Below are 57,208 nucleotides of genomic sequence, written 5' to 3' on the forward strand. Positions count from 1 at the left end.
GAAGCAAGCCTATCTTTCGCTTCAGTGCGATCAGTTCATCATCTGTCCCTGTTGTTTTCTCCAGTTTAGTAAACCGAGCAGCCAAACTATCTCCTGCATACTCTTCTGAAATCTCCGCTTGCGCCTCCGCTTCTGCTTCTGCTTGTTCTACTTTCGTGGCCATTCGCTCGAAGGTTTCAAAGGCACCAGGCTCCTTGAGCCCACTGATCGTCTCTTGAATGCTACGTTGCGCATCGGCTCTCTTTTTCCTTGCGATAAGAACGTTCTTTTTCCGTTTGGCCTCTTCGATTTTATCATTGAGCACGTGAAGTGCTTTCTTGAGCTGTTCTACCGCTATTTTCTGCTTGGTATGTTGCTCCTGATAGGTGTTTGCCAGCTCTTCATGTTCTCGCTTGCGGGCTAATGCTTCTTTTGCTAGCCCTTCGTCCCCTGCTTTGAGCGCTAGCATTGCTCGGCGTTCCCACTCAGAAACCTGTGCCTTCTCTTGCTCTAACTGTTTCCAAAGCCGTCGCTCATCTGCAATCGAAGTCGCTACCTTCTTCTTGGCTTCTATCAATTGTGTGCTCATTTCGAGCACAATTTGATTGAGCATTTTCTCGGGATCTTCTGACCGACTGAGTAGATCATTGAGATTTGATTTGATGAGTTGAACAAGACGACTAAAAATTCCCATACATTTTACTCCAATGATTCATCAATCCTCGATGGACCTGCCATCCATTTTTTTATCTGATCTCTTGGTACGAATGCTTCATTCGTGCATTAGTGTTTTCTTTTAGAATCGCAGTAAGATGTTTAGTCAATGCTGGCATGCTCAATTTCCATTAGCAAAAGCATGGTGTGGGGTTTGAGGCGATGTTGTGAGTGACCAAACCAGGCTGTTGAATGGGCAGGGAATGGCTGGCCTTTATGAAATACATTATCAAATAGAGGAAGGGGCTACCAGTGAAGTCTATAAGGTAATACAAATACAGAAACTCCTGTCGTTCTCAAAATCCTGCGACAGCTTACCTCGAGTCGAGTGGATTCAATCGCCTGCTTCAAAAGAGAAGCTGGAGTTATTGCACAATTCACTCTCCTTACGTCTCTCGTTGATTGAGCGCTGGCATGGAAAATAGATGGGATATTTTAGATGGCGCTTGGATGGTTCTATGGAAAAGGGTTAGATAAATGGCTTACGCGCGGTCCTTGGCTTCCTGTTCATGAGGTGGTTCGCCTCGTGGAAGGCAAGCTTTAAAGGGTTAGTTAAAGGGTGCGCACCGTACAGGAGTCATTCATCGCGATATTAAACCGAACAATCTTTTTCTTGAAACAGAAGAGTTCAAAAGCGAAGAGTACAACGGGACGAAGGAAGGCTCGTTCAAACGGGTGCATATTTTAGACTTTGGGATTTCCAGGATGATTGAACTTTCGCAAGCTATTCACCAGATGCCTCTCACCTATTTGGGAACGACTCTTTGGAGTTTTTTCTATATGGCTACGGAGCAACAAGAAGAGTTTACTGAGGTCGATCACAGCGCTGATCTGTATGCATTGAGGGTTGTGATTTTTCAAGTGCTGACGCGAAGACTCCCTTTCGAAGGCGAAACAGCTAGCATCTTGGCAGCTCTTAATTTAGCTGTGCTGCCCCTTCTCTTTGCATGGCATCGGAGTGCGACTGGCCTTCTGTTCTCCGGGACTTTATTGCTCAGATGACCGAGCGTGGAAAGAATGACCTCGATTTCACTCTGCTTGGGATGCATTTAAAACGTGACGTGGCATGCAACATGGCCTACAATTACAGAGATCGCTGTCCTTAAAGATGGGCTCTTTCAACAAAATGGAGTTTAGTTTGTTGATGAGCCGACACAAATTACATCTTAGCGATGGTTATTTATGAATTCTATGGATGGCATAGCAACGTCCTCGGTGAGTTCTACCTACATGATCAAAGAGACACAGGTGGAAATTAAGGTGCCTTATCTGTTATCAAAGGGAGAGTGCCGGCCTTATCTCCTCTTGAGATCCGGGATGAGCCTCTAATCATCGGGCGAAATGAAGCTTGTCATCTGGTTCTACAAGATAAAAAGGTAAGTGCAGCTCATTGTGAGGTGGTGGCCACAAAACAGGGGGTTTGTCTTCGCGATCTCACATCGAACAATGGTTTCTTTGTTGGTTCAATTTGAGTAGGAGAAATCTATCTCACAGAAGAGGCTATGACCGGTGTGGAGAAACGCTCCTCCAGTTTGTGCCGTCTCAGATTACGCATGTTGCCCTTCCTGAGAGCGTGGGACTTGGAGCCTTTGTGGGGGCCAGTGCGAAGATCATGCGATTTTGATCGCCTTGAAAGTCTCCCCTACCCACTTGACAGCGTTGATTCTGGGAGAAACGAGGATATGGAAGGGAGTCGTCGCTCATGCTATTTATCAGGCGAGTGCACGTAGCGCGAATTCATTCATTGTGATCGACTGTGGCACTATCCCATCTTCTCTTGCGGAAGCCATTCTCTTCAGACAAGAACGGGGTGCTTTTACCAGGTGCTGTCGAAGGTCGTTGATCCCCCTTCTCTAGATGCGGATGGGGGGACCATCTTTCTTGATGAAATTGGTGAATTACCTCTTAAAGTATAGCTTAAACTCTTGCGAGCTCTCGCGGAGCGCAGGATTAAAAGCGTTAGATCCAACACATGTAAGCCGTTCAATGCACGTGTGATTGCGGCTACCAGAAGGAATTTAGTCCAGGAAATCAATCGGGGGTCATTTCGCAGCGATTTTTATTCTCGAATTGCGCGGGTCAAAGTTGAACTTCCTCCGCTTTGCCAGCGCCTTGAAGACATCCCTATTTTGGTTCGGTCTATGTTGAAGGACTTAGGAGAACTTAAAGCGTATCAATGGGTTCGATTCGAGGTGATTCATTAGAACAGTTGATGTGCTATGATTGACTTGGTAATGTGGGGGAATTACAGAATGCGGTATCTGTTGCTTTTTCCTTCCTTCTCGCAGGGAGGGGCTGTTGACTTATCTCAAGGGCTCTTGCCTTTTGGTGGAAATCTGTCAGAAAGGACTCCTCATGCTGGTGTTCTGGTTCAAGGGGTTAAGCGTGAAGTGTTGACACGCTTTGAACCAGAGCATTTTGCATCTCTTTATGCAGCCTGTGGGGATGATATTGGTGAGAGGGTCGTGAGGCATCGGTGAAGCACATACGCATTCATACATACTTGAAGTATTATAGAATAGAGAAGGAAAAAGCAAAAGAGACAAGCGAAGAGGAAAAGTAATGGTGATGCCAGTCAATTTAGTAAACTATTCTTCTGCATGGGGAGAATATCACTATTACATCTTATTCATAGGCCTCCTACTTTTTTTAATGGTTCCTCCTCTTATTGCTCGACACCGCATGCGGTGTCTTTTGCTCTCAGGGGATGTGAGGCATATCTTGGCAACTTGGCAGAGCTCGATTCAGCGCGCTTTGTATCCCGAAACAACGATCCCGCTAATGGCGGCTACTGCTTATGCAGCTTATGGATGGCTTGAAGCGGGTCGAGATGCTTTGCGGCGAGCTATGCACGGTCCTGCCTGGGAGGCAGCCTTGGAACAACGCCTGTTTATTGAAACGCTGCTCGATACATTTGAAGGCCAACGGCAGGCAGCTGTAGAAAAAGCCGAGCAGTTAGAAAAGCTCCCGCTTCCTAAGGTAGGTATTTTTGCAAGGCGCAGAATTACTCGGTTGCGCCAGGGATTGGCTGCGCTTGCTCGCGCATTTGCCCATCGGAGTGAGGATATGGATGAGTTGTTGCTTGTCCGCGCGTCCCGTGCGTCTCCGCTTGTCCATTGGGCGATGCGCTATGCAGCTGCTATTGTAGCGATCGATAAAGGGAAAAAACAAAAAGCGTCTCGCTTGATACAGAATGCTCCCGCTTGGCCTGTACAAAGTGCATTTTATCTCTATCATCATGAATTAAATGCTTGTATTTGATGTGTTGATATTGCTCATACAGCATCAAATGAATTTTTCCTTAATTGTTGGCCATTTCGGTTCACCGTAAGCAGGGCTTACCTTCTTTAAATTTTCTTGTATCGGTTGCCTATAATCAATCATGTCGCATGCCAGAACCTCAGGTGCTGTACCTAGCTCTTTTCTGAATCTGGCGAGATATACTCTGATTGAAGAGATTGGGCATGGGGGGATGACGACTGTTTATTGAGCTCTAGATAAACGGTTGGGACGTCCAGTTGCGGTCAAAGTGGTTTACCCTCATTTGCGAAAATCAAAAGAGGTGACCAAACGTTTTTTTTAGGAGCGAGAGCTGTTACGAAACTATGTCCCCCAAATATTGTTGGGGCTTACGATATCTCTGATGAGGATGAGATGAGCAAGAATGTTACTTAGTTGTGGAGCTGGTCCAGGGGGTAACCCTAAAGCAACTGCTCCAACAAAAGCCTTTGCCGCCTGAAGTGGCTGCATGCATTATGGTTGAAGTGCTGGATGCTCTCGTTCATGCGTATCAGCTGGGAGTTGTTCATCGGGATATAAAACCCGAAAAGGTGATGGTGGTTTGTCAAAGCCCCTCTGAATTGCCGAAGGGGAGGGAAGAAGCATCCCCTTTATCTCCTTCAGGAGAGGAGGTGGCTCGTCAGGCTGATGGACCTTGGGATTACTAAGATGCATAGATGCGCGGGGATTACCTTTACAAGGGAGGTTCTTGGAAGCCCTGCTTGCATGGCTCCTGAACAAATTAAGGAGAATGCGCGTTCCGATATTTTTTCATTGGAAGTCGTATTCTATGAGAATGTCGTAGGGCATTTGCCTTTTGAAGGGAATAATTCTGCTCAATTGTTGCGGCGTATTCTTAATGGTGTTTATTCACTAGCCGATCAAGAGCAAGAGCGCCCTATTGTGGGGAGGAGATGGGGTGCCATTGTCGGTAAAGCGTTTGCTCATCAAACGGGGCAGCAATTTGAGAATGCGATTGCCATGCGCAAAGCGATTGTCTAAGAATTGGCTTGCCTTGAGATTGCAGTGTCCTTTAATGAATTACAAAATTGGTGCGAATCTTCTGAACGAACGAAAAAGAGTACCCTGAGCGAATGTTGCAACTCCTTTACTGGGTGGGAGGGAATGCTCGCGAACAAGGCGATCGATTAGGCGCTGCTGCCGATTATAATCGGGCTCTCGCTTATGCTCCCGATGACCCTTTGCCTCTTCGCACAGTTGCTCAGATGCATTGCGCTATCCGGTCTCTCCGTAGAATACAGAAGATTGTTATTTCTATCCTGGTGGCGTTGATTGTGCTTGGTGGGGAGATGATGAGCTAGCGAGCGATGCATTCCTCGCCTACTCATCATTCAGAACCGCTTGCGGAGACGGATTCGAACGAACAGGCTGTGCCTCTTCCTCTCATTTCAGATTCCCCTCCCGCTTCTCTTCCAAAAGAACAGTTTATAAGAGCGGAAAAGAGCAGCTCACAAATGAATTCGTTGCCTCATCTTTCTAAATCTTCCTTTCCGGCCTCTCTTGTTCCTGAGCGTGAAATTGTGCTCACTGCGGTACGTCCCCCGTATAGGGTGAATATCAGCATAGATAAAGGGGAATCTATTCAAGCAGGAGTCGGTCTTCGTTTTCCTGTGAGTTCAGATCCTCACATTCTTTATTTTACCTGTGTGAATGACCTCTGCCAATCTCAAAAACATATTGTTCCTCCTGGTAAGATGCCGGAGAATGTACAGATAAGTCTTGAAATTAAGCCTCTGTAGTGGTAACATAAGCATAAGCTGCAATAGGCCTATCGCATTCTTGAAGAGCTTGCGATCACGCTCAAGCATGGTCTTCCGTCTTTGATTGAGATGAAGAGGGCTACGTAATCCTGTTCATGTAGTTGAGCTCCTCTCCAGTCGTGTTCAATCGATTGTCTTAATGGCAGGAAAGGAACCCCGTGTTACTCTTGAGCACTGATTCTTTGATGGCATGAATGGATGAGATTTAAGAGAAAATATAGTTGCTCTATGTGTTGGGCTTGTAGTTCTCTCGGCTGCCCCTTGGGTTGTTGCGAGTAAACAGGGTGAGCTTGAAAAGGCTCGCAGCGCTTACTTGGCCAAGCGATATGGCGAAGCGGAAGCAAGACTCAGCCAAATGCTGGATACGGAGCGCGGAACGTTGCATGAAACAACGTTTGTGTCGCATGCGCGTATGGTGTGGGGGGTGATGATGATCGCAACCGACAGACAAGAGGAAGTGTGGGGTGGCCTTTGCAAGGCTCTTTCTTGAAGATCTCCCCATTTTGAAGTCGACCCTCTTAATTCCCCAAGCGAAGTAATTAACGCGTTCATCGATACCTGTGCGCGCATGCGGGAGCGATTGTACCAAGCAGCTCAAGTGATAGACTAGCATGAGATGGAACAGCGGGCTCGCCAAGAAGCAAAGCAGCAACAAGAATTACAGCGCCTTCATCTCCTTGAGCAAATGACGAGCGAAGAAATCGTGATTGAGTGGCATTCCCGCTGGATTGCGCTGCTCCTTTTTGGGGTAGGTCAGTTCCAGAGTGGGGCTGGCCATTTTGTGCTTCGCAGTTGACCTTTCTCACCGCAGCAGGAGTATCCGTCCCTTTTTATCATCATTACACGTCAAAGGTACACGAGTGCTTCTGCTGCAGCAGATCATGCAAGAGCAGAACAGTATAGGACAAGTGCAAACACAGCTTATCTTATCAATCTGAATCTGTTCGCATATAGTGCTTTTTTTATAGCTGCTTCGGTCGGCGTAGTACAGGCTCAGTTTGTCTGTGTTTCTGAGAGGGTTGAAGTGAAGCGGCACCCTCTCCCTTTAGAGTTGGCCAATTGGATGCCTTTCCTAGAAAAGTGGTAAACAGCAAATTCTAAAGAGGATACGGCTGGGTGGGTAATAGGCCTGGGCTCATTTTTTTAAAGCGTTTGTTGGTTACTGTGAAAACAGTCTCCCACATCCGAAACGATTTGCCTTTTGTATATTAAAGGGTAGCTCATGGTTTTGGATCGAACTTGAACTCATCCTATAGAAATCATTCGAAACTCAATTCAAACAAATTGGATTTCGTTTTATGGTAAAGAAAAGGAAGAACACGATGAAGCTATGTTTTGACACATAAAGCGCGACTCAAAAATAATTGTTTAAACGTTTTCCCCCCAATTTCTACGGATGTAAAGGTACATAGAAATCCAATGCCTGAACTCCTAACCTTTCCTTCTCTTTCTAGAGTCGATCGCTCTACGCTAGAGCCTATCATTCAGCCTATTGTGCATGCACATGGAGCGGAACTGGTAGATATTGAGTTTAGAAGAGAGCCACAAGGGTGGACGTTGCGTGTTATCGTAGAAAAATTGGGAAGTGAAGCTCAGAATCTTTCAACGAAAGAGGCTGGAGTTGACTTGGAACTTTGCGCCAATATCGCCAAAGAGGTGAGTCCCGCTTTGGATGTGTTGGATCAAATCCCTCATCGATATCACTTAGAAATTAGCTCACCTGGTGTTGAGCGCCACTTGCGCACTCCAAAGGATTTCGTGCGGTTTGTTGGTCAAAAGGCAACACTTAAGCTCCAAGCGCCTCTTGAGGGGAAGAAAATATGGGTAGGGTGGCTGAGAGGGGTAAGAGATGATCATCTTCTGCTCGAAGAAGAGGAGCAACAGTGCTATGAGATTCCTTTTTGCAATATCGTATCCGGACATCTTTTGTTTGAGTTTGGATCTTTCTCTTGCTCCCCTCGAAAAGCAAGTCGAAGAAAAAAGTCTAAAAGGTAAATGATAATGGCTATCTATCAACAAAGTACGGGGAAACGGGATCTTAGCTTAGTCCAAGCCATTGAAATGGTTGCCAAAGATAAAGGGATTGAAAAGTCTCGTTTGATTAAAACGGTAGAAGAGGCAATTCTCAAAGCGGCCCAGAATGTGTTTGGAGCAGCCCGAGAGCTGGAGGCACACTTTAACGAGGTGACCGGTCAATTCGATCTATTCCAATATATGACTGTAGTTGAACAAGTGGAAGATCAGGATCGTGAAATTAGCTTTGAGCAGGCGCATCGATGTGGTCTGGAAGCGGAGCGTGGTGAAGAGCTCGGGTTTCAGATTTTTTGGCATCCTGCTGATGCTCGGAAAGCGGCTGAACAGGATGAAGAATTTGGCGATATTTTGCGGGTTAAACAATCGCGTCTCACCTTTGGGAGAATTGCCGCTCAAGCAGCGAAGCAAGTGCTTCTTCAAAGGGTGCGGGATGAAGAAAGAGATCTGATCTATAATGAATTTAAGGATCGCAAAGGGGAGTTGATCAAGGGGGTCATTTCTCGCATTGAGAGGTGCAATCATGTAGTTGTCGATCTGGGGAGGACGGAAGGAATTCTCCCTTTCCGTGAGCAAGTTGCTCGAGAGATCTATCGCCCGGGGGAGCGAATGATTGCGTGTGTTAAGGAAATTGACCGAGATGCGCGAGGGCCTCAGATTATTCTGAGTCGGACTGACCAGAAGCTTGTAGAGAAGCTGTTTGAAGCCGAGGTGCCTGAAATTTATGAAGGGATTGTCAAGATTATCTCGTGTGCGCGAGAGCCAGGTTCTCGCTCAAAGATCGCTGTGATGAGTCGGGATGTAGATGTTGATCCAGTTGGTGCGTGTGTGGGCATGAAGGGGGCTCGTGTGCAGGCGGTTGTACAGGAATTGCGTGGGGAAAAGATCGATATTGTCCCTTATGATAAAGACCCAGCGCGATTTGTGTGTGCTGCCATTCAACCTGCAGAGGTCAATAAAGTGATCATTGATGGAGCGGATGGCCGAATGGAATTGATCGTTCCAGATGAAAAGCTTTCTCTTGCAATTGGTCGCAAGGGGCAAAATGTCCGCCTTGCTTCGCAATTGACTTCATGGAAATTAGACATCATCAGTGATTCGAAATTCAAGCAGATGGAGGAGGAATCAGTCGTTGCGCTGCAGCAGATTGAAGGAGTTACGGAGTCTATTGCCCGCAATATGTATCATTTAGGGTTCCGTACTGTGGAAGAAGTCTCGGAAGCGAGCGAACAAGAGTTGTCTGCTATGTTTATGTTGGAGTCGGGCGAAGGAGAGCTTGTCAAGCGTATCAAGGCAAGTGCAGGAATCGTTTTAGAGCGTCTCCGTCAGGAGCGTATTCAACAAGTAGCTGCACATGGTCAGCTAACAAATTGGCAGCGTTTTCTTTTTGTTCGAGGTAGCGGCGAACACGCTATCCAAGCGCTTGAAGAGGCGGGCTATCGGACAGCGGAGGATATTCTGCGCGAGGAAGAATATAAATTGGCCATTAAAACGGGGATGGGACTCAAGAAGGCGAGAGCGATTCGGCAGGCAGCGGAGAGTTTTTTGAAGAGTGTGGTTTGAATGCGTAAAAAGATCATTCCGAAGAAGAAAATGGAATGTGAAATTTGGGATATATCAAAGCAGTGCAGCTGATCTAAGACAGCAAAAGCAGAAGGTTCTATTGTTGGCAAAAAATAGCAGGGGTCAAGTGAAGAGAAGATGCGTGGGCTGTCTTAAAGACAGTTCGCGCGACGATCTGTTACGTGTTGTGCAGAGTATGGGGGAAACAAATTTTTCTCCAATCTCAGTTGATTTTAAAGGGGGAACTTGTGGAAGGGGAGCCTATCTTCATCTACATGCTCGATGTCTTAGCATGGCTTGTCGAGGCGGATTTTCTCGGGCCTTTCGATCTCCCATTACAGTCGAGCGGGAACAATTTATGTTGATGCTAGAAGAAGCAAGAGATCGTCGTATGGAAAGTCTTTTGCGTGCTGGCTATCGAGCGAAAAGGGTTGTTGTAGGGTCAGATGCTTCGGAAAGAGCAATACAAAAGGGAGCCCCTCTAACAATTTTGGCTTGGGATGCAGGTAAAAGTGTGATGAAGGGAGCGGTTGAGAATGAGATTCGGCAAGGGCGTGTTCTTTCCTGGAAAGATAAGGCTAGTTTAGGAGCTCTGTTCGATCGCGAGCAGATCTCTGTGATGACTGTTACGAAAGACTCATTTGCTTATCCACTCCACCGTACCTTTATGGCTGTAGAAGTAGTACGAGAGGATAGAGCTAGTCGTTTCAAAGAGAAAGATGTGAAATCGTTCGGAGGTTCAATAAGTGTCGATGAATAAAGTGCGTATCTACGAAGTAGCAAAGCAACTGAATCTCGAGCCTAAGGCGGTTGTTGCGCTCTTTCAAACGATTGGATTTACGGAAGTCCGGAATCATATGAGTTCTGTAGAAGCAGAGGCTGTTGAGCGTGTAAAGCGTCACTTGGAGAAACAACGCACTCATCATGTGGTGGAAGAGCGGATTCGTCCGACAGTGGTTAAGCGCAAAGCAGTTTCAAAAGAAGAAAAGAAAGAAACGCTGTCATCTCCTCCCCCTTCTCTGGCGGTTTTTGCTCAAGCGAAGCAAGGGAGCTCTAAGCTCTCTCGCCCAGTCTCCGAAGTGCAGCCAGTCGCTACCTCTCAAGTTACTGTCGCGGGGTTTACTGAATCCAAATCATCCCTGTTGGGGGAGAGACTCACTTCTCTTCCCCAGGAAATTCGAGATCATGGAGAAAAAGAGGAGTCAAGCGATTTTATTCCTTCAGCTGGATTGTCGTATGAACGAGAGAAAGAGGGGCAGAAACAAGATGCCGCTGAAGAGATAATTCCCGTAGAGGGGGTGGTGCAAGCCAGCTCTGCACAGATGGATGTCATTGTGCGGGAACAAGGGGCTTCTTGTGCCCTACCAACAACTTCTCAGCCTGTTCAGCAAAATCAAGGACAAGAGACAGATGGTGTAGATCAATCATCTGTGCTTTCTCCTTCTCCGGTGGAACCGTCATCTAAAGAGGAGGATAAAGCTGTGAAAAAGAGCGCTTCGGTTGTTCTTCCTCAGTCTCCGTCTTGTTCCCCAACTGTGCAGAGAACAGGGGTTGAGTATTGGAGCGGTCGTCCGGGGGTGTCGGTCAATATCCCTGTAGGAGTTCGTTCGGAGTCGGGTGACAATTTTTCTTCGGGGCTCCCGCGCCGTGTTCAATACGATCCAAAAGCGACGGGATCAGAAGGAAGTGGTGCATCTAGAAGGGGGATGGTCCCACAACAGCAGGTGCGCAGTGGTTTGACTGTACGAGGTAGAGGAACCTCCATGATGCGGAAGTTCTCCTCTTCTGTATCGATGCGTAAAGTGGGGGAAGTTGCCTCTTCTACGAAGGCAATGAGTGAGCATAAAAAGGTGATTCGCATTGAGGAAAACATTACCTTGCAGGGGATGGCTGCCAAGATGTCAGTCAAGGCGACAGAGCTCTTGGTCAAACTGCTTTCGATGGGGATGACAGGGGTCCATATCAATACGACTCTCGATGCGGATACAGCGAAATTGCTCGCTTCTGAGTTCGGTTGGGAAGTGGAGAATATGGCTCGAAGTGAAGAACAAAATATCGCTGAAGCTCGGGGTGAGATCGATCTGGAGTTCAGAAAGGATGGGCAAAAGGAGAAGCAGGGCGAATTGCGCGCACCCGTTGTTGCTGTGATGGGGCATGTCGATCACGGAAAAACTACGCTTCTTGACCGGATTCGCAAGGCAAATGTGGCTGGTGGGGAAGCGGGAGGGATCACCCAACATATCGGTGCTTATCGCGTGAACACTTCCCATGGGGTGATTGTCTTTTTGGATACTCCTGGCCATGAAGCGTTTACGCAAATGCGTGCAAGAGGGGCTAGCATTACAGATATCGTGGTCCTCGTCGTGGCTGCGGATGATGGGGTCATGCCTCAGACAGAAGAGGCTGTCAATCATGCCAAGGCGGCGGGGGTTCCAGTGATTGTAGCGGTCAATAAAATGGATAAGTCGAATGCGGATCTAGAGCGCGTAAAACGTGAACTTGTCGAACTGGGACTTCAACCGGAAGAGTGGGGTGGAGATACAATTTTTGTCCCCGTTTCAGCGCAGACAGGTGAAGGGATAGATCATCTGTTGGAAATGTTAAGCATTCAGGCGGAAGTGCTAGAGTTGAAAGCGAATGCTAAAAAGGTAGCAAGCGGTACAGTCATTGAGGCTCTTTTGGATCGTGGTCGCGGTCCAGTAGCGCGCGTGCTCATTCAAGATGGAACTCTTCGTCGAGGTGATTTTGTTTTGGCAGGGCCTGGTTTTGGTAAAGTGCGGGCCATGACCAATGAGCACGGCAAGCAGGTGAATGAAGCAGGTCCTTCTACCCCTGTCGAAATCTTGGGATTGTCAGAAGTGCCTGGTGCGGGAGATCCTCTCCATGCGGTGAAGGATCCCAAGAAAGCGCAAGAAATTGCTGAAGCGCGCAAAGGGAAGATTAGTCGCAGTCTTGCCCCCGCGACAGCCAAAGTGTCTTTAGAAGAGCTATCTAAATGGATGGCTGACTCGCTTCAACACGAGCTTCGGGTAATTGTGAAGGGGGATGTTCAGGGATCGATCGAGGCGGTTGCAGATGCGTTGTCCAAGCTGACTACAGAGAAAGCGCGTCTTTCTATCGTACATGCAGGGGTAGGCGCTATCACAGAAGGGGATGTCAACCTAGCTATTGCATCCAGGGCGATTATTCTTGGATTTAATGTCCGTGCAGCTGGTAAAGCCGTGTCTCTCGCAGAAGAAGGGAAGGTAGAGATCCGTTTCTATACGGTTATCTACAATATCCTGAGTGATATTCGACTTGCTATGGAAGGCCTGCTGCCTCCTACCTATGTTGAAAGAGCGGTTGGAAAAGGAGAAATACGCCAAGTATTCAAAATAAAGGAGGGGACTATCGCGGGCTGTTATATCACGCAGGGTTGTTTTAAAAGAGGCCAAAAAGCGCGTCTCTTGCGTGATGACTGCGTGATGTGGAATGGCAAGATCGGTATGCTCAAGCGTTTTAAAGAAGATGTCAAAGAGGTACAAGAAGGATTTGAATGCGGTGTCTTCTTAGAAGGGTTCTCAGATATTAAAGAGAGGGATGTGATCGACTGTTACGAAATCGATGAGGTGAAACAAAAACTTTGGTAATTGTTTGAGGTGAAGGACATGTCCATCGAGTATGCGTATGTGCAATGACGAGAGATATTGATTAGGGGTGTCTCCTTGAAAAGTCTGGATGATTCCTATGGTAGTCGGTGTTTTGAAAATAGTATTTCATATCCCTCATGCGCGTACGCTTAAAGAGAAGAGAAGAGTTATACAGCGATTTCGGGATAGAACTCTCAATCAATTTGATGTGTCGATCGCGGAAGTGGATAAACAAGATCATATTCAATGTGCTGTCTTTGGGATTTGTGTAGTCTCTTCTGTGGCTTCTGTGTGTGACTCGATTCTTGAACAAGTGACAACAGCAGCAACTCTTCAAGAGGAAGCAATTTTGATAGAACGAAAAACTGAACGGCTTTTTTTTGGCGGGGATTTTTTTGAGTGAATAAGCGAGTGTCACAGGTTTCTGAGAGAATCCAAGAGGCGCTTTCTCTCTTTATTGGAAGAAATCTTGATGATAAGCGCTTGCTTCATGTGGTGATAGTGGACGTTCAGTTGTCTGCTGACTTGCGCAATGCAAAAGTCTATTTTCGTTTGTTGGTAGGTGGGAACCAGTCGGCGCATCGCTGTGCTACACTCAAAGCACTAATCCACGCATCTTCCCTCCTGCGGTACGAGATTGCGAAACAATTGAAATTGCGCTACGCACCGGACTTTCGTTTTTATTATGATGAAAGTGGGGATAGACAAAGCCGCCTTGAAACGCTCTTTAATGAGATCGCAAACGAAACAAAGGAGAGCGAACAAGAGAAAGCCAATCATGCTGACGAATCTTGCGATAAGGATTTCTAAGTGGCTAGAGACGAACGCGGAAGAACCTTGGCGAACGTCTATTCCTTATTTCGGTTTCGCAGCTTGGTGATGTACCAGTTTCCTTTCCAACCCACCATTTGACCAACGTCGATTTTTTGAACACTTCCTCTATGGATGAACAGAAGTTTGGCTTGCTGCACTTCCCATGCAGGCTGACTCCATCCTTCTTTGAGTGTTTTCATGAGTTGAATGCGGTATCCTAATTGCAAAGACATGAACGTGAGATTCTTTTTCTTCTTTAAGCGATTGTGTAGGAAATAAATGTCTTTGCAGAAGGGTACCTGAACTTGTTTCCTCCACAGTTTTGGATCTGCTGGTTGATGGGTTGCGATGAAAGCATCTCGGGGAAATAAGAAGTCTGTTGCACGGTAGCAGTCGTCGTAAAGAATCGCTTCGAAGAGGTGTTTCCCTCGTGTTTTAAGGTCACCATCTTCTTGCTCTTGAGGGAGAGCGAGCGGATCATCTTCCTTTCCAATCCTTCCAGCATCTTGTTCAGCTGGCTTAGAGGAGGAAGGGGACCCTGCATCCTCAGAGGAGGCAGAGAATTGCGAGACGTAATGATCTTTTCTCTCTTGGCTTTTAGTACCTTCCGAGTCATTGCGAGCGCGGGTACATTGATTGAGACCAAGGAGGAGAAAAAAGGCAATATCGATTCGCTTCAGATATTTTCTCTCGTCGGTTGAATAACGATCAAGCAAGGTTAGGTAGGGGGATAAGGGCAAGGTGGATAACTTGTTGGATGGCTCGGATTTCAGCGAGACATGCTTCACTTGGACTGCTTAAAATACGCAACTTGGCACATGTTGCCTCCCCTCCTTCAAAACCTTTGTTGATCACTTCTTCAACGTGGATACCATGTTTTTTAAGGACTGTGAGAGTGTTTCCTAAGACCCCTGCCCTATCTTTCATGCGTATGATTAGTTGAAAGCGTGCAGAAGAGGTATGAAGCATATTAACTACATGAGGAACATACCCTTCGAGCACAAAAGAACGAATAATATGAACGACCTCGCTGGCAATGGCAGATTGTGCTTGATCGGTAGCAGATGCAATGTGAGGGGTGCCATAGAGGAAGCCTTGATCGGAAACAGGGGCAACAAACCATGAAGCATACGGATTGTTGCCTTCTTGGGGTTCGTTGGGGTACACATCGATTGCGGCGCGCAGATGATGTGATTGAATTGCTTTTCTCATCGCATGATAATCGACAATCCCAGCGCGTGCCACGTTGATGAAGATCGCTCGCTCAGGGAGTAAATCGAAGATTTTCTGACTGATGAGCCCTTTTGTTTTTTCTGTTAAGGGGAGATGGATGGTTAGAATGTCAGATTGTTTGGCAAGTTCTTCAATGCTCCCGACCGCTTGTACTCCTAGCTCGTGAGCGCGTGCGTGGGTGAGTCTGCGACTAAATGCAATAACGCGAAGCCCAAATGCCTTTGCTCGGTATGCTACCTCTTTCCCGGTAGCGCCCAATCCAGCGATCCCGATGGATTTCCCATAAAGCCCTTCTGCTTTCTTGAAGGGACTCCTTTCCCAGGAACCATTTCGCAGTGAATTAACTGCATCAGGGATGCGTCTGTCTAGACTGAGCAGAAGTCCGAAAACGAGCTCGGCTACTGCTGTAGCGTTTTTCCCGGGAACATGAGCTACATAGATCCCGCGCTTACTCGCTGCCTGCACATCAATTGTGTTGTACTCCGTACCTGCTCGCACAATTAAATGGAGCGATTTTGCTGCTGCGATCATTTTGGCAGTTACAGGAGTCGATCGGACGACCAAAATACTGACCTCAGCAATTTTTTCTTCTAGCTCTTCTTCCGTCAAATTAGGCTCATAATGAGTTGTGAGAGGGAGCGTGTAGAGTTCTTCAAGAGCGCTGGAATGGAATTGATCTGCGATTAGAAGGTTCATTCGGAAAAAACGTGCTTACTTAATAGAGAAGGAGATGGTACCAAAAAGTCGTACGGGAGGACTCAACAATCGTGATTTCAAATCCATTAGTACCCTTCTCTCAGAGAGAGGCAATTGAAAAATATTATGATCAGTTTTCTGCAGCTTATGATCAAAAGAGGCGCCCTTTTATGCCAGAAGGATACCATGCCTTTTTGGACGATCGGGAAATCGATCTGATCAGGCGCTATGGAGAGGGAAAAGAGATCCTTGAATGTGGTTGTGGGACGGGTCTTCTCTTGGAAAAGATCAGATTATTCGCAAAGCAAGCGCGTGGGCTTGATATCTCTTCGGGTATGTTGAGGAAAGCGGAAGAGAGAGGACTTTCAGTCTCTAAAGGGAGTATTACTGCAATCCCTTTCAAGGATGAGTCTTTTGACCTGACATGCTCTTTTAAAACGCTGCCTCATGTTCCTGAGATTGGTCGAGCTTTGGCGGAGATGGCTCGCGTGACGCGATCAGGCGGGGTTGTTCTAGCGGAGTTTTATAATTTGATGAGCCTGCGAACCCTTCTTAAGAAAGTGGGCCCAGCACGTTCAGTGGCACATATGACTCGGGAAAACGGAGTATATACGCGTTTTGATGGACCATGGCGAATTTTTCGCTTTCTTCCTCCTACATTGCATCTTGAAGCGTTTCACGGAATCCGCATCTTGGCTCCTGTGGCGGGTGCTTTTCGGATCCCTGGAGTCAAAACGCTACTCGAGTGGGGCGAGCGGACTCTCGCAGATACCAAAGCATCCCTTCTGGGGGGATTTTTGGTAGCTATTTTAAGAAAAAAGAGCGATTCGCTTTACAATCGATAAGTGGCAGAAAAGGAGACGATAACTGCATTCAGCGAATGCTGACCAGGATATCCAAGGGGTAAGGGATATCCTTTTTTAATGTATGCGGTGCTGTAAGTGTACCCAAGAAGTCCAGAAAAACGGCAGAAACGGCTTGGATTTTAAACCCTGCGCCTCCTGCGAAGGAGTGAATGAGAATAGGGGGTACATCGAAAATTTTGGTTGTTGTAGGTGAAGTCTCAGAAGTCGAAAGGGCATAGCCTGTTCTTCTTACAAGAAGGGGGTTGAATCTACTCCCTAATGACACTTTCCAATTTAATTCGGCTGTGTATGAAAATTGGCTATCTCTGTATTTACTTGAAACTTGAACGTGTGACAGAGAATACAATGAAAGCATCCCTTCAAGAGAAGGGAGCAGACTTATCTTGGAAAAGGGAAATGACGGTAGCTGCCTTGAAAGTGTGAGGTATAGCAAATGAGGTCTTGGTTTCGAAATCAAAGGATGAGTTCTGGGTTGTGATGTTGCTGGCCCCTTTCATCGGGGTGGTTATCTGAGAGTGGTAGGTCAAGGCGAACTTTGTGTTCTTGAGATGGGTGTAGAAGAAACCTACATGGGCTCCCAAAAAATGAAATCCGGAGACCTCCTCATCAAGAATGGCATTGCTTTTAGGTAGAGGTTGATGGACAAATTGGGCGGTAAAAAAGATGCGATACCCTCCCTCAGTGCGGCTTTGGAGGAGGGCGATAGCGAGAATGTGGGGGGTGCTTCCATTAAAAGTAACGCCCGCTTAGCAATTCTAATCCTGTCCATTGGGGGAAGGGAGATTGTGATAATATGCTCCTGATCCCGTGATGGTGTAGAGCACTTACCTGTCACGGTATTTTCTGAGAGTCTGTATCCTTCCCCTCTCAATCCAAAAGGGATTAAGACAGGTTGGCTGCGAATTTGAGTACCTAGTCTTGCAGCTGGTGTTAGGAGAATAGCGGATCCCCTCTCAATCACATTCGTTTTTTGCAACCTTTTCTATGAAGATTCAGGTAAAATAAAATTCATTTCTCCATGAAATTGGACTCACGATTCGTTCGGATTACCGTATTTGTTGTTCTGTTTGGCACAGCTACTCAACTCGCTCTCTACTTCAAAGGCGTGAGCTTGTGGCGTGGGTTTGCTCCTGCGATTGCTGCCAATACGCTCAGCTCCTTTCCTGCTCAAAAGAAGCCTTCCTCTTATGACTTAACTCAGCTGCGAGTTGTCAATGAAGTTCTGAAAATCGTGCGCGATCGTTATATCGATCCAAAGCGCGTAAGACCGCGAGAGATGTTGCTTTCTGCTCTCAACTATATTCAGCGGGAAATAGCTCAAGTGATGATCCAACATGAGGGGGATGAGCCGCGTGTCAAAGTGATTCTTGAAGCCGCAGAGCAAGAGTTTCGGGTCGATGATGTGCAGGGTATCTGGGATGTAAGCGCTCGCTTAAAGCAGATCTTCTCTTTTCTTCAAAAGGGGCTTCAAGGGACGGAGATCGATCTGCAGGAAGTCGAATATGTGGCATGCAACGGTATGTTGCACACGCTTGACCCTCATACGGTGCTCCTTTCTCCCATGGCCTACAAAGAGATGACTCTTTCTACGAGTGGCCAATTTGGTGGATTAGGGATTGGAGTCGGCATTCGGGACCAGCAGCTGACAGTGATCAGTCCCATGCCGGGGACACCTGCTTTCCGTGCAGGGATTAAAAAGTACGATCGTATTCTTCAGATCAATCAAGAATCGACTCTCAATATGGGGTTGACTGAGGCTGTCAACTACTTGAGGGGAGCTCCAGGGACGAAAGTGATGGTTTGGATCCATCGTGATGGACCTCAGGGGTGGGCGGGTGCGAAGCCTTTTGAGTTGGTTCGCGAAGTGATTCACGTCATCAGTGAGGAGCATAAGCTTCTCGAAGGGAATATCGGGCTCATTCGCATTAAACAGTTTCAAGCGAGTACGGCGTCCGATCTTGATGCGGCCCTGACTCAAATGAGGAAGCAAGGGGCATTGAAAGGATTGATCTTAGACCTTCGTTACAATCCAGGAGGGTTACTCGACCAAGCGATTAAGGTCGCAGATAAGTTCATTCGAGAAGGGCCTCTTGTTGCTACTGTTGGGAATCCGAGTGAAGGGCGCGAAGAGAAATATGCGCATCCTGAAGGGGATGAGCCTAATTACCCCATGGTTGTTCTTGTCAACGGAGCTTCTGCTAGCGCTAGTGAGATTGTGGCGGGTGCTCTTAAAAATCACCACCGCGCTTTGGTTGTTGGCGAAACCACTTTTGGTAAGGGGACTGTCCAGATGGTCTTCACAGATTTGCCTGAGAAGGCAGCTCTTAAAATGACCATCGCCCAATACCTGACGGAACCCGGGGATATTTCTATTCAGGGGGTTGGGATCACGCCTGATGTTGAGTTGGTCCCCATGGTTGTCGATCCGCTTGAGATGGATCTGACGGGCAATATTTCTGGGATTAAAGAGCGCGATCTGTCTCGCAGTCTTTCTAGTATGCGTATCTCAGAGGGTCAAAAGCCATCTGAAGTCGTCCGTTATTATTTCTCTTCAAAAGAGCAGCAAGAGTTGCGAGATCGAGCAGGAGATTTTGAAGAGGGTGGTGTTATTGATTTCCCAATCCGATTTGCACGCGATCTGATTGCCCACGTACCACCTACATCGGGAAAACGATTGGAGCAGCTCAATGCGGTTAAGCCTTTTGTGCAAGAAGCTCGATTGAAGGAAATCGAGAAGGTTAAAGTAGAGCTAGCTAAATATGGGATCAATTGGTCTGATGTCCCCTCTGGTAAGGGGGCTGGTTCTCCTTCGGATGCCTATGTGGTTCAGGAATCTGCCCCCTCTGCTGAGGTTGTGGTAGAGACAGATCGCAAGGAGAATGAAGTAGTCGCTGGAGAGCCTATCATGCTCCGTGTCACGGTAGCCAACAAGGGTTCTTCTCCCTTTTATCGGTTGTTGGCTGTTACAAAAAGCGACAACCCATTTCTCGATAAGAAAGAACTGATTTTTGGGAAAATAGAGCCAGATAAAAAACAGACTGCTATGGTCTTTTTGGGAGTGTGTTCAGCAGAAGGGATTAAGCCATCATTCAGTAAAGGAACCCCTCCTAAAGGGTCCTCTAAAGCTTGCAAAATTCCTTCTAGTACCCTGAGCCGATCGGATGGGATCACCATTCATTTTTCTGAGGCGCGCGGATGGGCACCGCCCGATGTTGATACAAGAGTGACTATCCATGCGCTTGAAAGGCCTAGTTTTGCATACAATTATCAGATTGTTGATAATCGAAAAGGGAATGGGGATGGGCTCGTTCAGAAAGGGGAGGCATTTACTCTTTATCTTACGGTCCGAAATGTTGGGAAGGGGCGCTCTTATGAAACTCAAGCTAATCTGAGGAATTTATCTGGAGATGGTCTTCTGTTGCGAGAAGGGCGATTTGATATCTCTTCCATGCAACCTGGTGAAGTTCGGCAGGTCGCTTTTACTTTTGATATTCAGCCGCAGCTCCAAGAAAATGAAGCCCGGTTAGAACTATCTATTGCCGATCGCGATTTGCATGAAGTTGTGACGGAAAAGATCAGGATGATTATCCGAGAAGGGATCCTCATTCGATCGGAGCAGTCTTTGGTTCAAGCGAAGCAGATGGAGGCTGTTCTCCTACAGTCTCCTTTGCGGGATGCGCGGGTAATTGGAAAGCTGCTTCCTGATGTGCAGGTCCCCGCTGTTGGAGTTACCGCTGGGGGGGATTATTACAAAGTGGTGTTTGCAAAAGGACGATTTGGGTTTGTGTGTGCTTCTGAAGTGGAGAAAAGAGCACAAGGAGGGGTATCCCCGCCTTCGTTTGTAGCATTTGAAGAGTCGATTACCCGCGCTCCACCTGCTCTTGAGGTCAGCATTCCAACTTTTGCAACCCGGGAGTCTACTATTTCCATTAAAGGGGTTGCAGAAGACAAAGCCCAACTGTTAGACGCCTATATTTTTGTTGGGTTCCGTAAGGTGTTTTATCGTTCCAATAAAGCAGGGGCTGACCCAAAGAGAATGGAGTTTGAAGCGACTCTCCCCCTTCAGCCAGGGCCGAATGTCGTTACAGTGGTGGCTCGGGAGACCCCTGATACCATTGCGAAGCGCGTTTTTGTGATCCGGCGGGATGGAACCCAAGGGGAAATTCTGCATTCTCCTAAAGGGGATGAGGAGTGGAGTGAAAATAGTCTGGTAGGGGAGTGAATTCTTGCGCTGCGCATTGGAGAAAGCATGATTGTGGGTATTGGTCTTGATGTGTGTTCCATTCCTCGCATTCGAAATGCGCTGGAGAAATATGGAGAGCGGTTTTACGATCGAATTTGCACCCAGGCAGAGCGTCGAGATCTGATAGGAAGAGAGCAGGCCACGGCGCTTGCAGGTCGCTTCGCAGCGAAGGAAGCTTTTGCAAAGGCCTTGGATGGTGCACTGGGAGTTGGCTGGCATGATGTGCAAGTCCTTCGCGCTACCAATGGGAAACCGATTCTTCACCTTGAAGGTGCTGCGCTTTCGTTGGTTCGCATTCGATGTGCTGTTCGGTGGTATGTGACGTTGACGCATGATGCTGGGATTGCTGCTGCTGTAGTGCTTCTGGAGGGAGAACCATGAAAGCGGTCCTTTCCTGTGAGCAAATGCGCGCTTTTGATCGCCACGCAATCACCTCTTGGGGGATTCCCGGTAACCTCCTGATGGAAAATGCAGGTCGTGGTGCGGCTGAATTCATTCAGACGGAACTGTTGCCTGGTTGCACTGGTGTGCAGGTAGTTATGGTGATCGGCTCTGGAAATAACGGTGGGGATGGATTGGTCGTCGCTCGCCATCTTCTTTGTTCTGGTGTACACGTGCGCGTTTTTGCCATCGGAGAACGAGCGCGGCGGAGTAAAGAGCTGCTTGAGCAATGCGCGATATGGCTTTCGTTGGGGGGAAAGATTCATGAGATCGATGAGGAGGACGGGATCCTAGAGCTGGAGAAAGCCTTGGAGAATGCTGATGTTGTGGTCGATGCCCTTTTCGGGATAGGGCTATCCAGACCTATTGCAGGGCGTTCCAGTCAAGTGATCCGTGCAATCAATTGTGCGAGAGGGGTTCGTGTTTCTCTCGATCTCCCTTCGGGATTAGATGGAGATCAGGGAGACGTGTTAGGTGATGCGGTGTGCGCTGATTGGACGCTCACGTTTGGCTGTCTCAAACTTGGGCTATTGACCTCTTCCGGAGCGGTTAGGGCAGGACAAGTGCGGTTGCTCTCTTTGGGGGTTCCGCAACCCCCCCCTTTTCTACGAGTCGGAGCCTATCTTCCCGAACCGTCCGATATATGTGCTCAGCTCTCTCCTCGATCGCTCAATGTGTATAAAGGGAGGGCAGGGCGTGTTGTGATTGTTGGGGGCTCGGAAGGTAAGGTGGGGGCTGTCCTGCTGGCAGCTCGTGCGGCTTTGCGCAGTGGAGCGGGGACGGTTACAATTGCTAGCTGGCCAGAAGTAGTTGGAGCCGTCGAAGGGAAGCTTCCCGAAGCGATGACATTTTCCTTGAAACGCGATCGATTGGTCGATCAAGTAGATGAAATCATCGAGGGGAAGCGTGTGGTTGTAATCGGTCCTGGCTTTGGTTTTGATGAAGGGTCAAAACGCGTATTTTTTCATATTTCTACTTCGTTCAAAGGGCTTTGCGTTGTGGATGCAGATGCGATTACGTTGTTGTCGCATGCCTATGAGCAGTATGTCGATCAATCGATCGCGGGACCAAGAATTTTCACACCCCATTCTGGGGAAGCCGCGAGGCTCCTCAAGGCCAGTGGGAATGCAGCCTTCGCTTCTTCCACCCAGGTGGAGGCCGATCGGTATGCTGCGATCCGAGAATTGATCGCTGCAACGAGAGGGGTGGTCATTTTGAAAGGCCTGTATTCTCTGATTGGAGAATGGGGTAGACCGCTTGTCGTCAATCCGACAGGCAATCCTCTTCTTGCTACACCTGGATCAGGCGATGTGCTTACGGGAGTGCTTGCTGCCCTCGGGTGTGCCTTGCCTCCGTTTGAAGCTGCTTATTGCGCTACATACCTTCACGGTCTTGCTGGAGATTGCGCGATCGATCGCTTTGGAGATCGGGGACTCCTTGCTTCTGAAGTGGCGGATTATATCCCTTCCGTCATCTCTCAGCTCTGTTCTCGAGGATTCCACCGTACATCTTCGAGATGAACTGCTTGATTGGCATAGCATGCCAGTACGAAAAGAAGATCGCTGAGTTGATTAAGATAAATAGTGATTTCTGAACGCGAAGGGGGATCGTCAGTAGCAAGAACAGCCCTTTCTGGGCGTCGGCAGATAGTTCAAGCAAGATGGAGCATCGCTCCTTAAGGGCTTCCTCCAGGCATAATGAATGTTTTTAAGAAGCTGAAGATGAGAATCGATCTGGTTGATCTCCCGTTCCAGGCTTTCCATATCGCTTGTTTGGATGAAAGGGATAGTTAGTTTATGTTCTTTGCCTGGAATGCAGGAAAGCTCTGAACCGATCGGAAAGAGAACAGTTTGGAGACCCCCTAAGAGGGAATCGCACTCTTCGGGTTCCAAGGTGCTTGCAACCCCAATGGCTGTATTGAGCTCGTCCTATAGTGCCATAGGCTGCAATCTTGGAGGTTTTGGGGGTTTCTTCTCCTCCGAAGAGTTGAGTCCACCCCTTATCCCCTTTTTTGGTATAGACCCTTGCCGGTTCGTTTCAATGTGACGAATTGTGCACAGGGAGTTAAGTATGGGTTGGGTTCCTGAAATGGGAGCAACTGGCTGTGAAGGGGAATCGGAAACGGGCGTTGCGGTGGCAGTTGCTTCTTTGTTGGCATCTGCCTTTCTCTGCAGCATGTGGTAACGGCTTGAGGCGTATACAGAGACCAGGTGAAGGCACTTGCCAGCACGTTCAAGGAGGACGTTTGTGTCTCTACCTCAGACCACCCAGCAGGGCAAATTTCTTTGAGATTATAAGGGCCACTCACTTCGACAAGCCCATGGACAAAGCCGTGATGCCATTTCTTATCATATTCAAGAGGAATCAGAGAAGAAGCGGATAGGGTACTTGAGTGAATCGTCGTCTTATAGTATCCTAGTCCTACACTAAGCCAACAGATCGATAGTAAAAGAGGTTTGATGGAGAAAGAAGCTTTCATAATTCACCTCTTTAGAGGGCTAGAGGAAGCAATAGATGTGGTTGGTTTGGCACGAGTGACATAGACCTTGCGGGGTGTATAATGCCCAAGGTAAGTCTGCTAGCGAGTACTGTGCCTGTGTTGATTCCCGTACTCATCTGAGCCACGTGGCCATTTGGACAGAATTCGGTTACATCGATGCTTTTATCACCGACTAGGCCGAAAATAAAAAAATCGGTCCACGAAGCATGGTTTTTGGTTTTTTGAGCTTCGGTTGGATATATTGAGTGTTGCTTTGTAACATCCTGCAAAACTCATGAGAGCAAGAATAAGCGGAAAGACGCGCTTATATTGGAAGGATTTCATTTTTGTGCTTACTTCATTCGTTGAGTCTTAATTAGCTGACTGAGTACATTTGGTCCCATCTATCAGCAGGGATGGTAATATTTTGATGTCAAGACCTTGTGTTTCGACGACTCAGGCGACATAATTGCACTTCTTCTTCCTGTTTATAGGTTGACAGAAGAACGCATGCGGCCTAATCCCCCAGCCCAAGTACTAAGGACCCAAATATGTGAGCGTGGAATCGATGCAAGTAGATTTATTGTTGGCGCAAAACGTTCAACCAAAAGCCACTCCGGGAGGAAATGGCACGGTGGTTCAATCTTCGCAGGAAAATTCTTCCCCCGCTCCCGGACCCGGCGTTGGCGGATTGTTCTCTCTTTTGCCTCTTTTAATGTTTGTGCCTCTTTTTTTCTTGATGTTCAGAAGGCAGAAAAAAGAGCAACAGCAGCGAGAAAAATTGAAGAAAGGGGATCGTATTGTTACACAAGCTGGCCTCATTGGTGAACTTGTCGAGGTCGAGGGGCAGGTCGCAAAAGTCAAAATTGCTTCAAATACCTTGGTTCATGTTGTTTTTAACACGATTTCCCCTTTTTCTATCGATCCTTCGAAAGTTCAATCAGGAAGAGAATCGGTGGCAAAAGAAGGGGGCCATCTGTCGGATAAAAAATAATGTTCTGTGTTATGCTGATGGGTAAAGGGCGATGAATCCTTCTAAACGGAGTCTTCTCTTTTTTACGGTAGCTGTAATTGCAGCAGGCTGTTTGGCCTATCGTTTCGATCTGTTTTGGGGGGTTGTTTCCTCTCTTTTCGTGTTTGTTTGGTTGCTGGTCGTGTGGTTACCTATCATGAATGGGGTATGGCGTCTCAAAGTGGGGTTGGTTGCGGCTGTTGTCTTGATAACGTTCCTCGTCCTCTGGCCTACTCTGAAGAATTTCTCAGGAGGTCGGATCTCCTGTCCTGCATATGTTGCTGATCATATTCGCTTTGAAATTGTTCCAGGGCTCGACCTGCGCGGAGGACTTCGGCTTGTTTATACGGTTGAAGGTGAGGAAGCGGTTCGAGACAAACGAGATCGTTTTGCAGAAGAGATCAGACACGAGCTTGCGGATGTTTTCCAGATCCGCTCCAATTCTTCTAACATACCGCTCACCCGAGAAGATATGGCTCAACTCGAAGAGAAAGTGCATGTTTCAGTTCCGGAGACTAATGCTGTTCGACTTATGTTCAAGGACAAGGTAGATATTGGAGATATCGAGGAGCGTTTCAGGAAACACTTCTTAGTGGATTTACTGCTTATTCCTGGTCCTTCTTCCGAGGAGATCACTTTTAAAATTCGACCGGATGTTATTGCTCAGATTCAAGAGCGCGCTGTGCAGCAAGCCAAAGAGATTGTTCACAGAAGGATTGATGAACTCGGTTTGCGTGAAGCGCAGGTTACGAGCCGGGAAGAGGATATCATCGTAGAGATTCCTGGAGAGAATCGACAGACATTTGAAGAAATCAAAGAGATTATCCGCCGGACTGCCCGTCTTGAGTTCAAAATTGTAGATGATGAAACGGACTTTTTTGGGAGGATCCCTGCGGAATCTATCCCTTCGCAAGAGGGGGTCGTCATCCAGGCTGAAGATGCTCCGAATGGTCCTGGTCGAAATACGCTGAGCCACTATGCGTACATTAAAAAGAATCCTCAGGAAACGATGGCAGAAGTGCTCGATCGTTTTAAGAAATGGGTGGCTACCCTGAGTGTCCCGGATGATCATCAAGTTGGATTTCAGGCTGTCAGTGAATATAATCCCGAAATTGGCCGCATGGAAGAGGGAGGATGGCGTACATATTACCTTTTCTCCCATGCCGATCTCACAGGGGAATCAATCACAGATGCGATGATCGTGCATGATCGCGATCAAGGGGTGGGGCAGTATTATGTATCTCTCACGTTCAGTCCGAGTGGTGCAGATCGATTTGAAAAAGTGACGGGTGTGAACGTCCGGCGTAGATTTGCTATTCTTTTGGATGGAATCATCGATTCTGCGCCTGTCATTAAAAGCAAGATAGCGGGGGGTCGGGCGAGCATTACATTGGGGGCTGCCGCTCCAGAGCAACAGCTGGAAAATGCGCGCAAGCTAGAACTCGTTCTTCGATCGGGAGCCCTTCCAGCTCCTCTTGTCTTATCAAACGAATCCATGATAGGGCCGTCTCTCGGTCGCGATTCGATTGCACTAGGCATTAAGGGGATGGTTGCTAGTTCTGCGCTTGTGCTCGTGTTTATGCTTTTTTATTATCACTGGGCTGGGATCATTGCAGATGTTGCTGTGCTCTTTAATCTCTTCCTCCAATTGGCTATTTTGGCTTCTTTTAATGCGACCATGACGCTTCCGGGAATTGCAGGACTTGCGCTCACCATTGGGATGTCAGTGGATGCTAATGTTCTCATTAACGAGCGAATTCGGGAGGAGCTGCGAAGGGGGCGACGCAGTCGAACAGCGATAGAAGCAGGGTATACCAAAGCGTTTTCTTCTATTCTGGATGGCCACGTAACCGTATTTATTTCAGGACTGATTCTCGCTCAGCATGGGAGTGGGCCTGTCAAAGGATTTGCTGTCACGTTGATTGTGGGTATTTTGACCAGTCTGTTTACAGGTGTTTTTTGCACGCGCCTCGTCTTTGATTGGTGGGTCCAAGGGACAAGAGCAAAGCGCTTGAGTGTAGGAGGGGGTCTCTAGTCATCCCAGAACGGAGTTCTGTGGGAGTCCGTTTTCGTTAATTCTTAAGGAGAAGAATGGAATTTTTTAAACCAGGACGCCAATTCGATTTTATGGCTCAGAGAAAGTTCTGGATTACGTTTAGCATTATCCTGTCGATAGGCTCGATGATTCTCTGTTTTTATCCAGGTCCTACCTATGGGACTGACTTTCGAGGGGGTACAGAGATCGAAGTCGCTTTTTTGAAACCCGTTGATGTTGCTGCTCTTCGTCATCAGGTGCAATCGATTGGGTTTACAAAACCCGATGTGGTTCAGGTTGTGGACCCTCAAAATCCTTACCGATTTTTGATACGTGTTCCTGAAATCACGATTCTCGATGAAGCATCTAAAGAACAGATCAAACAGTCGCTATGTTTAGCTTCCTCTACTAGTCCTGCTCAGGATCCTTTTCTCTGTCCACAAGGTGCTAGAGCGATCGAACTGAAATTTGGAGGAGGAGGGGATAAGATTCACGCTCGATATGAAGAAGAACCTGATCTATATGCGATCCGAGAACAGATTCAACGTGTTCCTATGGTGCACTTGCGGTCAGGGTCTGCAGGTCTAGAAAAAATGCAGGGTCGAGCAGGCTACCAAGTCGAGATTCAACTGCAGTCTAAGGGGGATCAGATTATGGAAGGGCTGAGGCGTGTTCTCGGTGCTGAAGTGGTTCCAGAGCAGGCGTTGCGTGTGGAATGGGTTGGACCCAAAGCGGGCAAACAGCTTCGGGATAGTGCGCGTAACTCGGTCGCTCTTGCCATTGCCTTCATTATGCTTTATCTTGTTCTTCGGTTTGATCTCCGTTTTGCTCCTGGCGTTGTGTTGGCTTGTGTCCATGATACTATGGTGGTCCTTGGCGTGTTCATTATTTTTAAGAAAGAAATCACCTTATCCACCATCGCGGCTGTTTTGACTGTCGTCGGCTACTCTATGAACGATACCGTTGTTGTCTATGATCGAATTCGAGAAAATTTAGGGAAATATCGTTCGAAGCCCTTTGCTGAAATTATCAACTTAAGTGTTTCTGAGACCCTATCGCGTACCCTTCTCACATCAGGTGCTACGATACTCAGTGTTCTTGCTTTTTTTATCTGGGGAACAGGGGTTATTAAAGACTTTGCTTTGGCTATGGTTGTGGGGATCTTAGCTGGGACGTATTCGAGTATTTATGTGGCGGCCCCTTTGACAGAATGGATTGATAGCCGTATCCGAAGGGCTTCTTAGACATTATCCTAATATGAGGTGGAAAAGTTATTTCTATGTCTTCTCGAGCTGATGAAGAAATAGCTGCTTTGATTGAATTTAAGTCTGTTAAGAAGCGGTTTGGTGCGAAGGAAGTATATCAAAATCTCTCTCTCTGCATTCGCAAAGGGGAGACTTTTACTGTTCTAGGCCCTTCAGGTTGTGGGAAGAGTGTCCTGCTCAAAATGCTGATAGGTCTCGTTCTTGTGGACCAAGGGGCGCTGTGGTTCGATGGACAAGACATTACGAAATTACCTGAGCACAGATGGATCGACATCCGGCGTCGGATTGCTTATCTATTTCAGAGTGCGGCCCTTTTTGATTCTCTCAATGTGAAAGATAATGTGGCCTATGGTCTTCGTGAGCTTTTCTGGAAGACGATGAGTGAAGAGGAAATCACTCAGAGGGTTGCGGAGTCTTTGAATCTAGTGGGACTCCCTGGAATTGAAGACATGTGGCCTAGCGATCTGTCAGGGGGAATGAGGAAACGTGTGGGGTTAGCGCGCACATTGGCGCTCCATCCTGAAGTGATCCTGTACGATGAGCCTACGACGGGTCTCGATCCTATCAATACAGCTCGAATTAGTTATTTAATCACTAAACTGCAGGCTTCGTTAAAGCTGACGAGCATTGTGATCACCCACGATATGAAGGTTGCGTTCGAAGTTTCGGATCGGCTTGCTATGTTAGGGAAGGGGGGGGTTCACAAGATTGGCGCGCGTGATGACTTCCATCATTCGCAAGATCCCTATGTGCGTGACTTCATTGAAGGGAGGGTCCCTGGTGAAAATGGGATATCATAGCAGACACACTTGTTTTATTGAGATGAAGCGATGCCAAATCGGATGAGAGTTGGAATTTTTGTTCTGATTGGATTGGGACTGGTCGGGTTCATTATTTTTATGATCGGAAGTACTCGCCGTTTTTGGGAGTCAAAGATCACTTATGTTGCTTCTTTCAATGATGTGGCTGGATTAAAGTCGGGTGCGCCGATACGTATGGGGGGGGTTGACATCGGTACGGTCGGTAGAGTGGGACATTCCGACAATATTGGAGATACACACGTTTATGTTGAACTCGCTATCGCTGAAACTGAATCGAAACGGATACGGGAAGATACAGTGGCGAGGATCGTGAATAAGGGATTGTTGGGAGATAAAATGGTTGAACTCACTCTTAGTGTCAGCGAAGCCCCTCCTCTCGATCCAACTCGTCCGCTTAAGACAGAAGAAACGATGGATCTTTCTCATTATATGACGCGGGTCGACGCAATCGCTCAAAAGACAGAGATGGTGATTGGTCATATTGAATCGGCTACGCGTGCATTTAGCGATGGTCAGATCACGGAAGATCTCAAGAAAACAACAGAACATGTCCGGGAAATTATGGAGGCACTCGCCCATCACGATAGCCCTCTTCATCGCTTAATTTTCGATGACAAGCAAGCCAAACAAGTGAGCCGCACCCTCACAAGCTTGGAAGAGTCAACAGGGCAGTTGCGCGTTATGCTCGCGAATTTAAATGAGATCAGTAAGAAAATACAGAAAGGGACCGGGTTTGTTCATAAACTGCTCGATGATGGTGAATTATCGTTGCATATTGCCAATTCTCTGAGCGCACTTGAACAGAATCTCAAAGCAGTTCAAGATAATAAGGAAGGGCTCGCCCACGCTCTGATTTATGGAGATGAACGGATAGGACGATGGCTGCAGGATATGACTGCGATGACTTCTGATCTCCAAGTAATCGTCAGAGATATCAAAGCAGGAAAAGGGACATTGGGCGGTTTGCTAATGGATCCTACGATTTATGAAGATGTTAAACGTACAGTTGGCACCGTAGAGAGCAACGAAATCTTGCGTGCCTTTGTCCGATATTCAATCCAGGCAGATGAATCGACTAGAACAAACCCATAATCGCACTGAGGTTTTGGATAAAGCTCACTGGAGTGCAGTAGAGGAAGTCATCGAATTATTTCATGAAGAGCATTTCTATCAAGCGATGAGGCAGTTGCATTCTATTCTTAAGGTGGATCCTCATAATCCATACGCGTATTATTTCCTTGGAATCGCTTTCTATGAGGTAGGTGAACTGGAAGCGTCGCGCGACGCGTACATGGCATGTCTCAGAGTAAGCCCAACACATCTAGGGGCACGCGTGGCGCTTTGCCATGTACTGCGTTCTTTAGGGGAATGGCGATCAGCGATTCGGGAAGGGATGGAGGCGTTTGCTCAAGCACCGGGTGATTCCGACGTGTTGTACGCGTTAGGTCTTGCCTATTTTGGGCATGGAGATGGCGCAGCCGCCCAAAAGTATCTTCGCGCCTTTCTGGAAACTTATCCTGAACTGGAAGTCAAGCTAGAAGTTGAGGTGATCCTCAAAGCGATGGAAGAATCTCAAGTCGAATAATGCGGGGGATATCTCTACGAGCGATCAAGAAGATGAATGCGCTGATTTCTGATCTGAAAAAAGGGAAAGTCTATTACGCTAACAATCTTTCTATCTTGGAGCAACTCCCCACAGAGTCGATCGATCTCATTTACATCGACCCTCCGTTCAATACGGGAAGAGAACAGAGTCGTTTTCAGCTTCAGACAGTTCAATGCGATCAAGGGGATCGACTTGGCTTTGGAGGGCGGCGGTATAAAACAGTTGCACTTGGGTCTTCTTCGTTTTCTGACGATTTTGAGGATTATTTGGGGTTTCTCGAACCTAGGTTTGTGCATGCTCATCGTCTCTTAAAGAGAACGGGAAGTTTTTATTTCCATATCGATTATAGGGAAGTCCATTACTGTAAAGTTCTTCTCGATCGCATTTTCGGTCGCAGTCAGTTTATTAATGAAATTATCTGGGCTTATGATTATGGAGGGAAAACCAAGAAACGGTGGCCTCCTAAGCACGATACGATTCTGTTCTATGTCAAGGATAACAAACATTATTTTTTTGATGGCACTGCTGTCGATCGAATTCCCTATATGTCTCCTTCTCTTGTGGGTGCTGAAAAAGCGGAGCGTGGCAAGTATCCGACCGACACCTGGTGGCACACCATTGTCAGCCCTACTGGAAAAGAGAAGTTGGGGTATCCTACTCAAAAACCGCTTGGTATTCTTCGTAGGATTGTTTGTGCCTCTTGTCCTGAGGGTGGAATTGCCTTTGATTTCTTTGCGGGGAGTGGAACATTAGGGGAAGTTGCCTTGAAAGAAAATCGGCGGTTTATTCTAGTTGATATCAATCCATACGCATTACAGGTGATGAAGCGCCGGTTCTCTTCTATCGAGGGTGTTGAGTTCTTTGAACCTGGAGGTGCTTTGAATCGGGTGATTGGTTAGAAAGTAAGTGTTGTGGAAACTAAGAGGGTGCGTCCATACCCTCGTACCGTTCGTTCGGTGAACGCTGGGCTCACAGGAATGTGGTAACGCCAATCGAAAACATTGTATATTCCAATGCTGTAGCGGAAAGGGATGTGAGCCGCTTCTCCTGAAAAGACTACATCCCATAGAACGTTTGGATTGGTCATTCCTTGGGGTTCAGTATCATGGATGCGATCGAATCGATCATAGCGTCCACTTTCCAATGTAAGTCGGGAGTTGAACATTAAGGTTTTATTAATAATGGGTCCACTCCCCTTAATGGAACCCATATGCTGAGGGACATTCGCTATCATACGGTGGTTCCCATTGTCGTTGATGTAGCTGGGTTGCTGGAGGCTATAAGTGGCAGCTATGGTCCATCCCTGTGCCCACTCGCGTCTCAATTCGAGTTCCCCTCCTAAATACAGTTTGGAAGAGTGAGCATTGCGGAACTGAAGGGGCGAGTTTTGGGTTCCTTCTCCTCGAAGAACAATAAAATGATAAATGGAGTTTGCGTAGGCAGCTATGATACCTGTGACTTTGGGAGAAAAATGGTGACTGAGTTCGATTTCTATAGAATACAGAGATTCCGGATTGAGACTGATATCCGAAAGGTGATATTTTGGATGAGAAGTATCTCGAGAACTACCCTGCTGAATGTCAGAACCGAAGCTTCTTTCGTAAAAAAGCTCGTAGGCGCTGGGTGCACGGAAAGCTTTTCCCCCCATGATCTTTAGATTGCCATCTGCATAAGGATGCCAGATGACTGCAATGCGTGGATTGAAGGAACCTTTAGAGGTTGAATAATAATCGAAACGGTTACCTAGATTGAGCTTAAACGAAGGAGAAAAAACAAAGTCGGCCATCAAATAGCCGGCTCCAATCCACAGCGTATCAGAACGATCAAGATAGGTCTCTTCCGTGTTCCATCCCGCCAGATCCATTTTGTAATGGTATTGGATTTCGCCACCTGCAGTGAATCGCATGTAGTTGAGAGGGGTCCACATTACCCGCTGTTCCATGCCTAGCCAGTTGCCATTAAATGTTTCTATAGAGGTGTCTCTATCGCTTTGATACATAAGGTGGCTTCGGAGATTGTATAAGTTGAGGTAGCTTCGGCTTAAGAGTTGCCATTGGGAATTGAGTTTAGGTTCAAATCGCGCTTCTAGAAATCCTCGCGCATCGATGAATCGGTTGTTTGGAATCCTCTTTTGCAAGTGAGGGTGCTTGATGAACACATACTTATCACGTGTGTTATAAAACCATTGGAGTGAAAAAGACTTGTACCACATTCGCCCTTCGATTGTGCCCGCGTTAAAATCGGGTTTTTCGTCGGCATCATTCCCAGAAATAGAGTCGAATTCCAGGCTTTTATGCACTCCTCCTACGGATGTCCAGAATCCAGCGTGAGGACTGAAATGCCATTGAGTTGTTGCGTGGCCACCACCGACCCCTTTACTGACTGTCGATAGATTGATCTCTTGGTGGGTTGGGAGATTGCGATGGTGTGTGACGAGGTTGATGACGCCTGCAAAAGCTCCCGTTCCATAAGACACAGAACCAGGCCCTCGAATGACTTCAATCCGCTCGATATCCTCTAAGTCTGTGCGAGCATCGTACCCCACCATCGAAGAACCGGTGTAGTTATTATTGGTTGGATGACCATCAAGCAGCACAAGGAGCCGATTCCCGTTGTTGCCAAGGGGGGAAATCCCTCGTACGCCTACGCTGGTATAAGCATTATCAAAGGAGAGGTAAATCCCTCGTATTCCGCGCACTGCTTCTGCAATAGACCAATAGCCCATTGCTCGAAGCTCTTGTGCTGTGATGACAGAAACGGAACTGGGTGCATCTTCGATCGACTCATCCATGCGGGAAGCAGCGAACACTTCTGCACTGGGGATCATTTCTAGGTCCAGCTTGGTCTGTTCCTCACTTTCGATACTAAAATTTCGCTCAATCGTTTGATATCCGGGTTGAGAGAGGCGAAGATGATGAATACCTACAGGTACTTTGACAACAGTGGGTGTGAAACCAACAAAACGACCATCAACTTCGATCAGGGTATCGCGTACACTAGTATTGATCACGAGATTCCCTGTGAATGGGGTAAGTACAGAGCGTAGCATATAAGTCTGACCTTCTTGTGTTAAGTTGATGGTGTTCTGTGAGCTGTGGAATCCTTCTTTAAAAAAGAAAAAGTTGTGAGAGCCTAAAGGGACGGAAAGCGTGCAAGGGGTCTTGCACGTGAGATGAGAGCTTGGTGTATCAACAGCCACCTGTACTTCTTCAGGAGAACTTGTGATTTGGACGGAGGCTGCGAGGGGAGATAACTTTAAAGAGACAGTTTTTTCTTCTCCTGCCTGCAGATGTATTGGTTGAGATTGAGCGGAATGAAAGCCTTCTGATTCGGCAATAATTACATAAGTGTCAGGTACTAACCCCAGAATTTGGGGGGTAGAACCCCAAGAGCCGAGATCCTTCCGATTGACGTAAAAAGGGATTCCTGGTGGGTCTGTGGCGACGTGAATAATCCCGATGTAAGGCTTGATCCGATTGATGGCCTCTAAGATCCGTTTCTGCAGTACGGGATTGATTTCCTCTGCAAGAGAGTATTGGTAATAACGAAAAGCATCGGGGTAGTTCAGTAAATTTTCATACGTCCTTGCAATGTTGAAGATGACATTGCGGTTGGGGACCAAGCGATTGGAGAGGAAGAAGTGTTCCAGTGCGCATTGATAGTCCTGCAGCTTGTAGCATTTGGTTGCTTTCTCGAAGTGCAGATTTGCTTCTGAAGCTAAATCTAAAACAGCTGACGCATTGCTTGCTTTGAGAGAGAGAAATAAAGATAACCAGAACGCAAGGAGAGAAAGAAACTGCTTAAAGAGAGCCATCATCAGAACCTAAAAGAGTCAAGGAACGATAAATGGATACAGCAAGTTGTTGGCATATATTATATGTAGTAGAATGACTGAGCAAAAATTCGCGTTCTCAATAAAAAAGCAAGCAATAGTGGGGCGACCGACGGGGATCGAACCCGCGACAACTGGAGCCACAATCCAGTGCTCTACCAACTGAGCTACGGCCGCCATAATCCATTTGATTGAACTCCTCCACCATACTCATGCTTGCTTCAGGTGCAAAGGGGAAGTTACCTTTCTTGAGATTTTTTCCACAAGCGATTGTGTACTTCCTGTAAATACTTGTGAGCCGTACAATCGAGTGATATTTTAAACGGACATTATCTATAGGGATGAAATATACTTCTACCTTCAACAGTTTTTTTGTTTATGAAAAATTTATTCTTTTTTAAGATCTAACATTTGAGGGTATATGCGAAGCAAGATCATCGCTTTAAACGCTGCGATTGTTCTATTGGTTGGTTTTTTATCATTGACGCTTGTCAATTCATCAGTGAGGCAAGCTGTCAATGACCCAAATCAACGACTTGAACTTGCACGCCGTCAAACCTTGGGTGCAGCTGCTCGTATTCAACTCGCAGTGTTGCAGGCAGAGCGATGGATGACTAGTCGAGGAAGAGAGCCTGCAACTCTTGAACCTTTAAAAAAGGCTGATCCCGCAGCTCGTGGCGATGCTGCAACTTTCTTTTGCGATACTCTCTTGGTGGATGCGAAAAGAGCGACTATCTTTGAAGGGATGGTCCCCTCTCTCGTTTTGATGGTGGATCAGGCAGGCAAGATTGTAGGTAGAAGTGGCTCTGGCTTGTCCCGAGGGGAAGAGATCACTTCTGTTTATCCTGCTCTCAAGGTGGCCATCACTTCTGGACAATCGGGATCGGATGTGTGGGCTAATGCCATCCGGAATGATCACTTCATTGTTTCTTATGCGCCTGTGTGGGGTGAGGCAGACAAGGTGGAGGGGCTCATTGTCCTTGCAGTGAATCTCAATGATGTGTTGTCTCTCGCGGATGATTCTGTTGCTGCAGAGAGTCGATTCGCTTTGCTTGCTGCGGACAAAGGGACGAGTTGGCGTGTTATTGGTGAGTCGACAGCCAAAGAGAAACCTAGTCTTCAAATCGACGATCAGCTTCAGAATGTGATCCAAGCATCCTTAAACAGCCGAGATGCTACTTCATTGATGGAAAGCGATAAAATAATTGCGACTATACCTCTGCAAAGCTTTGGAGATGGAAGGCATACTGTACTTGTTGCTTCTTTTTATCCTGTTCTCCTTAAAAGCTTTGCATTACCCATTTGGTGGATTACGGGTCTCGGTATTCTGCTGGTCATTATTGTGGGGGTCGCACTGGGGAACTCGATCATCCGTCCGATAAAAGTGCTGGAGGAAGGCTTGTTGGCAATCCTCAATGGCCATGTCGAGAAACGATTTGAGCTTAAACATGCTGAATTGGGTGGACTTGCATTCCGTCTCAATCAGCTTCTCGGTAAATTGATGGGGATTGAAGAAGATATGACCAATGAAGAAGGGCGTCCTTCTATGAGCCCGGAAGCGAGGCACTTTATGGATGTAATGTCCGTCGGTGACGTGTGGGGTCAGGAGCTTTTTCAAGGAGGGGGAAGTGTGGATAGCCAGGTAGTGGATCGTCTTGCCAAAGAAGATACAGAATCTTACTACTCTAGAATTTTTCGTGAGTATGTTGATGCAAAAACAGCTTTGGGTGAATCCGTAGAAAATATCACACGGGATGTCTTTGTGCGAAGAATCCAGGAAATGGAAAAAGAAGCAGAGCAAAAATTTGGGGCGCGGGTGCGCTATTGTATTCAACCCAGTGAAAAAGAGGTGATCTTCTTAGCGGTTGCGTTTCCCTAATCGCGTGTTTAAGGTAAAATATTGTACTCAGATGGTATGGTGGAATTTCGGTAAGAAAAAGAAAGAGAATCTTCCTCGAGAAGGGGAGAGCGCTCGCAAAGAAGAAGCTCTTGTTGCTCGTTGGCGGGAGCGTGTTAGCGATAGGAGGGCTCAGAGTTATGAGCGACAAGAAGCGATTGAAGCGCTGGCAAGATTGGGCACTCCAAAAGCAGGAATAGCACTTCTCAATCGATTTACCTTCACAGTGGATCCTTCTATTACAGATCAGGAAGAGAAGGAGGCTGCCTTTCAAGGGGTCATTCGGATTGGGAAAGAGGTTGTTACTGCAGTGAGGGGTTTTGGCAAAAAAGCGGAAAGTTTAGCCTGGGGGATGAAGATTTTAAAGCATCTTCTCTCGCCTGATGAATATGTGCAGGAACTTCTATTCTTTCTCGGGCAATGGGATACGGAGTACGCTAAGTTTGTTGATCCGAAGGTACAGCTCCTGACAGAGTTGGAGAATGTTAAAAATCCAGCAATCCCCAAGGCAGTGGAACCTTTCCTCCAAGACGTGCATGAACCTACCCGTTTTCATGCAGTCAGTGCACTGCTGGCGCAGGAAAATCAGAGTGCCCTTTTTCCCCTTCTTTCTCTGCTAAAAGTAGAGGAGAGTTTTCGGGTTAAAAATAAGATTGTCGAAGGACTAGCTCGCTGTCAGTGGCTCATCCCCGAAGAGGAAAGAGAAATGGTTCGTACGCACCTGATGCATGGTTATACTCTCCATGAAGAGGGCATCATCACCAAAGCGTGAAGCGGTTTCTGGGGAGCATTGCAAGTATGCTTTTTTCTAATTTAATCGCTGATCTGAATTTTTGAAGGGAATGAAAATCCTAAGAAAATTGAGAGCATCTGATTAAATTTGAAAGTGCGGTCGACAGCACTAATTTGATTGTCACATGTGTTTGGGTGAGGGGAGTCGCTTTTTGAATCAAAGCCGGACCGGTTCCATGAGAAGGGAAACGCGCGATATTCGACTCCAAAAGACAAAAAATGCGTGGGATAGAAGGTAAGCCCCATTCCAAAAGTGGGAGCGATTGCAGTGCGAGACGCTAGTTCAAAGGAGGCCGGATCTTTGCAATTAAGTTTCCCTTGGCTGCCACAGAAGCCTCTCTCCTTAATTCCTATGAATGCGGCCCCCCCATAAAAATAGACGTCTGTGTCGATAAACATCATTTCGAAGAGAGACATCTTGCCGCGAAAGGGAATGAAGCTAATTTGAGGGGTTGCCATCCAAACGATCTTTGAAGTCTGTTCCGCAAAACCAGAAGGGTTGATATTCAATGCTGTTTTTTCGTTGCGTACAGCAGTTTCATCAATTTGATCGGTCAAATGAGTTGTCATGCTGAGAGCCGTGTATCCTCCCCAGGCGCCTACGGCAAGCCAATCTGTTAAGTTATACTGAACCCTTCCTCCTGTAAGAAAGGTTCGTCGGTATTCATCGAGCAAAGTGAAAGAAGCGGTCGGGGCGATCTCTAAGCGACCTTTCCGGTAAAGGCGTAAGTTTCGAACAGCGGGGGCACCCTTTAATGGACCCGTAAGTTGGATTTCTTGCCCTTGTGCTGTGCGATTGCTGCCCAGCATCAAGCAGCCGAAGGCGAAAGCGTTTAATAAGAGGGAAATAAGGACTCTTCTTAAGAATACCATAGAGTTTCTTTTCTCTCTTTGGATCGAGAAACAAGACGGTAACGAAAAGGAAAAGTGAGTTCTCATTTGGGCAACCGATAGTCCCAATTAAATGGCAAGAAAATGCTGATGCCTAACTGAGCTTGTATGTTGTTTGTAAGATTAGTATTGCCATACCATGTGTTTGGATTTTGTTGTTGCGTTTGGGTGTTTGCAACCGTGAGCGCCTCGAGCTGTTCATTATAGATGTAATCACGAACCTCTAAAGTGGCTGCAAACCATCGATTGATGAAGATGCGCAGTCCTACACCCGCATTGCCTGCGAACTTAGGTTTAAAAGGAAAATTGCGGTTATCGGGGTCCATGATAGGAAGAGGTCGAGTGGAGATGGAACCTGCTCCAGCAACCATATAGATATCGTAGTTAAAAATAAATTTTCTTAAGCCAGCAAATTTTCCGTAAATCGGCACAAAGATCACGTTTGCATTTGCATTCCATTGATATTCTGTGAGCGGTACGGCGGTTCGTGTAGCACGTCTATTTTGAAAGTTGAAATCGTAGTCGATGTCAGCTCTTTGGTAAAGATTGCCGCTTAATCCAAATGCAAGCGTGTGTGTAACGTAAAAGTTAAGAGCAAGGCCAAGACCTGGGTGACTGATAAATTGATCGTTGAGTGAGAATGACCAGTAAGGCTGGATCTCGAGCCGGTAGGTTCGCAGTGCGTAGATCTGTTGAACCGTGTACACCTCGGACTGAATCTGGTGTTTTGCGAGGCTTTCTAAATCACTTTCTTTTGGACACGAAGCAGGATCTAACTCACATAGATTGTTGAGATTTTGTTCTCCCACAGGAGGTGTTTCGAGGGCAGCAGGTGTTGTTGGTGATGAATCAGGAGGAGTCGTGTCTTGAGAGGGGGATTCGGTTGCTTCACTTTTCGCTTTTTCCGGAGTCTCTTCAGAAACGCTCGGTGAATTATGGTGATGGCGATGATGTCCTGCATGGACTTTCTTTTTTTGAGCCAAAGCAGAAGAGGCAAGCAGCCCGAAGGCTGTAAAAAAGAGAAAACCTCTATAAGCTTGCTTCATCCTAATTCCTTTTCCACAGATGCATTTGCATTTTTAACACATGAACATGCTGACTGACTTTTTTATGAGTGCAAGTCAGTGTAGTATCTAGCTTTTGATTTATCTGATGGACCAATACACCCATTAAAAAAGCATAAATCAGAAAAGCATAAATCAGAAAAACTGTTTATTGACGCTAAGAAAATTAATTGAACAACCTCAACAATATCATGTAAATCTTTTTTTTCGCAAATGATTTCGTATGAAACGAAAAGGTCTTTTTTGGAACTGTCAACTGTCCTCAAGCCGCTCTTTCTCTAATTGGTTCTCGGCCAAAGAGGGCTTCCACAAAATCATCTGCATGGAACGGTTGTAAGTTTTCTACTCCTTCTCCCAAGCCAATGTAAAATACAGGAAGATGAAGCTCGTGACAGATTCGCAATAGAATCCCACCCTTTGCTGTACCATCCAACTTGGTGAGAATGATTCCTGTGACGTTCGCTACGTCTTTGAACGCCTTGGCCTGTTCGATTGCGTTCTGTCCAGTTGTCGCATCAAGCACAAGTAAGGTTTCATGGGATGCGCCTTCGGCTGCTTTTGCAATTGTCCGATGGATTTTGCGCATTTCGTCCATGAGGGGGACCTTCGTGGGTAGACGCCCTGCTGTGTCGATCAAAATGAGGTCAGTCTTGCTCTTTTTGCCTTCTGCAATGCTTTTGAAAATAAGGGAGCTTGGATCGGTTTGGGGCTGACCACAAATCACTTGAGCCCCTATGCGCTCACTCCAAATGGTTAATTGTTCACTTGCGGCTGCTCGAAATGTGTCTCCTGCTACAAGAAGAACTTTTTTCCCTTGCTGAATGAAGTGCGCTCCTAATTTTCCGATGGATGTGGTCTTACCTACTCCGTTGACTCCTACAAAGAGAACCACGGTAGGCTGTGCAACAATGGAAAGAGGGGGATGATCGATGGATAAAATGTGGCGAGCTTCCTCGCATAAAATAGCCCATATTGTATCTGGATCGGTCGCTACTCTTTGTCCTACTGCTTTACGAAGCTTGCTTAAGAGCATTTGGGTCGTTTGAACGCCTACGTCGCTAGTAAGCATAATCTCTTCCATTTTTTCTAGGAGGTCAGCGTCAATCGTGCGATGGCTGGCAAGCAAAGTGGAAAGACGACTAAAAAAAACTCCTCGAGCGGAAGTGAGACCTTTTCTTATCGCTTGGATCGCATTGGTTTGGGATTGTGAAGAAAGTACTTCCGTGGTCTGTGTGTAGACCATGTCTTCTGGTTTGGTCTTGAGGGGTGGTTCTCTTTTTGCGGAGGGGGAAACCTGTCGAATAGTCCGAGTTTTCTGTCTGAATTTCGGTATCGATAGGCTGGAGATGGCAATCAGGGCTCCTACCCCTAAGGCTATATATTCTGTATCCATACGTATAACTCTCGGCTTTTGGTTAACTCATTAAATGATATGGTAGAGAAAAGAGAAAGAAAGGGCCCCTTCGAGAAAGTCAACGAATACTTCTCGCTTGGTAAAATGAACTGCCGCTTCGTCGATACCGAAATCGGTTGATCCTTGCATGAGAATAGAATCGACCATTCCAGATCCTCTCTGCTGCTTTAGCTTTAAGTGAAGCGTTTTGTTTGGATATGCCAAGACTTTCCATGCGGATTCATAAGATCCAGGACCGCGCGTTATAAGCACCGATTTGCTTTTTCTAACCTGTTGAGGCATGTCTTAGGCTCCACATTTCATCTCGTCTGCTGCAAGACTTTGAAGACAAGACTTGTGAGGCAAATACTCCGTCCCTGCGCGGATGCAGTATCCTCCTGTGAGCCCTACGTCGGATGGACCAATCGAATTGATTAGTTGTTGACAGACAAACCCTTTCGGACATTCACAATAATTGGCTCCGTCGTTGGTTTTCCCATATACGTTGGCACATCGGCAGGAACAGTAAACAGCTTTGTCTGCAGTGCGATCCTTGCACTGGGAGCATACACCGCCTGCTACAGGGGTTTCTGAGTTGGGTACCTTGCAGCTTGTCTGTCCGTCAGGGGCTTTCCCTTGCTCATTTTGTCCGTAAGGGCAGGTGGTGCGCCCTCGAAAATGGTGCACTAAGCACGCGCGTGAGGGGCAGTCCATGCTTGCCGATTCGACACTGACTTCTCCTTCGCTAAACCCTGTGAAATTTGGATTGTATTCTTGTTCGGGGATGCAAGGATCTCCAATTCCTGAATGGGTGCATCCTCCTGCTGCGAACAGGCTGGTGACCAAGACGGCAAAAGAAAAAGTGAAAAAATAAACTAAGAATGTGTGTATTTCTCTCTTTAAGTGCATGTGTTTTGTCCAGCTGATGAGGAATGAAAGATTGTAGGAAGACTTGCTCCAGAAGGTCAGACAGGTTCACTTGAAGTTCGATGTTTGACTTAATGTGTGGAATAATGAACTCTTGACAGTGAAGAAGCTACCTGTACCATCGAGGCAGGCTTAATGTTAGTAGAACTTAAACTTTGTTCTCTGTTAAGCTGGTGAGATAGTGCTTGGAGAGAAGGTCAATCCTCTATCGTCGAGCAACGATGATGGAGAGTGGGCTCTCTTGCAAGCAAATGCTTGTTTATTGTTAAGTTGTGGCAACAGCAATGCCCGAGGAGTTATATGGAATGGCAAAAATAGAAGAACCTGTATTTCTTTTGGGTTTTGCTTTGATGTTGGTAAGTCATTCATTGTTTGCAGCTCCCCAAAAGAAAAATAGGTATGCTCCGCCCTCTCCAGAGCCATCTGTCGCTGCTTCTCCGCAAAGAGCACAACAAGAGGATCCGTCTTCAGAACCAAAAGAATCAGATGAGAAGCTGGTTTCTCGCCCTTCCACTGGAGGGATGATCCAACAAGCTACGGTTGCAAGGCATCTCCATGAAACAGGCAAATTATGGGAGGCCGCTGCTGCCCTTTCATCCGTAGCAAAAGGGGAGACGGGAGACGATGAACGGAGTCGACAGCTCGCTTCTTTCAATTTGGCCAAAGTGCTCTATGAGCTTCATTTTTATCAGGCTGCTTACAATATTTTTAGCTCCATTGCAGATAATCCTTCTCACATTAAATTTAAAGAGACATTGCTGTGGCTTGCTAAGCTAGCTGATGATCTTCCTGAGCCTGCAGGTGTTGCAGAACAAATCGGCAAGTATCAGCAGCAAGAATTGAGTCGTTTTAATAATCCGTCTCAGCAAGAAATTTATTGGAAGCTCCGCTACTATTTGGGCCGTTATGCATACGACCGCCAGCAATATGAGGACGCTATTCTGTTGTTTGATGGTGTTGAGCAGTCTTCCTCTTATTTTGCCCGTGCTCAGTTTTTTAAAGGTATTTCGAATGTTCAGTTGAAGAAATCTATTCCTGCTCTTGGAGCTTTTCAGCATGTTGTCGATGAAGCTGGGAATCAGGTGGAACTTCGTGACCTCGCTTTTCTATCGATGGCTCGGACTTATTATTCTGCTTCCATTTATGTCGATGATAAAAACGTCCCTACCATCGATGCGCAAAAGCTATCAGCCGCTATCAAATATTGGAATAAGGTTGATGTCGCTAGCGAGTACTGGTTAGATGCTCTTTTTGAGGAGAGCTGGGCGTATTTTATGGCAGGAGACTACGCGCGTGCATTGGGAAATATTCATACGATCAATGCCCCTTACTTCCCGAACGCATACTATCCTGAGGCAAAGATCATCAAAGCGGTTATCTATTTTGCCAATTGTCGTTATGAGGATGCAGCAAGTGTAGTTGCTCGCTTTCAGGAGGAGTATCAGCCGATTTATAAAGAGCTTTCAGAAGTGCTGGAGCGGTTTCAGGGTGAGAATCAAGAAGAAAACCTCTATCAGTTTTTGAAAAACGTGAAGGAAAACAAGGTTGCCTTGAGTCCAAAAATTAAACCAATTGTGGAGCTCTCCCTTTCGGATCGTCAGCTTTTGCGCCATCTGAATTACATCAATATGTTGGAGGAAGAGAATAAGCGTTTACAGGCGGCTCCTACATCCTTTCGGAAGACGGGTGCAAACCAGGAGATTCAAGATGCAGTGCAGCACGCTCGGGCAGCAGCAGTGAAAAAGATAGGTCAGTTGGTGGTGGCTAGATACCAGCGTAACCTGGATGAATTAAATGAGCAAATTCGCAATAGTTCGAAGATACAAATTGATGTTATTGCTGCGCGGAGAAACCAACTCGATGAAGAGACAGCAAGCATGCGCGTCAGTGCGGATGACTCCAAACGAAACATTGTTAAGACAGATTCAGAACATGAAATCTGGAGGTTCAATGGTGAATATTGGAGAGATGAACTTGGTTTTTATCGCACGACGATTCCATCTCAATGTGGGCAGTGAATCCAATGAATAAATTTATGTTTGACGGACTCCGAAATACTGGAAAAAAGTGGGTAGTGACTGCTGTAGGAGCTCTTCTGTGTTGTGGGATGGTGGCTCCTCTTGAGGCAGCAGAATCTCAGATATGTGTTGCTCCAGTAGCTTCGCAAAATGTATGCGCAGAAACCGTTCCTCTCAAAGCGTTTAGTCCTGGGCAAATGGAGAGGATGAATATGCAAACGGTTGCCCCTCAACAGCAAAAGAAGGACTTCACCAAGCCTGGAGCTCCCACTGTAGATGTTTCTGCCCAACGCGATGAAAGAAAAAAAGGGATGGCGGCTCGTCAACGCTCTCTCTTAATTGCGGAACTCCAACAGACAGAGAATCTGTTTAAGAATACTTCCAAGAAAGCTCCTGATCGCGTTACAATTGCTCGTCGTCTCGCAGAGACCTATGTGGAGCTTGAGAATGCGGCTTTTCGCGATAAAATCAATGCAGAAGTAGATCGCGATAAGGCAAGAAATGATCAAAAGTTAGCTGCTCAGAAAGAGACTCTGGTCAATCAAGCTGGAGCTGTGATGAAGGCGGCTAACAGGAATGCAATCCGATATTATGCTCTCATCAAAGATGAGTATTCTTCTTACTCAGAGATCGATCAGGTCCTTTACTACTTGGCTTATGAGTATGAGCAGGTGAATGATTATGAGCATGCTCAAAAAACGTATGAGGAGCTTGTTGCTAAGGCTCCTAAATCAAAATGGATCCCCAGCGCTTATTTCGCATTGGGAGAGCTCTCCTTTTTTCAAGCCCAAAGCAATCCTGCGCAATGGAAAGTGGCTTTAGGGTACTACGGTAAGGTCCTAAACTATCCTCCTCCGGAAAATAAACTGTATGGATATTCCTTATACAAAATGGCCTATGTTTTCTGGAATACGGGGAGGGAAGATAAGGCGATCGAATCTTTTAAAAAGGCGATCACTTATGCAATGGAGTATCCGCAGGTGTCTGGGTCGTCCCAGCTGCTCGATGGAGGACGGAGAGATATCCTCGCAGTCTATGCGGTGCATAGAACTGCTGCGGGGGCATACCGTTTCTTTCGTCCGCTTTCTGGGGATGGAGTGGGATCTGCGAAAAAAACACTCTCGATGTTGAATGACCTTGGGCAGCATTATTTAGATACTGGCCGGTATGAAGAGGCTATCGCCATGTATCGAGATCTGATCGCTCGAGACAAGGGAGGGGACCTTCAATGTATGTATTCCGTTCATATTGCAGAGGCGACGATTGCTCTGCAAGCGCGGCGTAAAGATCTGATCGCTGCGTCTTTCGAATCGCTGTTAAAGCAATACCGAGAATTTAATAATGCTTCTCATCCCACCGAAGCAAAGCAGGAATGTGCAAACCGTACTGCAGTGCTCATTACAGAGACGGCGATGAGTTGGCATATTGAAGCGGTCGGTTCATCAGGTAGGCCTGGCACTTCTGACCCTCAAGCGATTGCGCTTGCTACTCAATTCTACAAGAGAATTTTGGATACATGGAAACCGCAAGAATTTGCTACTTTTAAGTTTAATAATGTGCGTGAAGAGGATTGGCCTACACTTCACAAAATTAAATATGCTGCTGCTGATCTTCTTTACTTTCAGAAGCAATGGGATCAATGCGGTCCCGCTTTTGATGAAGTTGTGATGGACGATCCCAAGGGGGTAGATGCTCCGGAAGCTGCTTTTGCTTCGTTGCTTTGTTACCAGAATATGTATGAACGATCTCATGCTCAGAGGAGCGATCGGAAGGGGGCAGGCTGTTTTCCTGGGCAGAAAAATACGAATAAGCCTTCCGAAAAAGAAAAGCGAAAAGGAAGTGCAAATGCTCCAAAATGGCAAAGTGTGGCTCTTACATCGAACCAAATACGTATGATCCGAGCATTTGATCGGTATCTTTGCTATATTAATCCAGATTCCGCGGATAAGCGAACTCAGGAGCAGTGGATCTCTATCCAGTATGCTCGTGCTAGAATCTATTTTGAAGCGAGGCATTGGGAAGAAGCAGCAGCTGGATTTAAAGAGATCGCTTTTCGCTATCCGGACAATGAAGCAGGCATTTTTGCTGCCCAGCTTTATCTGGAAAGCATCAATGTGCTCGCTTCTCATGGAACACCGCCTCGCACGGCTTGTTTTGGTGAAATGGAGACGGATGTGGGGCAGCTTTTGGCCTTGTATTGTTCTAATTCTTCCTCAAAGAGCAGTACAGCAACCCCGGATCAGTGCTCTGGCCTAACGCGCGTTCATATCGACTTGCAGCGTATGAGAGCGCAACAGACGATTGAATTAGCAGATAAAGGGGGACCCGATGCGCTGAGTACGTATGAGAAGGGGGCTGGCATGTATCTGGATATTTTCCATCAATATTGCCAGCAAGGGTCTGTGAATTCGGATTATCGTTGTGATGAACTTGTGTATAACGCTGCGCGGGCTTATCAAGCGGGCAGGTTGTTGGCGAAGGCAATTGCTACCAGGATGATTTTGCTTAACACAAAAGGGTTTGAGCATTCACCTCTTGTGAAAAGCGCTGTCTATGAAATAGGAGGAAATTTCCAAGCGATTGCTGTTTACGATCAGGCTGCTAACTGGTATGAGCGCTATCAACACATGGATCCGCATGGGAAGGATGCTGAACGAGCTCTTTCGGATGCAGTGCTTCTTCGGCTCGGTTTAGGAGATGAGGAGAAGGCGCTTGATGATGCCACTCATTTTAGAAAAACGTACGGGCAATCGAAACCTTTGCAGGCTGCCTCTGTCGTTTTTGCTGTGAGTCTGCATTACGCCAAAAAGGCTGAAAAAGGTGATAAAAATAGCTTGTTTAATTGGGAGCAGGCGCGGGCTAACCTCACGAGGGGGAAAGGTTTGTTTGCGAAAGCGCCGCCTGATGTTCAGATACAGGCTCACAGCATATTAGCTCGAGCTTATACGCACCTTCATTGGGATCCTCAAGCAGCTCAGGAATATGCAATTGTCAGAGGTTCCTGGAAAGATCCGAATGCTTTGGTGCAGAAGATCAATCAAGCCTATCCTTCAGAGACAGAGGAGCAAAGGCAGCGGCGTATCGGAAAAACATTGGATGCTGTAGGTGAAGCTCTTTTTCAAGAAGCAGAAAAACAGAAAAAAGCACGTGTTGATGTACTTCATTTCCCTGAGTACAGAGGTCCTGGTACCAAGGATAGTGTATTGAAACATATCAATACGAAAGTAAAAGCTTGGATTACGAAAAAGATCCCCGCTATTGAGAAGGTGTCTTCTTTCTATACCAAGATCCTTAACTTAAAGCCGGAACCCCCTCCACGATGGGTAATTGCTGCTGGTTCAAGGGTTGGGTTTATGTGGGGCGATCTTGTGGATGATTTTCGCAGAGCTCCTATTCCTGAGGCATGGAAGAAAGATGCTGAGATCCGAGGGATTTATTACGATGCGTTGGACACTCAATCGGAGCCTATTAAAGCGAACAAAGCAAAACCCGCTCTTGTCACATGCCTCAACTATTCTTTGAAGTTTCAATATTTCGATCAGATGTCGCGCAGTTGCGAAGAATGGTTGGCAAAAAATTACAAGGCAGAGTACCACGTTATCGATGAATTACGCGGCTCTCCTACTCTGGCCAATCCAGGTATAGAAGGGATTTTGCAACCAGTGGGGGTGGAGGGAAAACCGGCTTTCATGACTACTTTGTTCCTCCCTCTCACTCCTGAGCAATGGAGAAGTACGTGGCACGTTGGCAGCGATTCTTCGTATGCTTGGTTCTTTCAACTTGCTTTTCCGAGAATGAATGGAGCACGTTCACATGGATTGTGAGTGGTGAGGTGCAGTTTAAAATCATTCGGTTGAGATAGGAATTCAATAGGATAAAGACCAAAAAAGAGGAATTGAGTTCGATGAATTTGTATGCTTATATAAGGATTAAAGAGCGCTTGCGGGGTGGAGTTTGGATGTCGTTGGTCCTCTCTGTTTGCTTTGGATGTGGAAGCGCAACCTCTAAAGCAACTGGAGTCATCGTTGCTTCTCAGGCTGAACCTCCGGCTTCAAAGAAAGATCAGGCTTTGTTTTCAGCAGCTCTTAACGAATTCCTTCAACTGGACAAGCAGCAGAATGGGCAACCTGCGAATGAAGTTTGTGAGAAAATTGCTGGCTCGTTTGAGGGGATCGAGCAGGAAAGCCATTCGGAGGCAGTAAGACTGAGAGCGCTTTACAATGCTGGTCTTAGCTATACACGTTGCCATCAGGATCAAAAAGCGATTCATTATTTTGACAGGGTGTTGGAAAGAGACCCTAAGTTTCATTATGCTCGCGCACAAAGGGCGCTTTCTCGTTATCGTATAGATTGGGATAAGGATGCAGCGATTGCAGAGCTCAAACAGGCTGTGCTCGATGCGCAATTCCAAAATGTTGCTGCTCTCGTTGATCTAGCTACGATTCAGATGGAGCGCGATGGCTCCATAGAGGACGGCGACTGTAAAAATGATATGGAATGCGCCAAGAAAAATATTCAGCGCGCGCTTGCCATTGAAGACAATTACATGCCGGCATTGAATCAGTTGGCGCTCTATTATTATAAGCAAGCCGACCGATCGAGCGGGGATACTGGAAACAAAAGGAAGAATCAAGTTGGAGGGATGACAGGAGAAAAGGGAAATATCCAGCAACTTGAACTTGCTGCTCTCGTTTGCTCTCAGGCCATCCTGAAAAATCCGAAGTATGCTCCTATTCACAATACAGCGGGTTTGGTCCAGGTATCTTTGGGTCTTATCACTGGAGCTGTAAGAGAGTTTTCAATCGCGACTCAATTGGATCCTAGCTTTTTTGAAGCTTGGATGAATTGCGCGGCGGTTAATCTTTCTTTCCGGGGGTTCGAGCAGGCTCAAGTGGCTTATCAAAAAGCGATTCAAATTAACCCAAATAGCTATGAAGCTCACCTTGGGCTTGCATTGGCGTTTCGAGGACAGATCAATGATGCTAATGCAGATCGGCAGCTTGTATTGGTTCAATCTGAGTTAGATACAGCTAAAAAACTGGAACCTGATCGTGCGGATACATATTACAATGAAGGAATTTTTATCCAGGAGTACAAAGCGAAAGGGGGGGATAAAGCAAAGACGATCGCGTCGTTAGAAGAGGCAAAGAAGAAATTTCAACAGTTCATTGATAAAGCTACGCCTCATCATGAGACGTATGAAGAAGCGATCAAGTTGGCCAATGAGCGGATGCAAGATATTAGCGATACCATTCAGTTTTTGACTCCTACGCCGGAGTCCCCAGCCGGTGGGGAAGCTGTGCAGTTCCATCCTCCAGCTTCCTGATAGAGTTTCATGGAATTTTGTTGGGGTTTTTATGGAAAGGCAATATCTACAAGAGAACGTTTACAATGCAGTCGATCTTTATTAAAGGTAACATTTTCTATGGAAAAATTAAGGTAATTCAATGAAAAAGCCATCTTTTTTGTTTTTTTGGTTAGGAAGCATTGCACTTCCTTTCTTGGTGAATGCAAGAGCTTCTGAGGCACAGGTCGCTGTAACAAATGGGAAAAGTGCTGCAGCTGATGCAAAAGAGGGGTATGGCTATACCTTTTCAGACGATCCGCTTATGGCTGGGGGGTTGAGCCCAAATGATGCCAAAATTCGAGTTCGCTCTGGGCCTGTACGCACTCTATTAATCCGTCCCCGCTCTTCTTTTATTCCAGCAATGTTGAAGTCGGTTGAGAATTTATAGTTTGCTTTGTTCTAGAAGAGAGGATCCTAGTCACTCTCCTCTAGACCTCTAGAATAGATTATAAGATTAACGATGGCATCAATGCTACGAGTAAGAATGCAATGGAGTACTTATCGTTATCTGTTGGGCTTATTTGAATCAAAAGGAGAATGACTTTTGCACCTTGCTGGGCCTTCCCGCTCGTCTCTTCATACAAGAGACACCCTCGATGTATCTTCTAGTTACAGGTTTTTTAAAACGAAGCCTGAGCTCAGCAGAGAAGCGACCGAGGTTTCAGAGAAGACTGCAATAGAAATTTTGGTTGCGTGGGGAACGCATGTCCTCGAAGTGTTCGAGCTTTCTCCCCCTCGGCCTTTTTTTCTCGGATCAAGGTCCAAAAAAGGGGAAGTGTGTGACTATTTTTGTCCTACTGAGCGGTGGGTGGGGATTGCGCGTATTCCTTTAATTGTTGTTGCGAGTGGAACGTCTCATGTAGTGATCTTCCAGCAGGCAAAAGGGTGGGTTGAGGCTTCCGGAGGCAGCCGCAAGACATTTCGTGAAATGATCGAAGGAGGAACCGCGAGTCCTTCTTCTGATTGGAGTGGAGCTTATGAGCTTCCTATTGCTCAAGGCATGAAGATCCACATGGAATTTGAAGGGGGGTTGATTTTTGAAGTGCGTGGGGTGGCTCCGGGACGTCCGATAGGTACGGGACTTTTCCCCAATTTTGATCCTTCCGCATATTTTTATTCGAGCCTCTCGTTTCTGTTCCATGCAGGATTGATTGCGGCTTTGGCTTTTTTGTTGCCTCACCGAGAAATGGAGGATGCAGGAGAATCTCATCATGACCAAATATTGCTGATGCAGAAACTGCTTACAGCTGCGGCTACGCGTGAAGAAAAAAAGCCAGAACCAGCTGACCAGAAACAGCAGGCTGGGGATCAGAGCAAGACAAGCAAGAAAAGTGGTAGTGGTGTGACAAGTACCAGGACTCCTGTCGTGACTGGGGGTGGAGGAGGAGGTGGATCCTCTGCCCGTCAATCGGCTTTCAAAGAGGCTACGCAGTTCGGAATGGTCGGTCTGTTGGGTTCGACTGGGTTGGGAGCTACTATGAGTGGGGCAGCATCCCCCTGGGCCACAGGAAATATACCGGTTGCCTCTTCTGGCCAAAGTTCTAGTATGTGGGGAGGAGGGATCGGTGAAGCTACAGGGGGAGGACTCGCTCTTTCTGGTGCAGGACAAGGGGGTGGTGGATTAGGGCAAGGGATTGGTGTGGGTGGCATTGGTACAGTAGGACATGGAGCAGGAGGGGGTGCTGGAGGGGGTCCTGGGGGAAAAATTGGGGGCTCTCACCAAACTAGAACGCCTGTGCTTCGTCAGGGTGAGACGCAGGTTACCGGTCGGCTCCCCCCTGAAACCATTCAGCGTGTTGTCCGACGAAACTTCGGTCGCTTTCGTCTCTGCTATGAGGAAGGATTGCGCGGGAATTCGTCGCTGCAGGGTAGAGTTGTTGTTAAATTTGTGATCGATCGAGCGGGTAATGTGGTGACCACTTCAGATGGAGGTTCCGAAATTCATGATCCCGGTGTCATTTCTTGTATGTTGCGCGCTTTTTCGAGCCTCTCTTTTCCTAAACCGGAGGGGGGTATCGTGACGGTGACATATCCTATTTCCTTCAGCCTTTAGGTCTTTTTATGAAAAATTTCGGAGTTCTCTACACTGTCCAGCTTTTCTGGTTCATTAGAGAGCATGCATGTCATGCTATCTTTCATAAAAACTGAGAGGGTGGATGAACAAAGTGATGGTGGTAACCGATAAAGATAACGTTGATGAGAGTCAGAAACACCAAGTTCAGCTTTATCAGCAGATTTTAAATAAGGAACCGGCTGATCAAGAAGCATTCGAAGGGCTAGAAAAGATCTATCGAGCCACTGGTCAATGGGATCTCTTGATAGAGCTCTATCGGGGGTATCTTGATAGCAATCAGCTGGACAGAAAGCGGAAAAGCAAGTTTTTACTCAAGATGGCTTGTCTTGTAGAGCAGAAGGTAGGAGATCCGAATCAAGCTCTGGATTTATTTCTACAGTCTCTTCATGAAAATCCGGGGGAGCAGGGAGTTGCTCTCTATTTGCCAAATGTCGCTAAATCTACTGGTCGCTGGGACGAAGTGATGGGAACTCTGAAAAAGTGGCTGTCTCAAGAGACAGAAAGCTACCCTCGCTTCTTTTTGTGTCGTTATCTCGCGGAGTGGTATGACCGCGATTTGCGGAAGCCTCGGGATGCAAGTCTCTATTATGCCCAGCTCATTGAAAATGAAAAATCAGATCGAAGAACGCTAGAGCAAGTCCTTAGATTCTATCAAAAGCAAAAGGATTGGGTGGTGGTCCGTTCGGTCTTGATGCGGATGTTGAAGCAAGCGGATACAGAACAAGAAAAGAAGGAATTTCTGATCCAACTTGCCGCCTTGTTGACACAACATATGGATGAGCGTGAGGAGGCTGTTTCCTTATTGCTTCAGGCTTTGGAAATTGACCCCTTTTTTCTTCCAGCCTTTGAGGCTTTAGAGGTGCATTATCGGGAGCAAAATCAGCAACAGGAACTCGATGCGCTTCTCTCTCGAAAGCAATCGCTCTTAAAGGATGTGACGAAACAAATTGCAGCCAAGCTCAACGCGGCATCCGCTCATGAGAAAAAAGAGGAATGGGTGTATGCTTTGCAGCTTTATGAAGAGGTGCTTCAACTTCAACCCAACCATAAGCAAGCAGTTCGTGGTCTTTGTCGTGTTTATCGCGCGCTTGAACAGTGGCTAGAGCTTAAGAAGATGCTTGAGTATCAGCTCTCTCTGGTTCAAATAGCAGGGGAACGGATTGAGATTCTCAAGCAACTCGCTTTCCTGGAAGAAGAGTACTTTTTGAGTACTGAGAGAGCAGCTCATTATTTTGAGCAGATTGTTGCTTTGGATCCTGCTCGAGAGGAGGTCTATTTAGCTCTCGAGCAGTGTTATCGACAGTTGAAAGCGTGGCCTGATTTGATCTCGACGTATCATCGTCATCTCTCTTGCCTTCATGAGGCTGGTCTTAAAAAGGAAATCTATCGCTCACTCGCTTTGTTGTATCGCGATCAGCTGTTTGATCAGGAGAAGGGCATCCAGGCGTATGAGCAGATCTTAAATTTGGATCCTCGAGATCGGGAAGCTTTAACGGAATTGGGTCAGTTGCATGAGAAAAACGGAAATTCTCACCGTGCTGTGGAATATATGCGGCGTTTGGCCGATCAAGAGGAGCTACCGGAGCAGAAGGCGGATTCTCTATACAAAGCGGGTCTGCTGTCGGAGGAGGCTCAAGATCTTAAAAAGGCTGAAGAGCAGTATGAAATGGCGATTGAGGTTATTCCAGGTCATCTCAAAAGTCTTGCTGCGCTTCGCCGTATAGCGATAGATAAAAAGCATTTTGTAGATGCAGTTCGTTATCTTGACCAGGAGCAGAGCTATACCCCTGGCCTTCGCCGGCGGGCAGAGTTGCTTGTTGAGCTTGCTCGTATTTACGATGAGCTTTTAAATGATCAAGAGAGTGCTGTGCTTGCGTGGGAGGCTGCCTGCAAGACAGACCCGGAAAATGAGGATGCTGCATTTTTCTTGGCACGTCGAGCAATAGAACAGGAGGAATGGGGAACTGCGGACACATGCCTTCAGACTGTTATCCGCAAGGCGATAGAACGGCAGGCTCCTCCAGAGGAACAGGCCCGTTTTTACACAGAATGGGGGCGTGTTCAGGAGAAGTTGCAGCAAGAAGACAAAGCGCTAGAGGCGTATGAGACCGCCTATCATCTTTGCCCTACCTTTCGTGAGGCGTTACAAAATTGGTGTCAGATTTATGTGCGTGCGGATCAGGGTGGAGACGCGATTGCAGCCCTCTATCAGTGGCTTGCGGCTTGTGATCCAGAACAGGAAAGCGTAAAAGCGACTCTCCATTACCAAATTGGTAGGCTCTATTGCGCAAAGGGGGAATTCGATCAAGCAATTCCTCATTTCCAAAAGGCAAAAGTAGTTGAGGCTCTTCGGACGCAAGCTCTTCAGGGATTGGTTGAGGTCTATACAGCAATGGGGGACTGGAACGAAGTTATCTCGTATGGAATGGCTCTTCTTGAGGATGTGACCGATCCGGAGGAGAGGTGTCACCTGCCTCTTGGAATTGGGAATATAGCGTATCAAAAGACCAATGATCTTCAGACGGCGGAACAAGTGGGGAAAGAAGCAAATCAGCTGAAGCCTCAGGCGGTTGTTGTTCTCTATAAGCTCTTGTCTTTGTATCAAGCGATAGAAGAGTGGGATAAGGCGGTTCAAGTGCTTGCTTCCCTAGGTGAAATCGAAGAAGACCCCTTCCGAAAAGCAAAAATTCTCTATACGATTGCTCAGATCTTCCGTGATAAGCTAGGGCAGCGGCAGCAGGCCGTTGCCTTTTTTGATCGGGCACTTGACCTCTATCCAGCATATCTTGAAGCGTTCGAGAGAATTGATAAAATTTTGACAAGTCAAAAAGAGTGGGGTGCGCTGGAGAGGCTCTACCGTAAGATGATCCATCGCCTCATGCAACAAGAGGAACAAGATTCTGAACTCCTGTTCTACCTATGGCATGGATTGGGGCTTATCTATAGAGATCGTCTCAATCAGTTTGAAAATGCTCTCGAGGCTTTTCGGATGGCTGTGCAGTGGAAGCCAACAGAAGCTACAGAACATCAGATTGTAGCGGAGCTATATGAAGTTACTTCTCAAGAAGATTCTTCTTTAGAAGAATATATTGTTGCTGTTCAGTGCAATCCTACGCTTCCAGATCCCTACCATCATCTGTATCAGCTCTATGTGCAGCGGGGGGATTATGATCGGGCTTGGTGCATGTGTGCTTCCCTTTCTTTTTTAGGACAAGCTGAGATCGAGGAAATCGCTTTTTTTGAAGAACATCGACCTAGAGATCTCGTTCGGACCAAAAAAGTGATCGACAATAAATCTTGGGTCAGCGAGCTCTTCCCTCATCCGCAACACGCGTGGATAGGAAATCTATGGGCGCTTATAACACCTTCTGCAATGGTTGCCAAATGGGTACAATGGCAGGCTCTTCAGCAACTTCCTCAGATGGATGCGAAATACAAGCAAAATCTGCTGACGAGCTCACTGCCATTAGCTAGCATGTTTGGTTGGGTGGGGCAGATTCTCGGGATCTCTCTTCCTGAATTTTATGTGTTCCCTGACTTTATGGGAGGGCTGATTGCGGTTCCATCTCGCCCTCCAGCAAGTATGGCGGGGAATCAAGTGCTCAATAATCTATCTCTCCAAGAGCTTGCTTTTATTGTGGCCAAGCATTTATCGTTGTATCGGAGAGAGCATTATATTTCTGTCTTCTACCCAGATCTCAATGAATTGATGGCTCTCTGGTTTGGTGTTCTTCATCAGATTGAGCCCTCTTTCTCTCTTGATGATGACTCTCTTGATGATGAGTTTGCTGCGTCCGGGCAAGTTGCTGCTTCTGAGATTTTTAAGTATATGGAGCGTGGGCATCGGGAATCGATCCGAGCATTGGTGAAACAGATGCTCGAGCAGGGTATCTCTGTCTCTGTAGGGGAATGGATGAGAGGGATAGAAATTGTTGGATGCCGCGTGGGGCTTTTGCTCTGTAGCGATCTTGTTGCTGCACATCAGAGAATTCGTGTTGAGCCAGTGCTTACTGGAGGTCTTTCTGTCGCTGAAAAAATTGATGAGTTGCTCCGTTTTTGGGTAAGTGATGCTCACCTTTCTCTCCGTCGGCAAGTTGGTGTGTCCATTCAATAAATTTAAATACCTCTTCCTTAAAGTTGCAGAAATAAAAAAGGCACGCCTTGCTTTTGTCTCGCTCTCATCTAGAAACGGTATTGGATGTCTATTAGGAGTAGGAGAAAGTCTATGTGAGCGATTCTATCTGTTCTCCACAGCATTCTGAGGCAACGATTGAAATTCCTCGTGTACCTTGCATATTTCCATAGAGAATCGAAGGGCAGGATGATGAAGGAGAGCGGAGCATCCCTTTGTCAAAACTGAGCAAGGTGGTTCGAGTGGGAACTTCCCCGAGAACCTATGTGGTCTTGAGTGATCCTACGGTGAGTCAATAGCATTGCTCTCTTACAGTGGATGGAGAGCAAATTGCTGTTCAGGATTTTGGTTCAAAGAACGGGACGTTTCTTGGAGGCACTTGTATTCGAGAAGTGTTGGCTGGTATGAGGATGATCCTAACGCTTGGACGCTCTACATTGACTTGTGTTGGTGGGGAGGTCAATGAAGAAGCAAGTGCTGTTTGCCCCATCTCTCTCATATGGTGGGGGAGATCGTTAGTGATACGTCGGCTTGCGGATCAAGTGCGTTGGCTGGTATTTCATTCCTTGGTTATCTGAATCTGTGGGGAAAAGGGAACAGGTGAAGAATTGATCGCCGGGGCACTCCACGACCCTCGGGCAAAAGGGCCATGAATTGCTTTAAATATTCCGCGCTCCCTTGTGACCTTGTGGAGAATGAACTTTTTTGTCATGAGCGTAGTAGCTTTCACGGGGTCGATCGTTCGTCAGACGGGAGTTTTTTCAGGAGCGGAAGAGAAATACTTTTTCTGGATGAGATTGGAGAGCTCCCTCTAGAGGTGCAACCAAAGTTGCTGCGCGCTTTGGATGGTTACGAAGTCCGTCGAATTGGAGGGGGTGGATTGGAGAAACGGGCGAATGTACAAATCGTAACAGCAACACATGTCCCACTGGAGGAAAAAGATAGGGATGGTTTTTTCGTCGTGATTTGTTTCACCGGTCGGAGGTTTTTATCCTGCGGATCCATCCGCTTCGTGAGAGAAAAGAGAAGAGGATATTATTCCGATCGCTTGCCAATTACTTCGTGAGCTGGAACATACATTTGGGCATAAAGAATTGACTTTAGCTGCATATAAGCGCTTAATTGCTCATCTATAGAAAAGGAGTGTGTGGGAGTTTTGCAATGTGCTGTACCGAGCAGCGGACCTTGCAATGCATCATTGTTCGATCGATGTGAGCCATGTTGAATCTACCTTTGGAAAAAGACTTCCAGTGGAAGCTGCGGGAATTACACCTCAACTTGCAAAAGCGATTTTTATCGAATCTGGAAGCAATATGAGTGCTACTGCAAAGATTGCTGGGTATCCGCGTACTACCTTCCGTAAGCTTCTAAAAATGGCCGGTGGGAATGGTACAGAAGCGCACAAACCACCCCCTCTTCCTTCATAAAGAGGGGTTAACCTTCTGTTTCTATGAAAAAGCGACGTCGACGTCTCTGATATTCTGCGAGTTGCTCTGTCAGATAGTCATGACCTTCTTGATGTTCTACAACCCACCAAGTGTTTTGCTTTTGTTCTTCTGTCGGTGAAATGACTGTAAGAAAAGAAATGAACAGAGGGATCGCCTCCGATAAGGGAATCGCGTTATCTCCTCGGCCAGGAAGCTCTACAATTGCTTGTGTGATTCCTATTTCTATTAAGGTCGAGTGGATTTTACGAAGGCTATTCTCAAAAATGCATGTGTTGAATGTGCAGCGTGGTCCGAGGCCAAGTAAAAAAATTCTTTTCAAAGGGGGAGTCCATTTCCCTGTTGCAAGCAAGATATCTCCTTCTTGACCTATAAAAAATTGCTGTTTCGCTAGTTGACTGAGGCGTCCTGCTATCCACCAATCTACGAGTGCGGCAAGTCCTTGGAAAGGACGCTCATCGCTGTATACTGAGCAAACGATCGCATCCGCGTGTGGAGATTGTTTAAGAGAGGGTAGGTGAGGAGGGATCAGCTCGATCTTCATGTCCACTAAGGGGATGGAGTAAGAGGTGAAGGGGTGGGGACAATCCGTTCTGCGATTTGATTGAGAACTCCATTAACAAAAGCGCCTGATTCTTCAGTTCCGAATGTTTTAGCCAATTCAATTGCTTCATTGAGGACGACGGCGTGTGGCACTTGGGTGGAGTACATCAGTTCCCAAGTTCCTAACCGTAGAATATTGCGGTCGACTCGACCCATCCGGACTACTTTCCAGTGAATGGAAGCCTCTTGAATGATCTGATCGATCTCTTGAAGAGCTTGCTGCGTTCCTCGAACAGCCTGTTCCGCATAAGAGCGACCTTCTGGATCGCTCTCAAAGTGATGCCAGAACAGAGAGATGACCTGCTCT

The 57,208-nt window shown here is 46.8% G+C and carries 54 protein-coding genes, 1 tRNA gene and 3 pseudogenes (2 of these 58 cut by a window edge); 41 read left to right on the top strand and 17 right to left on the bottom strand.

Going from position 1 to position 57,208, the window contains the following annotated elements; translation table 11 throughout:
- Positions 1–673, bottom strand: partial view of a PspA/IM30 family protein gene (locus tag BCY86_RS01430; protein ID WP_075276130.1) — the 5' portion only. Its footprint begins 185 nt before the window's first position; the window shows 673 of its 858 coding nt (coding positions 1–673); its start codon is at positions 671–673; its stop codon lies off the left edge, out of view.
- Positions 674–860: 187 nt separating this feature from the next.
- On the opposite strand from BCY86_RS01430, the gene BCY86_RS01435 reads away from it, so the two are divergent.
- The 19 genes and pseudogenes from BCY86_RS01435 to rbfA all read left to right on the top strand — a co-directional run bounded on the left by BCY86_RS01435 (position 861) and on the right by rbfA (position 13,786).
- Positions 861–1,118, top strand: a complete 258-nt coding sequence (locus BCY86_RS01435; RefSeq protein WP_075276131.1) for a hypothetical protein — start codon at positions 861–863, stop codon at positions 1,116–1,118.
- Positions 1,119–1,266: 148 nt separating this feature from the next.
- Positions 1,267–1,695, top strand: a pseudogene (locus tag BCY86_RS01440) (protein kinase domain-containing protein); the annotation flags it as partial.
- Positions 1,696–1,979: 284 nt separating this feature from the next.
- Positions 1,980–2,165 carry an FHA domain-containing protein gene (locus BCY86_RS01445; protein ID WP_075276132.1) on the top strand — a complete coding sequence of 62 codons (186 nt, stop codon included), beginning with the start codon at positions 1,980–1,982 and terminating at the stop codon, positions 2,163–2,165.
- A gap of 148 nt (positions 2,166–2,313) precedes the next feature.
- Positions 2,314–2,550, top strand: coding sequence for a sigma 54-interacting transcriptional regulator (locus BCY86_RS10445; protein WP_075276133.1), 237 nt, complete (start codon positions 2,314–2,316; stop codon positions 2,548–2,550).
- Positions 2,551–2,618: 68 nt separating this feature from the next.
- Positions 2,619–2,897, top strand: coding sequence for a sigma 54-interacting transcriptional regulator (locus BCY86_RS10450; protein WP_075276134.1), 279 nt, complete (start codon positions 2,619–2,621; stop codon positions 2,895–2,897).
- Between the two features lie 48 nt (positions 2,898–2,945).
- On the top strand, positions 2,946–3,173 hold the full coding sequence (locus BCY86_RS01460) for a hypothetical protein (RefSeq protein ID WP_156864975.1): 228 nt from the start codon (positions 2,946–2,948) through the stop codon (positions 3,171–3,173).
- A gap of 88 nt (positions 3,174–3,261) precedes the next feature.
- A complete protein-coding gene (locus BCY86_RS01465; RefSeq protein WP_156864976.1) occupies positions 3,262–3,954 on the top strand; it encodes a hypothetical protein in 693 nt (230 codons plus the stop codon).
- A 407-nt stretch (positions 3,955–4,361) separates the two neighbouring features.
- A pseudogene (locus tag BCY86_RS10455) lies at positions 4,362–4,640 on the top strand (protein kinase domain-containing protein); the annotation flags it as partial.
- Between the two features lies 1 nt (position 4,641).
- Positions 4,642–4,974 carry a serine/threonine-protein kinase gene (locus tag BCY86_RS10460; protein ID WP_275935848.1) on the top strand — a complete coding sequence of 111 codons (333 nt, stop codon included), beginning with the start codon at positions 4,642–4,644 and terminating at the stop codon, positions 4,972–4,974.
- A 92-nt stretch (positions 4,975–5,066) separates the two neighbouring features.
- The gene (locus tag BCY86_RS01480) at positions 5,067–5,294 is read left to right on the top strand and encodes a hypothetical protein (RefSeq protein ID WP_075276139.1); all 228 of its coding nucleotides are present in this window, start codon (positions 5,067–5,069) and stop codon (positions 5,292–5,294) included.
- A gap of 6 nt (positions 5,295–5,300) precedes the next feature.
- Positions 5,301–5,732, top strand: coding sequence for a hypothetical protein (locus tag BCY86_RS01485; RefSeq protein ID WP_075276140.1), 432 nt, complete (start codon positions 5,301–5,303; stop codon positions 5,730–5,732).
- Between the two features lie 334 nt (positions 5,733–6,066).
- Complete coding sequence (locus BCY86_RS09550) at positions 6,067–6,243, top strand: hypothetical protein (RefSeq protein ID WP_156864977.1); 177 nt, start codon at positions 6,067–6,069, stop codon at positions 6,241–6,243.
- 126 nt (positions 6,244–6,369) lie between these two features.
- Positions 6,370–6,549, top strand: coding sequence for a hypothetical protein (locus BCY86_RS01490; protein WP_075276141.1), 180 nt, complete (start codon positions 6,370–6,372; stop codon positions 6,547–6,549).
- 623 nt (positions 6,550–7,172) lie between these two features.
- Entirely contained in the window at positions 7,173–7,748 is a 576-nt protein-coding gene (locus BCY86_RS01495; protein ID WP_075276142.1) for a ribosome maturation factor RimP, read from the top strand.
- 6 nt (positions 7,749–7,754) lie between these two features.
- On the top strand, positions 7,755–9,347 hold the full coding sequence (gene nusA, locus BCY86_RS01500; RefSeq protein WP_075277503.1) for a transcription termination factor NusA: 1,593 nt from the start codon (positions 7,755–7,757) through the stop codon (positions 9,345–9,347).
- A gap of 127 nt (positions 9,348–9,474) precedes the next feature.
- Positions 9,475–10,107: a YlxR family protein gene (locus BCY86_RS01505; protein ID WP_172824764.1), complete on the top strand. Its 633-nt coding sequence runs from the start codon at positions 9,475–9,477 to the stop codon at positions 10,105–10,107.
- Complete coding sequence (gene infB / locus BCY86_RS01510) at positions 10,100–12,976, top strand: translation initiation factor IF-2 (protein ID WP_075276144.1); 2,877 nt, start codon at positions 10,100–10,102, stop codon at positions 12,974–12,976. The genes BCY86_RS01505 and infB overlap by 8 nt, the downstream gene beginning before the upstream one ends.
- Positions 12,977–13,073: 97 nt before the next feature.
- A complete protein-coding gene (locus BCY86_RS01515) occupies positions 13,074–13,379 on the top strand; it encodes a DUF503 domain-containing protein (RefSeq protein WP_216636024.1) in 306 nt (101 codons plus the stop codon).
- Positions 13,380–13,387: 8 nt separating this feature from the next.
- Positions 13,388–13,786 (top strand): 30S ribosome-binding factor RbfA, encoded by a 399-nt coding sequence (gene rbfA, locus BCY86_RS01520; protein WP_172824765.1) that lies wholly within the window; start codon positions 13,388–13,390, stop codon positions 13,784–13,786.
- 38 nt (positions 13,787–13,824) lie between these two features.
- Here rbfA and BCY86_RS01525 read toward each other — a convergent pair whose 3' ends face one another.
- Both BCY86_RS01525 and BCY86_RS01530 read right to left on the bottom strand, forming a co-directional pair.
- Positions 13,825–14,529: a hypothetical protein gene (locus BCY86_RS01525; protein ID WP_172824766.1), complete on the bottom strand. Its 705-nt coding sequence runs from the start codon at positions 14,527–14,529 to the stop codon at positions 13,825–13,827.
- Positions 14,498–15,718 carry an NAD(P)-dependent oxidoreductase gene (locus BCY86_RS01530; RefSeq protein WP_075276148.1) on the bottom strand — a complete coding sequence of 407 codons (1,221 nt, stop codon included), beginning with the start codon at positions 15,716–15,718 and terminating at the stop codon, positions 14,498–14,500. The genes BCY86_RS01525 and BCY86_RS01530 overlap by 32 nt, the downstream gene beginning before the upstream one ends.
- A 71-nt stretch (positions 15,719–15,789) precedes the next feature.
- Here BCY86_RS01530 and BCY86_RS01535 point away from each other — a divergent pair, with 71 nt between their 5' ends.
- Positions 15,790–16,563, top strand: a complete 774-nt coding sequence (locus tag BCY86_RS01535) for a class I SAM-dependent methyltransferase (protein WP_245776245.1) — start codon at positions 15,790–15,792, stop codon at positions 16,561–16,563.
- 28 nt (positions 16,564–16,591) lie between these two features.
- On the opposite strand, the gene BCY86_RS01540 is transcribed toward BCY86_RS01535, so the two are convergent.
- A complete protein-coding gene (locus BCY86_RS01540) occupies positions 16,592–16,849 on the bottom strand; it encodes a hypothetical protein (RefSeq protein WP_156864979.1) in 258 nt (85 codons plus the stop codon).
- A 753-nt stretch (positions 16,850–17,602) separates the two neighbouring features.
- Between BCY86_RS01540 and BCY86_RS01550 the strand changes: the two genes are divergently transcribed.
- The 3 genes from BCY86_RS01550 to BCY86_RS01560 are packed head-to-tail and all read left to right on the top strand — an operon-like array spanning position 17,603 to position 22,788.
- The gene (locus BCY86_RS01550) at positions 17,603–20,806 is read left to right on the top strand and encodes an MXAN_5808 family serine peptidase (protein WP_075276152.1); all 3,204 of its coding nucleotides are present in this window, start codon (positions 17,603–17,605) and stop codon (positions 20,804–20,806) included.
- Between the two features lie 27 nt (positions 20,807–20,833).
- Positions 20,834–21,208 carry a holo-ACP synthase gene (gene acpS, locus BCY86_RS01555; protein WP_075276153.1) on the top strand — a complete coding sequence of 125 codons (375 nt, stop codon included), beginning with the start codon at positions 20,834–20,836 and terminating at the stop codon, positions 21,206–21,208.
- Positions 21,205–22,788 carry a bifunctional ADP-dependent NAD(P)H-hydrate dehydratase/NAD(P)H-hydrate epimerase gene (locus tag BCY86_RS01560; RefSeq protein ID WP_075276154.1) on the top strand — a complete coding sequence of 528 codons (1,584 nt, stop codon included), beginning with the start codon at positions 21,205–21,207 and terminating at the stop codon, positions 22,786–22,788. Before acpS ends, BCY86_RS01560 begins: the two co-directional genes overlap by 4 nt.
- Here BCY86_RS01560 and BCY86_RS10665 read toward each other — a convergent pair.
- The 4 genes from BCY86_RS10665 to BCY86_RS10675 form a co-directional block, all read right to left on the bottom strand.
- On the bottom strand, positions 22,746–22,916 hold the full coding sequence (locus BCY86_RS10665) for an ATP:cob(I)alamin adenosyltransferase (protein WP_083604322.1): 171 nt from the start codon (positions 22,914–22,916) through the stop codon (positions 22,746–22,748). The two genes, BCY86_RS01560 and BCY86_RS10665, sit on opposite strands and share 43 nt — an antisense overlap.
- A complete protein-coding gene (locus BCY86_RS10670; RefSeq protein ID WP_083604107.1) occupies positions 22,879–23,178 on the bottom strand; it encodes an ATP:cob(I)alamin adenosyltransferase in 300 nt (99 codons plus the stop codon). The genes BCY86_RS10665 and BCY86_RS10670 overlap by 38 nt, the downstream gene beginning before the upstream one ends.
- An 89-nt stretch (positions 23,179–23,267) precedes the next feature.
- Positions 23,268–23,747, bottom strand: coding sequence for a Bor/Iss family lipoprotein (locus tag BCY86_RS01570; protein WP_075276155.1), 480 nt, complete (start codon positions 23,745–23,747; stop codon positions 23,268–23,270).
- An 11-nt stretch (positions 23,748–23,758) separates the two neighbouring features.
- Positions 23,759–24,037: a Bor/Iss family lipoprotein gene (locus BCY86_RS10675; RefSeq protein WP_172824767.1), complete on the bottom strand. Its 279-nt coding sequence runs from the start codon at positions 24,035–24,037 to the stop codon at positions 23,759–23,761.
- 344 nt (positions 24,038–24,381) lie between these two features.
- Between BCY86_RS10675 and yajC the strand changes: the two genes are divergently transcribed.
- From yajC to BCY86_RS01605, 7 genes are read left to right on the top strand one after another with little or no spacing between them, the layout of a single operon-like run.
- Positions 24,382–24,741: a preprotein translocase subunit YajC gene (gene yajC, locus BCY86_RS01575; RefSeq protein ID WP_172824768.1), complete on the top strand. Its 360-nt coding sequence runs from the start codon at positions 24,382–24,384 to the stop codon at positions 24,739–24,741.
- Positions 24,742–24,772: 31 nt separating this feature from the next.
- The gene (secD, locus tag BCY86_RS01580; protein ID WP_075276157.1) at positions 24,773–26,794 is read left to right on the top strand and encodes a protein translocase subunit SecD; all 2,022 of its coding nucleotides are present in this window, start codon (positions 24,773–24,775) and stop codon (positions 26,792–26,794) included.
- A 56-nt stretch (positions 26,795–26,850) separates the two neighbouring features.
- Positions 26,851–28,038: a protein translocase subunit SecF gene (gene secF, locus BCY86_RS01585; RefSeq protein WP_075276158.1), complete on the top strand. Its 1,188-nt coding sequence runs from the start codon at positions 26,851–26,853 to the stop codon at positions 28,036–28,038.
- A gap of 35 nt (positions 28,039–28,073) precedes the next feature.
- Positions 28,074–28,859: an ABC transporter ATP-binding protein gene (locus BCY86_RS01590; RefSeq protein ID WP_083604108.1), complete on the top strand. Its 786-nt coding sequence runs from the start codon at positions 28,074–28,076 to the stop codon at positions 28,857–28,859.
- Between the two features lie 30 nt (positions 28,860–28,889).
- Positions 28,890–29,972: an MlaD family protein gene (locus BCY86_RS01595; RefSeq protein WP_075276159.1), complete on the top strand. Its 1,083-nt coding sequence runs from the start codon at positions 28,890–28,892 to the stop codon at positions 29,970–29,972.
- Positions 29,947–30,465: a tetratricopeptide repeat protein gene (locus BCY86_RS01600; RefSeq protein WP_083604109.1), complete on the top strand. Its 519-nt coding sequence runs from the start codon at positions 29,947–29,949 to the stop codon at positions 30,463–30,465. Before BCY86_RS01595 ends, BCY86_RS01600 begins: the two co-directional genes overlap by 26 nt.
- A gap of 32 nt (positions 30,466–30,497) precedes the next feature.
- Positions 30,498–31,385, top strand: coding sequence for a DNA-methyltransferase (locus tag BCY86_RS01605; RefSeq protein ID WP_075277506.1), 888 nt, complete (start codon positions 30,498–30,500; stop codon positions 31,383–31,385).
- Here the strand turns inward: BCY86_RS01605 and BCY86_RS01610 are convergent.
- Together BCY86_RS01610 and BCY86_RS01615 are read right to left on the bottom strand one after the other, a co-directional pair.
- The gene (locus tag BCY86_RS01610) at positions 31,382–34,303 is read right to left on the bottom strand and encodes a TonB-dependent receptor domain-containing protein (RefSeq protein ID WP_083604110.1); all 2,922 of its coding nucleotides are present in this window, start codon (positions 34,301–34,303) and stop codon (positions 31,382–31,384) included. The two genes, BCY86_RS01605 and BCY86_RS01610, sit on opposite strands and share 4 nt — an antisense overlap.
- Positions 34,304–34,419: 116 nt before the next feature.
- Positions 34,420–34,495 (bottom strand) — tRNA-His (locus BCY86_RS01615).
- A 244-nt stretch (positions 34,496–34,739) separates the two neighbouring features.
- On the opposite strand from BCY86_RS01615, the gene BCY86_RS01620 reads away from it, so the two are divergent.
- The gene (locus tag BCY86_RS01620; protein WP_075276161.1) at positions 34,740–36,197 is read left to right on the top strand and encodes a cache and HAMP domain-containing protein; all 1,458 of its coding nucleotides are present in this window, start codon (positions 34,740–34,742) and stop codon (positions 36,195–36,197) included.
- Positions 36,198–36,228: 31 nt separating this feature from the next.
- A complete protein-coding gene (locus BCY86_RS01625; RefSeq protein WP_075277507.1) occupies positions 36,229–36,987 on the top strand; it encodes a HEAT repeat domain-containing protein in 759 nt (252 codons plus the stop codon).
- Positions 36,988–37,028: 41 nt separating this feature from the next.
- Here BCY86_RS01625 and BCY86_RS01630 read toward each other — a convergent pair whose 3' ends face one another.
- The 5 genes from BCY86_RS01630 to BCY86_RS01650 all read right to left on the bottom strand — a co-directional run bounded on the left by BCY86_RS01630 (position 37,029) and on the right by BCY86_RS01650 (position 41,264).
- On the bottom strand, positions 37,029–37,817 hold the full coding sequence (locus BCY86_RS01630) for a porin family protein (RefSeq protein WP_075277508.1): 789 nt from the start codon (positions 37,815–37,817) through the stop codon (positions 37,029–37,031).
- Between the two features lie 125 nt (positions 37,818–37,942).
- Entirely contained in the window at positions 37,943–38,944 is a 1,002-nt protein-coding gene (locus BCY86_RS01635; RefSeq protein ID WP_083604112.1) for an outer membrane beta-barrel domain-containing protein, read from the bottom strand.
- Positions 38,945–39,224: 280 nt separating this feature from the next.
- Positions 39,225–40,355, bottom strand: coding sequence for a signal recognition particle-docking protein FtsY (gene ftsY / locus BCY86_RS01640; protein ID WP_075276162.1), 1,131 nt, complete (start codon positions 40,353–40,355; stop codon positions 39,225–39,227).
- A 30-nt stretch (positions 40,356–40,385) separates the two neighbouring features.
- On the bottom strand, positions 40,386–40,658 hold the full coding sequence (locus tag BCY86_RS01645; RefSeq protein ID WP_075276163.1) for a hypothetical protein: 273 nt from the start codon (positions 40,656–40,658) through the stop codon (positions 40,386–40,388).
- 3 nt (positions 40,659–40,661) lie between these two features.
- Positions 40,662–41,264 (bottom strand): hypothetical protein, encoded by a 603-nt coding sequence (locus BCY86_RS01650; RefSeq protein WP_156864980.1) that lies wholly within the window; start codon positions 41,262–41,264, stop codon positions 40,662–40,664.
- A 323-nt stretch (positions 41,265–41,587) separates the two neighbouring features.
- On the opposite strand from BCY86_RS01650, the gene BCY86_RS01655 reads away from it, so the two are divergent.
- From BCY86_RS01655 to BCY86_RS01695, 9 genes and pseudogenes are all read left to right on the top strand, one after another.
- Positions 41,588–43,300, top strand: coding sequence for a hypothetical protein (locus BCY86_RS01655; RefSeq protein ID WP_075276165.1), 1,713 nt, complete (start codon positions 41,588–41,590; stop codon positions 43,298–43,300).
- A 5-nt stretch (positions 43,301–43,305) separates the two neighbouring features.
- Entirely contained in the window at positions 43,306–47,124 is a 3,819-nt protein-coding gene (locus tag BCY86_RS01660; protein WP_172824769.1) for a tetratricopeptide repeat protein, read from the top strand.
- A gap of 80 nt (positions 47,125–47,204) precedes the next feature.
- Positions 47,205–48,626 (top strand): hypothetical protein, encoded by a 1,422-nt coding sequence (locus tag BCY86_RS01665; RefSeq protein WP_075276167.1) that lies wholly within the window; start codon positions 47,205–47,207, stop codon positions 48,624–48,626.
- Between the two features lie 121 nt (positions 48,627–48,747).
- Positions 48,748–49,035: a hypothetical protein gene (locus BCY86_RS01670; RefSeq protein ID WP_075276168.1), complete on the top strand. Its 288-nt coding sequence runs from the start codon at positions 48,748–48,750 to the stop codon at positions 49,033–49,035.
- A gap of 156 nt (positions 49,036–49,191) precedes the next feature.
- Complete coding sequence (locus BCY86_RS01675; RefSeq protein ID WP_075276169.1) at positions 49,192–50,700, top strand: AgmX/PglI C-terminal domain-containing protein; 1,509 nt, start codon at positions 49,192–49,194, stop codon at positions 50,698–50,700.
- A gap of 103 nt (positions 50,701–50,803) precedes the next feature.
- Entirely contained in the window at positions 50,804–54,835 is a 4,032-nt protein-coding gene (locus BCY86_RS01680) for a tetratricopeptide repeat protein (protein WP_156864981.1), read from the top strand.
- 329 nt (positions 54,836–55,164) lie between these two features.
- Positions 55,165–55,431, top strand: a pseudogene (locus BCY86_RS01685) (FHA domain-containing protein); the annotation flags it as partial.
- A gap of 71 nt (positions 55,432–55,502) precedes the next feature.
- Complete coding sequence (locus tag BCY86_RS01690) at positions 55,503–55,919, top strand: sigma 54-interacting transcriptional regulator (RefSeq protein WP_075276172.1); 417 nt, start codon at positions 55,503–55,505, stop codon at positions 55,917–55,919.
- Between the two features lie 124 nt (positions 55,920–56,043).
- Entirely contained in the window at positions 56,044–56,280 is a 237-nt protein-coding gene (locus tag BCY86_RS01695; RefSeq protein WP_156864982.1) for a hypothetical protein, read from the top strand.
- Positions 56,281–56,287: 7 nt separating this feature from the next.
- On the opposite strand, the gene BCY86_RS01700 is transcribed toward BCY86_RS01695, so the two are convergent.
- Positions 56,288–56,842 carry a M17 family peptidase N-terminal domain-containing protein gene (locus BCY86_RS01700; protein WP_075276174.1) on the bottom strand — a complete coding sequence of 185 codons (555 nt, stop codon included), beginning with the start codon at positions 56,840–56,842 and terminating at the stop codon, positions 56,288–56,290.
- Positions 56,843–56,847: 5 nt separating this feature from the next.
- Positions 56,848–57,208 carry the 3' portion of a transcription antitermination factor NusB gene (nusB, locus tag BCY86_RS01705; RefSeq protein WP_075276175.1) on the bottom strand. Its footprint extends 74 nt past the window's final position, so only the last 361 of its 435 coding nucleotides appear in the window; the start codon falls outside the window, past its right edge — the gene reads right to left on this strand; its stop codon occupies positions 56,848–56,850.

Source organism: Pajaroellobacter abortibovis, from assembly GCF_001931505.1.
In the GTDB taxonomy this organism is placed as follows: Bacteria; Myxococcota_A; Polyangia; order Polyangiales; family Polyangiaceae; genus Pajaroellobacter; species Pajaroellobacter abortibovis.

What these genes read in the sequence shown, in the direction of transcription:
- secD (WP_075276157.1), top strand. Translation starts at nt 24,773, where the DNA reads ATGAATCCTTCTAAACGGAGTCTTCTCTTTTTTACGGTAGCTGTAATT.
- BCY86_RS01625 (WP_075277507.1), top strand. Translation starts at nt 36,229, where the DNA reads ATGGTATGGTGGAATTTCGGTAAGAAAAAGAAAGAGAATCTTCCTCGA.
- BCY86_RS01550 (WP_075276152.1), top strand. Translation starts at nt 17,603, where the DNA reads ATGAAATTGGACTCACGATTCGTTCGGATTACCGTATTTGTTGTTCTG.
- secF (WP_075276158.1), top strand. Translation starts at nt 26,851, where the DNA reads ATGGAATTTTTTAAACCAGGACGCCAATTCGATTTTATGGCTCAGAGA.
- BCY86_RS01690 (WP_075276172.1), top strand. Translation starts at nt 55,503, where the DNA reads ATGAATTGCTTTAAATATTCCGCGCTCCCTTGTGACCTTGTGGAGAAT.
- BCY86_RS01635 (WP_083604112.1), bottom strand. Translation starts at nt 38,944, where the DNA reads ATGAAGCAAGCTTATAGAGGTTTTCTCTTTTTTACAGCCTTCGGGCTG.
- BCY86_RS01515 (WP_216636024.1), top strand. Translation starts at nt 13,074, where the DNA reads ATGGTAGTCGGTGTTTTGAAAATAGTATTTCATATCCCTCATGCGCGT.
- BCY86_RS01465 (WP_156864976.1), top strand. Translation starts at nt 3,262, where the DNA reads ATGCCAGTCAATTTAGTAAACTATTCTTCTGCATGGGGAGAATATCAC.
- BCY86_RS01650 (WP_156864980.1), bottom strand. Translation starts at nt 41,264, where the DNA reads ATGCACTTAAAGAGAGAAATACACACATTCTTAGTTTATTTTTTCACT.
- BCY86_RS01610 (WP_083604110.1), bottom strand. Translation starts at nt 34,303, where the DNA reads ATGATGGCTCTCTTTAAGCAGTTTCTTTCTCTCCTTGCGTTCTGGTTA.
- BCY86_RS01495 (WP_075276142.1), top strand. Translation starts at nt 7,173, where the DNA reads ATGCCTGAACTCCTAACCTTTCCTTCTCTTTCTAGAGTCGATCGCTCT.
- BCY86_RS01700 (WP_075276174.1), bottom strand. Translation starts at nt 56,842, where the DNA reads ATGAAGATCGAGCTGATCCCTCCTCACCTACCCTCTCTTAAACAATCT.
- nusA (WP_075277503.1), top strand. Translation starts at nt 7,755, where the DNA reads ATGGCTATCTATCAACAAAGTACGGGGAAACGGGATCTTAGCTTAGTC.
- BCY86_RS01620 (WP_075276161.1), top strand. Translation starts at nt 34,740, where the DNA reads ATGCGAAGCAAGATCATCGCTTTAAACGCTGCGATTGTTCTATTGGTT.
- BCY86_RS01695 (WP_156864982.1), top strand. Translation starts at nt 56,044, where the DNA reads ATGCATCATTGTTCGATCGATGTGAGCCATGTTGAATCTACCTTTGGA.
- BCY86_RS01665 (WP_075276167.1), top strand. Translation starts at nt 47,205, where the DNA reads ATGAATTTGTATGCTTATATAAGGATTAAAGAGCGCTTGCGGGGTGGA.
- infB (WP_075276144.1), top strand. Translation starts at nt 10,100, where the DNA reads ATGAATAAAGTGCGTATCTACGAAGTAGCAAAGCAACTGAATCTCGAG.
- BCY86_RS01530 (WP_075276148.1), bottom strand. Translation starts at nt 15,718, where the DNA reads ATGAACCTTCTAATCGCAGATCAATTCCATTCCAGCGCTCTTGAAGAA.
- BCY86_RS01645 (WP_075276163.1), bottom strand. Translation starts at nt 40,658, where the DNA reads ATGCCTCAACAGGTTAGAAAAAGCAAATCGGTGCTTATAACGCGCGGT.
- BCY86_RS01670 (WP_075276168.1), top strand. Translation starts at nt 48,748, where the DNA reads ATGAAAAAGCCATCTTTTTTGTTTTTTTGGTTAGGAAGCATTGCACTT.
- ftsY (WP_075276162.1), bottom strand. Translation starts at nt 40,355, where the DNA reads ATGGATACAGAATATATAGCCTTAGGGGTAGGAGCCCTGATTGCCATC.
- BCY86_RS01600 (WP_083604109.1), top strand. Translation starts at nt 29,947, where the DNA reads ATGAATCGACTAGAACAAACCCATAATCGCACTGAGGTTTTGGATAAA.
- BCY86_RS01660 (WP_172824769.1), top strand. Translation starts at nt 43,306, where the DNA reads ATGAATAAATTTATGTTTGACGGACTCCGAAATACTGGAAAAAAGTGG.
- BCY86_RS01460 (WP_156864975.1), top strand. Translation starts at nt 2,946, where the DNA reads ATGCGGTATCTGTTGCTTTTTCCTTCCTTCTCGCAGGGAGGGGCTGTT.
- BCY86_RS01490 (WP_075276141.1), top strand. Translation starts at nt 6,370, where the DNA reads ATGGAACAGCGGGCTCGCCAAGAAGCAAAGCAGCAACAAGAATTACAG.
- BCY86_RS10460 (WP_275935848.1), top strand. Translation starts at nt 4,642, where the DNA reads ATGCATAGATGCGCGGGGATTACCTTTACAAGGGAGGTTCTTGGAAGC.
- BCY86_RS01605 (WP_075277506.1), top strand. Translation starts at nt 30,498, where the DNA reads ATGAATGCGCTGATTTCTGATCTGAAAAAAGGGAAAGTCTATTACGCT.
- BCY86_RS01485 (WP_075276140.1), top strand. Translation starts at nt 5,301, where the DNA reads ATGCATTCCTCGCCTACTCATCATTCAGAACCGCTTGCGGAGACGGAT.
- BCY86_RS01590 (WP_083604108.1), top strand. Translation starts at nt 28,074, where the DNA reads ATGTCTTCTCGAGCTGATGAAGAAATAGCTGCTTTGATTGAATTTAAG.
- BCY86_RS01630 (WP_075277508.1), bottom strand. Translation starts at nt 37,817, where the DNA reads ATGCTGGGCAGCAATCGCACAGCACAAGGGCAAGAAATCCAACTTACG.
- BCY86_RS01560 (WP_075276154.1), top strand. Translation starts at nt 21,205, where the DNA reads ATGAAAGCGGTCCTTTCCTGTGAGCAAATGCGCGCTTTTGATCGCCAC.
- BCY86_RS01570 (WP_075276155.1), bottom strand. Translation starts at nt 23,747, where the DNA reads ATGAAAGCTTCTTTCTCCATCAAACCTCTTTTACTATCGATCTGTTGG.
- acpS (WP_075276153.1), top strand. Translation starts at nt 20,834, where the DNA reads ATGATTGTGGGTATTGGTCTTGATGTGTGTTCCATTCCTCGCATTCGA.
- BCY86_RS01595 (WP_075276159.1), top strand. Translation starts at nt 28,890, where the DNA reads ATGCCAAATCGGATGAGAGTTGGAATTTTTGTTCTGATTGGATTGGGA.
- BCY86_RS01680 (WP_156864981.1), top strand. Translation starts at nt 50,804, where the DNA reads ATGAACAAAGTGATGGTGGTAACCGATAAAGATAACGTTGATGAGAGT.
- BCY86_RS01480 (WP_075276139.1), top strand. Translation starts at nt 5,067, where the DNA reads ATGTTGCAACTCCTTTACTGGGTGGGAGGGAATGCTCGCGAACAAGGC.
- BCY86_RS01655 (WP_075276165.1), top strand. Translation starts at nt 41,588, where the DNA reads ATGGCAAAAATAGAAGAACCTGTATTTCTTTTGGGTTTTGCTTTGATG.